The 57,671-nt window shown below is 69.8% G+C and carries 59 protein-coding genes (2 of these 59 running past the window's edge); 44 read left to right on the top strand and 15 right to left on the bottom strand.

Annotated elements, in window-relative coordinates; all coding sequences use genetic code 11:
* The 22 genes from ACIQCH_RS03355 to ACIQCH_RS03250 all read left to right on the top strand — a co-directional run.
* Positions 1-634, top strand: the 3' portion of a protein-coding gene (locus tag ACIQCH_RS03355) for an LD-carboxypeptidase (RefSeq protein WP_402577407.1). Its footprint begins 323 nt before the window's first position; 634 of the gene's 957 nt are visible here — the last part of the coding sequence; its start codon lies off the left edge, out of view; its stop codon occupies positions 632-634.
* Positions 631-1,644, top strand: a complete 1,014-nt coding sequence (locus ACIQCH_RS03350) for an amino acid--tRNA ligase-related protein (protein ID WP_402577405.1) — start codon at positions 631-633, stop codon at positions 1,642-1,644. The genes ACIQCH_RS03355 and ACIQCH_RS03350 overlap by 4 nt, the downstream gene beginning before the upstream one ends.
* Before the next feature lie 27 nt (positions 1,645-1,671).
* Positions 1,672-2,088, top strand: coding sequence for a hypothetical protein (locus tag ACIQCH_RS03345; protein WP_402577403.1), 417 nt, complete (start codon positions 1,672-1,674; stop codon positions 2,086-2,088).
* 98 nt (positions 2,089-2,186) lie between these two features.
* Positions 2,187-2,894, top strand: a complete 708-nt coding sequence (locus ACIQCH_RS03340; RefSeq protein ID WP_402577401.1) for an SDR family NAD(P)-dependent oxidoreductase — start codon at positions 2,187-2,189, stop codon at positions 2,892-2,894.
* Positions 2,894-3,928, top strand: a complete 1,035-nt coding sequence (locus ACIQCH_RS03335) for a helix-turn-helix transcriptional regulator (RefSeq protein WP_402577660.1) — start codon at positions 2,894-2,896, stop codon at positions 3,926-3,928. The genes ACIQCH_RS03340 and ACIQCH_RS03335 overlap by 1 nt, the downstream gene beginning before the upstream one ends.
* Positions 3,925-4,899, top strand: a complete 975-nt coding sequence (locus tag ACIQCH_RS03330) for a hypothetical protein (RefSeq protein WP_402577399.1) — start codon at positions 3,925-3,927, stop codon at positions 4,897-4,899. The genes ACIQCH_RS03335 and ACIQCH_RS03330 overlap by 4 nt, the downstream gene beginning before the upstream one ends.
* A gap of 569 nt (positions 4,900-5,468) precedes the next feature.
* A complete protein-coding gene (locus tag ACIQCH_RS03325) occupies positions 5,469-7,433 on the top strand; it encodes an ABC transporter ATP-binding protein (protein ID WP_402577658.1) in 1,965 nt (654 codons plus the stop codon).
* Positions 7,430-8,320, top strand: a complete 891-nt coding sequence (locus ACIQCH_RS03320) for a phosphotransferase enzyme family protein (protein ID WP_402577398.1) — start codon at positions 7,430-7,432, stop codon at positions 8,318-8,320. The genes ACIQCH_RS03325 and ACIQCH_RS03320 overlap by 4 nt, the downstream gene beginning before the upstream one ends.
* Positions 8,321-8,486: 166 nt before the next feature.
* On the top strand, positions 8,487-11,468 hold the full coding sequence (locus ACIQCH_RS03315; RefSeq protein ID WP_402577396.1) for an MFS transporter: 2,982 nt from the start codon (positions 8,487-8,489) through the stop codon (positions 11,466-11,468).
* Positions 11,469-11,518: 50 nt separating this feature from the next.
* Positions 11,519-12,817, top strand: a complete 1,299-nt coding sequence (locus tag ACIQCH_RS03310) for a protein-L-isoaspartate O-methyltransferase (protein WP_402577394.1) — start codon at positions 11,519-11,521, stop codon at positions 12,815-12,817.
* Positions 12,814-13,221: a GFA family protein gene (locus tag ACIQCH_RS03305; RefSeq protein ID WP_402577392.1), complete on the top strand. Its 408-nt coding sequence runs from the start codon at positions 12,814-12,816 to the stop codon at positions 13,219-13,221. The genes ACIQCH_RS03310 and ACIQCH_RS03305 overlap by 4 nt, the downstream gene beginning before the upstream one ends.
* Positions 13,222-13,252: 31 nt before the next feature.
* Positions 13,253-14,062 (top strand): class I SAM-dependent methyltransferase, encoded by an 810-nt coding sequence (locus tag ACIQCH_RS03300; protein ID WP_402577390.1) that lies wholly within the window; start codon positions 13,253-13,255, stop codon positions 14,060-14,062.
* Positions 14,059-15,441 (top strand): NUDIX domain-containing protein, encoded by a 1,383-nt coding sequence (locus tag ACIQCH_RS03295; RefSeq protein ID WP_402577388.1) that lies wholly within the window; start codon positions 14,059-14,061, stop codon positions 15,439-15,441. Before ACIQCH_RS03300 ends, ACIQCH_RS03295 begins: the two co-directional genes overlap by 4 nt.
* A 28-nt stretch (positions 15,442-15,469) precedes the next feature.
* The gene (locus ACIQCH_RS03290) at positions 15,470-15,949 is read left to right on the top strand and encodes a GNAT family N-acetyltransferase (protein ID WP_402577386.1); all 480 of its coding nucleotides are present in this window, start codon (positions 15,470-15,472) and stop codon (positions 15,947-15,949) included.
* Entirely contained in the window at positions 15,946-16,449 is a 504-nt protein-coding gene (locus tag ACIQCH_RS03285) for an NUDIX domain-containing protein (RefSeq protein WP_402577384.1), read from the top strand. Before ACIQCH_RS03290 ends, ACIQCH_RS03285 begins: the two co-directional genes overlap by 4 nt.
* Complete coding sequence (locus ACIQCH_RS03280) at positions 16,450-17,115, top strand: M15 family metallopeptidase (protein ID WP_402577382.1); 666 nt, start codon at positions 16,450-16,452, stop codon at positions 17,113-17,115.
* Between the two features lie 29 nt (positions 17,116-17,144).
* A complete protein-coding gene (gene fxlM / locus ACIQCH_RS03275) occupies positions 17,145-19,520 on the top strand; it encodes a methyltransferase, FxLD system (RefSeq protein ID WP_402577380.1) in 2,376 nt (791 codons plus the stop codon).
* Positions 19,517-20,095, top strand: a complete 579-nt coding sequence (locus tag ACIQCH_RS03270) for an AAA family ATPase (protein WP_402577378.1) — start codon at positions 19,517-19,519, stop codon at positions 20,093-20,095. Before fxlM ends, ACIQCH_RS03270 begins: the two co-directional genes overlap by 4 nt.
* Positions 20,095-21,054 (top strand): hydroxymethylbilane synthase, encoded by a 960-nt coding sequence (gene hemC / locus ACIQCH_RS03265; protein WP_402577376.1) that lies wholly within the window; start codon positions 20,095-20,097, stop codon positions 21,052-21,054. Before ACIQCH_RS03270 ends, hemC begins: the two co-directional genes overlap by 1 nt.
* Positions 21,055-21,080: 26 nt before the next feature.
* On the top strand, positions 21,081-21,929 hold the full coding sequence (locus ACIQCH_RS03260) for a hypothetical protein (protein WP_402577374.1): 849 nt from the start codon (positions 21,081-21,083) through the stop codon (positions 21,927-21,929).
* Positions 21,930-22,033: 104 nt separating this feature from the next.
* Positions 22,034-22,795, top strand: a complete 762-nt coding sequence (locus ACIQCH_RS03255) for a PIG-L deacetylase family protein (RefSeq protein ID WP_402577372.1) — start codon at positions 22,034-22,036, stop codon at positions 22,793-22,795.
* A gap of 421 nt (positions 22,796-23,216) precedes the next feature.
* Positions 23,217-24,062: an IS5 family transposase gene (locus tag ACIQCH_RS03250; protein ID WP_402577370.1), complete on the top strand. Its 846-nt coding sequence runs from the start codon at positions 23,217-23,219 to the stop codon at positions 24,060-24,062.
* A 53-nt stretch (positions 24,063-24,115) separates the two neighbouring features.
* Here the strand turns inward: ACIQCH_RS03250 and ACIQCH_RS03245 are convergent, their stop codons facing one another.
* Positions 24,116-25,438 carry an XRE family transcriptional regulator gene (locus ACIQCH_RS03245; protein ID WP_402577368.1) on the bottom strand — a complete coding sequence of 441 codons (1,323 nt, stop codon included), beginning with the start codon at positions 25,436-25,438 and terminating at the stop codon, positions 24,116-24,118.
* A gap of 401 nt (positions 25,439-25,839) precedes the next feature.
* Here ACIQCH_RS03245 and ACIQCH_RS03240 point away from each other — a divergent pair, with 401 nt between their 5' ends.
* The 10 genes from ACIQCH_RS03240 to ACIQCH_RS03195 all read left to right on the top strand — a co-directional run bounded on the left by ACIQCH_RS03240 (position 25,840) and on the right by ACIQCH_RS03195 (position 35,452).
* Complete coding sequence (locus ACIQCH_RS03240; protein WP_402577366.1) at positions 25,840-26,886, top strand: radical SAM/SPASM domain-containing protein; 1,047 nt, start codon at positions 25,840-25,842, stop codon at positions 26,884-26,886.
* 8 nt (positions 26,887-26,894) lie between these two features.
* On the top strand, positions 26,895-27,854 hold the full coding sequence (locus ACIQCH_RS03235; RefSeq protein WP_402577364.1) for a hypothetical protein: 960 nt from the start codon (positions 26,895-26,897) through the stop codon (positions 27,852-27,854).
* A 37-nt stretch (positions 27,855-27,891) separates the two neighbouring features.
* Positions 27,892-28,653 carry a creatininase family protein gene (locus ACIQCH_RS03230; protein ID WP_402577362.1) on the top strand — a complete coding sequence of 254 codons (762 nt, stop codon included), beginning with the start codon at positions 27,892-27,894 and terminating at the stop codon, positions 28,651-28,653.
* Positions 28,654-28,696: 43 nt separating this feature from the next.
* Complete coding sequence (locus tag ACIQCH_RS03225) at positions 28,697-29,899, top strand: arylsulfotransferase family protein (RefSeq protein ID WP_402577360.1); 1,203 nt, start codon at positions 28,697-28,699, stop codon at positions 29,897-29,899.
* Positions 29,896-30,858, top strand: a complete 963-nt coding sequence (locus tag ACIQCH_RS03220) for a glycosyltransferase family 2 protein (protein ID WP_402577359.1) — start codon at positions 29,896-29,898, stop codon at positions 30,856-30,858. The genes ACIQCH_RS03225 and ACIQCH_RS03220 overlap by 4 nt, the downstream gene beginning before the upstream one ends.
* On the top strand, positions 30,845-31,555 hold the full coding sequence (locus tag ACIQCH_RS03215; RefSeq protein WP_402577357.1) for a class I SAM-dependent methyltransferase: 711 nt from the start codon (positions 30,845-30,847) through the stop codon (positions 31,553-31,555). The genes ACIQCH_RS03220 and ACIQCH_RS03215 overlap by 14 nt, the downstream gene beginning before the upstream one ends.
* A 42-nt stretch (positions 31,556-31,597) precedes the next feature.
* Positions 31,598-32,149 (top strand): AAA family ATPase, encoded by a 552-nt coding sequence (locus tag ACIQCH_RS03210; protein ID WP_402577355.1) that lies wholly within the window; start codon positions 31,598-31,600, stop codon positions 32,147-32,149.
* A 501-nt stretch (positions 32,150-32,650) separates the two neighbouring features.
* Positions 32,651-33,169, top strand: coding sequence for a hypothetical protein (locus ACIQCH_RS03205; protein WP_402577353.1), 519 nt, complete (start codon positions 32,651-32,653; stop codon positions 33,167-33,169).
* Positions 33,170-33,317: 148 nt separating this feature from the next.
* A complete protein-coding gene (locus ACIQCH_RS03200) occupies positions 33,318-34,553 on the top strand; it encodes an MAB_1171c family putative transporter (RefSeq protein WP_402577351.1) in 1,236 nt (411 codons plus the stop codon).
* Between the two features lie 269 nt (positions 34,554-34,822).
* Complete coding sequence (locus ACIQCH_RS03195) at positions 34,823-35,452, top strand: HAD-IA family hydrolase (RefSeq protein ID WP_402577349.1); 630 nt, start codon at positions 34,823-34,825, stop codon at positions 35,450-35,452.
* Between the two features lie 280 nt (positions 35,453-35,732).
* On the opposite strand, the gene ACIQCH_RS03190 is transcribed toward ACIQCH_RS03195, so the two are convergent.
* The gene (locus ACIQCH_RS03190; protein WP_402577347.1) at positions 35,733-36,599 is read right to left on the bottom strand and encodes a helix-turn-helix domain-containing protein; all 867 of its coding nucleotides are present in this window, start codon (positions 36,597-36,599) and stop codon (positions 35,733-35,735) included.
* Positions 36,600-37,226: 627 nt separating this feature from the next.
* Between ACIQCH_RS03190 and ACIQCH_RS03185 the strand changes: the two genes are divergently transcribed.
* From ACIQCH_RS03185 to ACIQCH_RS03145, 9 genes are all read left to right on the top strand, one after another.
* The gene (locus tag ACIQCH_RS03185) at positions 37,227-38,309 is read left to right on the top strand and encodes a hypothetical protein (protein ID WP_402577345.1); all 1,083 of its coding nucleotides are present in this window, start codon (positions 37,227-37,229) and stop codon (positions 38,307-38,309) included.
* The gene (locus ACIQCH_RS03180; RefSeq protein ID WP_402577343.1) at positions 38,306-39,067 is read left to right on the top strand and encodes an ATP-binding protein; all 762 of its coding nucleotides are present in this window, start codon (positions 38,306-38,308) and stop codon (positions 39,065-39,067) included. Before ACIQCH_RS03185 ends, ACIQCH_RS03180 begins: the two co-directional genes overlap by 4 nt.
* Before the next feature lie 146 nt (positions 39,068-39,213).
* A complete protein-coding gene (locus ACIQCH_RS03175; RefSeq protein WP_402577342.1) occupies positions 39,214-39,909 on the top strand; it encodes a WhiB family transcriptional regulator in 696 nt (231 codons plus the stop codon).
* Positions 39,906-41,237, top strand: coding sequence for a DUF2637 domain-containing protein (locus tag ACIQCH_RS03170; RefSeq protein ID WP_402577340.1), 1,332 nt, complete (start codon positions 39,906-39,908; stop codon positions 41,235-41,237). The genes ACIQCH_RS03175 and ACIQCH_RS03170 overlap by 4 nt, the downstream gene beginning before the upstream one ends.
* The gene (locus ACIQCH_RS03165) at positions 41,234-41,425 is read left to right on the top strand and encodes a hypothetical protein (protein WP_402577338.1); all 192 of its coding nucleotides are present in this window, start codon (positions 41,234-41,236) and stop codon (positions 41,423-41,425) included. Before ACIQCH_RS03170 ends, ACIQCH_RS03165 begins: the two co-directional genes overlap by 4 nt.
* Positions 41,426-41,881: 456 nt before the next feature.
* Complete coding sequence (locus ACIQCH_RS03160; RefSeq protein ID WP_402577336.1) at positions 41,882-42,232, top strand: plasmid mobilization protein; 351 nt, start codon at positions 41,882-41,884, stop codon at positions 42,230-42,232.
* Complete coding sequence (locus ACIQCH_RS03155) at positions 42,229-43,959, top strand: relaxase/mobilization nuclease domain-containing protein (protein ID WP_402577334.1); 1,731 nt, start codon at positions 42,229-42,231, stop codon at positions 43,957-43,959. The genes ACIQCH_RS03160 and ACIQCH_RS03155 overlap by 4 nt, the downstream gene beginning before the upstream one ends.
* A 179-nt stretch (positions 43,960-44,138) precedes the next feature.
* Positions 44,139-44,471 carry a hypothetical protein gene (locus ACIQCH_RS03150; RefSeq protein ID WP_402577332.1) on the top strand — a complete coding sequence of 111 codons (333 nt, stop codon included), beginning with the start codon at positions 44,139-44,141 and terminating at the stop codon, positions 44,469-44,471.
* Positions 44,472-44,555: 84 nt separating this feature from the next.
* Entirely contained in the window at positions 44,556-45,251 is a 696-nt protein-coding gene (locus tag ACIQCH_RS03145) for a hypothetical protein (RefSeq protein ID WP_402577330.1), read from the top strand.
* Between the two features lie 201 nt (positions 45,252-45,452).
* Here ACIQCH_RS03145 and ACIQCH_RS03140 read toward each other — a convergent pair whose 3' ends face one another.
* Genes ACIQCH_RS03140 through ACIQCH_RS03130 form a run of 3 tightly spaced genes read right to left on the bottom strand, consistent with a single transcriptional unit; the run spans position 45,453 to position 46,928 of the window.
* Positions 45,453-46,199: a DUF317 domain-containing protein gene (locus tag ACIQCH_RS03140; RefSeq protein ID WP_402577329.1), complete on the bottom strand. Its 747-nt coding sequence runs from the start codon at positions 46,197-46,199 to the stop codon at positions 45,453-45,455.
* Positions 46,200-46,218: 19 nt separating this feature from the next.
* On the bottom strand, positions 46,219-46,512 hold the full coding sequence (locus tag ACIQCH_RS03135) for a hypothetical protein (RefSeq protein ID WP_402577328.1): 294 nt from the start codon (positions 46,510-46,512) through the stop codon (positions 46,219-46,221).
* Between the two features lie 53 nt (positions 46,513-46,565).
* A complete protein-coding gene (locus ACIQCH_RS03130; protein ID WP_402577326.1) occupies positions 46,566-46,928 on the bottom strand; it encodes a DUF317 domain-containing protein in 363 nt (120 codons plus the stop codon).
* A gap of 376 nt (positions 46,929-47,304) precedes the next feature.
* Between ACIQCH_RS03130 and ACIQCH_RS03125 the strand changes: the two genes are divergently transcribed.
* The 3 genes from ACIQCH_RS03125 (at position 47,305) to ACIQCH_RS03115 (ending at position 50,329) form a co-directional block, all read left to right on the top strand.
* Positions 47,305-48,117 (top strand): class I SAM-dependent methyltransferase, encoded by an 813-nt coding sequence (locus ACIQCH_RS03125; RefSeq protein ID WP_402577324.1) that lies wholly within the window; start codon positions 47,305-47,307, stop codon positions 48,115-48,117.
* A gap of 20 nt (positions 48,118-48,137) precedes the next feature.
* Complete coding sequence (locus ACIQCH_RS03120; protein WP_402577322.1) at positions 48,138-48,968, top strand: SDR family oxidoreductase; 831 nt, start codon at positions 48,138-48,140, stop codon at positions 48,966-48,968.
* Between the two features lie 452 nt (positions 48,969-49,420).
* On the top strand, positions 49,421-50,329 hold the full coding sequence (locus tag ACIQCH_RS03115) for a hypothetical protein (RefSeq protein ID WP_402577320.1): 909 nt from the start codon (positions 49,421-49,423) through the stop codon (positions 50,327-50,329).
* Between the two features lie 95 nt (positions 50,330-50,424).
* Here the strand turns inward: ACIQCH_RS03115 and ACIQCH_RS03110 are convergent, their stop codons facing one another.
* From ACIQCH_RS03110 to ACIQCH_RS03065, 10 genes are all read right to left on the bottom strand, one after another.
* Positions 50,425-51,411, bottom strand: coding sequence for a SpaA isopeptide-forming pilin-related protein (locus ACIQCH_RS03110; RefSeq protein WP_402577318.1), 987 nt, complete (start codon positions 51,409-51,411; stop codon positions 50,425-50,427).
* A 50-nt stretch (positions 51,412-51,461) separates the two neighbouring features.
* Complete coding sequence (locus ACIQCH_RS03105; RefSeq protein WP_402577316.1) at positions 51,462-52,238, bottom strand: hypothetical protein; 777 nt, start codon at positions 52,236-52,238, stop codon at positions 51,462-51,464.
* 131 nt (positions 52,239-52,369) lie between these two features.
* On the bottom strand, positions 52,370-53,209 hold the full coding sequence (locus ACIQCH_RS03100; RefSeq protein ID WP_402577314.1) for a DUF317 domain-containing protein: 840 nt from the start codon (positions 53,207-53,209) through the stop codon (positions 52,370-52,372).
* 120 nt (positions 53,210-53,329) lie between these two features.
* On the bottom strand, positions 53,330-53,731 hold the full coding sequence (locus ACIQCH_RS03095; protein ID WP_402577312.1) for a hypothetical protein: 402 nt from the start codon (positions 53,729-53,731) through the stop codon (positions 53,330-53,332).
* Positions 53,732-53,760: 29 nt separating this feature from the next.
* A complete protein-coding gene (locus tag ACIQCH_RS03090) occupies positions 53,761-55,020 on the bottom strand; it encodes an MFS transporter (protein WP_402577310.1) in 1,260 nt (419 codons plus the stop codon).
* 155 nt (positions 55,021-55,175) lie between these two features.
* A complete protein-coding gene (locus ACIQCH_RS03085; RefSeq protein WP_402577308.1) occupies positions 55,176-55,688 on the bottom strand; it encodes a hypothetical protein in 513 nt (170 codons plus the stop codon).
* Entirely contained in the window at positions 55,685-56,548 is an 864-nt protein-coding gene (locus ACIQCH_RS03080) for a winged helix-turn-helix transcriptional regulator (RefSeq protein WP_402577306.1), read from the bottom strand. The genes ACIQCH_RS03085 and ACIQCH_RS03080 overlap by 4 nt, the downstream gene beginning before the upstream one ends.
* 21 nt (positions 56,549-56,569) lie before the next feature.
* Positions 56,570-56,992 carry a hypothetical protein gene (locus tag ACIQCH_RS03075; protein ID WP_402577304.1) on the bottom strand — a complete coding sequence of 141 codons (423 nt, stop codon included), beginning with the start codon at positions 56,990-56,992 and terminating at the stop codon, positions 56,570-56,572.
* A complete protein-coding gene (locus ACIQCH_RS03070) occupies positions 56,993-57,445 on the bottom strand; it encodes a hypothetical protein (RefSeq protein WP_402577302.1) in 453 nt (150 codons plus the stop codon).
* Positions 57,439-57,671 carry the 3' portion of a hypothetical protein gene (locus tag ACIQCH_RS03065; protein ID WP_402577300.1) on the bottom strand. The gene runs 226 nt beyond the window's last position, so only the last 233 of its 459 coding nucleotides appear in the window; the start codon falls outside the window, past its right edge; it ends in the stop codon at positions 57,439-57,441. The genes ACIQCH_RS03070 and ACIQCH_RS03065 overlap by 7 nt, the downstream gene beginning before the upstream one ends.

Below are 57,671 nucleotides of genomic sequence, written 5' to 3'. Positions count from 1 at the left end.
CCCGAAGGCGATCGTCGGGGTCAGCGACCCGAGCCTGCTGCTGAACGCGATCACGGCCGAGACCGGGCTGGTCACCTTCCACGGGCCCTCCGTCATGTGGGACTTGGCCTCCGAGGACGCCCCGGCCACCACCGCCGCGCACTTCACCGCGGTGCTCGCGGGCCGCCCTTCGGCTGGCCGGATCCCCGCGCCCCTGACCTGGAGCCGCACCGGGGCCACCGAGGGGCACCTGGTCGCCGGCTGCCTGTCCTCGCTGCGCTGCCTGCTCGGCACCCCGTGGGAGCCCCTGTGGGACGGCGCGGTCCTCGCCATCGAGGACGCGTTCAAGAGCGTCGAGGTCCTCGACCAGGCTCTCACCCACTTCCGGGACTGCGGCGTCTTGGACCGGATCACCGGCCTCATCGTCGGGGAGGCGGTGTCCTGCGACCCGAGCGGCGGCGTAACGCTGACCGAGATGATCGAGGACCTGTGCGACGGCTACGACTGGCCGATCGCCCACGGCCTGCCCTACGGGCACACCCCGCTGAAGTACACCCTCCCGATCGGCGCGACCGTCCGCCTGGACTCCAGCGGCCGTCAGGCCCTGACCGTCGTGTCGCCGTGGACGGCCCGTCAGGAAGGGGAGACGGCATGACGGCCGTGACTGACCGCAGCGCTGAACGCCGCTTCTACGGCACCTTCCTCAAGGACAACCCCGCCGAGCGCGATGTCGTCCTCCTCAAGGCCGACCTACTGCGGGCCTTACGCGGCTGGCTCCACGACAGCGGGTACCGGGAGTTCCCCACCCCGGTGCTGTGCCGGGTCCGGGAGAGCGCCCCGATCCCGCAGTTCTCCACCAAGCACCCCCTGACCGGTCAGGGCTACCACCTCAAGCACTCCGCCGAGGAACACCTGCGGCGGGTGGTGACCAGCGTCGAGCGGGTCTACGACCTTGGGCCGGCAATCCGGGCCGAGCGTGAAGACGGCTCCCACGCGATCGAGTTCACCATGCTGCAGACGGCCGCCCGCGACCTCACCCCGGACCAGGGCATGACCGCAGTAACCGAACTCGTGCAGCACACAGTCCGCACCGTCTTCGCTGACCTGGCCACAGCTGGCACGGACTTCACCACCATCGGGGTCCGGCCAGTGCCGGACGCCATCGCCGAGGCCCTCGGCGTGACCACAGCGCCTGAAGGGGCCGCGCTAGTGGCCGCCGCACGCGCCTGGATGGACCGGCGAGGCCTGCCCGCGGACGGCGGGCCGTGGCAGGTGATGGAGGACTTCGTCAAGCACGCGGTCGAAGCCGCCGTCACCACCCCGACCATGCTGCACTCCTTCCCGTACGAGCTGCGGCACAACAGCCGCGTCGACGAGCGGACCGGGCTGGCCCAGCGGTTCTCGCTCATCGCCGGTGGCGTCGAGCTCTGCGACGGCGGGCTCAAGCTGCGGACGGCTGCGGAGTACCGGCCGATGGTCGAGGCGAACATGCTCCTGCGTGAGGAGCTGCACGGCGTCGCCGCCGACAGCGGGCCCATCGAGTTCTACGCCGACGTCGACCGCGACCCCGCGGACGTGGTCACCTTCGGCCTCGGTGTCGAACGGCTGCTGGCCGCCTGCACCGGCCGCGACGTGGCCGGTGTTCTGGCCTTCCCCCACCACTGACCCGCCTTCCGAGAGGACCGAACCAGCGTGTCTGCCGCCGCGACCATGCGGGCCGTCGTCATCACCGAGAGCCTGACCGACCGGACCCTGCCCTCCGGGTTCCAGAACCTGCCCGTCCACCGCTATCCGCACGACCTCGACGGCCAGACCCCCATCGAAATCTGCGAAGTCACCGTTCCTGCCGCGCGGGCCCCGGAACTGGCGCTGCAGCTGGCGCGCTCCCTCGAGCCACGCCTGTACTACGCCCACCTCATCGACAAGCAGCACATGCTCATCGCCTTCCCCCACACCGTCGTCACGGTCGTCCGCGACGACGAGGCCGCCATCCAGCACGCCTGCAATGTCGGTGCCCTGTTCAGCATCCCGGCGAGCCAGATGCGGTTCGCGGAGATGTGGGACACCGACCACCCCGACGCCCCCGGCACCCAGGCGGAGTCGGAATGAAGGGCCCCGGCGAGGTCGACCTCCCTCTCCACCTCCCTGTCGAGCGAGTGGGAGTGCTCGCGGACGAGCTTGAGATCGCAAGGAAGCCCCGGCGACCGATGGCCGTGGTGACCGGCGCCAGCGGTGCCCTGGGAGCCGAGATCACTCGCCAACTGATGGCGAAAGACTGGTTCGTCCTGGCCACCTACCGAACCCGCCAACCGGAGACCGCCCAGCAGGGCAGCCTGTGGGAGCGGTTCGATGCCTCGGAGAAGGCGACGTGGGACCGGCTGCGGCTGGTGGCCGAGGACCTGCCGCACCGGCTGGACGCGGTGTTCGCGTGCGTCGGGGCGCCGTCCAGCAAGAAGACGGTGGCCGAGACTCCGGTGGCTGAGTTCGAGGAGGTCTACCGGGCCAACGTCACCTCGTTGGCCGCGACATGGCAGGCATTAGCTCCGCTTGCGCGCCGAACGCGGGCCTCGGTGCTGGCGGTGGGATCGGACGCCGGCCGGGCCGCCCGCGCCGGCAACGGGCCCTACAGCGCGGCCAAGGCCGCCGTCGAAGCCCTGGTGATCACGCTAGCCAGGGAAGAGGCCCAGCACGGCGTCCGGGTGAACCTGCTCGCCCCGTCCTTGATCGACTCCCCGCTCGCGGACCACGTAATGGCCCTCAAGGGCGTCACTGACAAGTTGTCCTACTTCGGGAGCCTGCCCTGGGGCCGCGCCTTGGGCCTGGAGGAGGTGGCCACGGCCTGCATCGACATGGCCACCGCTCCTCACTGGTCGTACGCCACCGGCCAGGTCTATCCGCTGGTGTCGGCGGTGTGATGGTCAACGCCACCCACACCCGCCACCTGCGGATCATCCAGATGCTCCGCAGTCACGAACACGTGCCCGCGCGCACGCTGGCTGAGCGCTTCGGCGTCGAAGTCCGGACCATTCAGCGGGACATCGCCCAGCTCGCCGCCCACGGCATCGAGATCGACTCCCTTCCCGGTGCCAAGGGCGGCTACCGTCTGGCCGGCGAAGACCCGGTCCACCCCCTGACCCTTGACTCCGACCAGGCCCTGCGCCTGTACGTGCTGGGCCTGCTGGAGAACGACGACAGCGAATCCGACGAGCGGTTGCAGGCCGCGGGGATCTCCCAGAGCGTGCGCGAGGTGATGCGCAGGATCAACCAGCGCTTCCACTTCGACACCGCCGACTGGTATTGGACCGGGCAGGGATCCGGCCACCTCGGCGTTCTACGCACCGCCGTGCTCACCGACACGGCCCTTGAAATCGTGCACCGCACCAAGGACGGCCGGCAGGAGACGGCCGTCCTCAAGCCGCTCGGCATGGTCTGGAAAGGGGGCGAGTGGCATATGGTCGCCGCCCCGCCCAACGCCGCCCCTGCCAGATACCGGCTCAATTTGATCGACCGGATCCGCCCCACCGACCTCTCTTTCCCATATCCGGAGGATTTCTCCGTCCGTACCTGGTGGAACGAGGCGATGGAGGAATTCGGCAAGGGCGACACCCGCGTTGAACTCGCTGTCTCCGCCGCAGCACGGGACGAACTCCTGCGACTGAGCCTGAAGAAGAGCTCCGAGGTCACCCACCACGACGACGGCAGCCTCACGCTCGTGCTGTACGTCGACCGGTGGGAGTGGCTGATTCCCCTGGTCACCTCGTACGGGCCCGACGTCACCGTCATCGGCCCGGACGAGCTGCGGCAAGCCACCGCTGCCCACCTCACAGCCGCGCTCTCCGCCTACGACATGCCGCGGCCGTCGGCCGCCCCCATCCCGGCCCCGGCAGCGGAGGACGACGCCCGTCTCCGCTCCACCCACGGACGATCCCCCAGGGAGCCCTCGCAGTGACCATCCGCCACCTCGACCACGCCGACACCCTCCACCTGCCCGTCACCGGCGGCCCCTTCTCCTTCCGCCACACCGTGTGGAAGCCCTCCCACTACGACACCGGCCTGGAGGCCCACACCGCCGACCAAAGCTGGCGCACCTTCCGCGTCGGCGACCTCGTCGCCGGCGTCCGCCTCACGTACGAGGACCGCACCGTCATCGCCGACATTTACACCGACGGCGACTACAAGCCCACCCACCGCGAGCAGCTCCGGACCCGCCTGACCACCTCGTACGGGCTGACCGAAGACGTCACCGCCTTCACCACCCTGGCGGAGCAAGTCCCGGCCATGCGCGAGCCGCTCGCCGGACTCGCGGGCATGCGGCAGTCCTGCCCGGAGGACCACTTCGAGATCTCCGTGGTCGCCCTGCTCCTGCAGAACACCACGGTCAGCCGCACGACGGCGATGACCCGCAACCTCCTCACCCACCACGGGCTCCTCGTCCGCTTCGACGGCATCACGCTCAGGGCCTGGTTCACGCCCGCGGAGATCGCCGACGTGACGGCCGAGACCTTCAAGGAGCAGGACAGGCTCGGGTACCGGGCCAAGTCCCTGCCGCACTTCGCCGCCTTCTTCCGCGACCACACGCCAGAAGACCTCCGCGGCGAAAACCTGGTGGAGCGGTTCCAGGAGATCAAGGGCGTCGGCCCCTACACGGCCGCGGTCATGGTCTCCCATGCCTCCCGCGACCCCTCGGTCTTCGGCATCGATGTCTGGAACCGGAAGATCTTCGCGCGGAGCATCCTCGGTGTCCCGGACGCCGACGCCGAAGTGATCACCCGCCGCATGGACGAGCTCTTCCCCGGCCACGCCGGCACCGCGGCCCTCTACCTCGTCGAGCACGAATACCTCGCCATGCCCGTCGCCCCGCTCCTCGACCCCGCGGGCATTGGCGCCTGGAACCAGGCCCTGGAGGCCACCACCGCCTGACCTCTCCTCTCGCTCCACCAGGGCAGCGGCACACCCCGCCACTGCCCTCCTCGTCATGCCCGCAGGCGCCCAGTCCCGGCGCCCGCGCTGAGGCCGGCAATCCCCCGGCGGAGTGACAGGAACCTGTTCGAGCGAGTTTCAACGCCGCCACCGCAGGCCTGCCAAGCCCACCAAGCCAGACCAGAACATGCGTTCACCATTCGCCCCCGATTCGGCCGTGACGCACCCGATCGGGAGCCGTTCTTAGAGCACCAGTACCAGCCGTGCGCCCATCCGGAGGACCCCGTGAATCCCGTGCCAAACCAACTCGACACCGCCGCTGTAATCGAACATCCCCGACCTGCCCCGTGTTCGCGCCCGGCCTGCGGCCGCCGCGTTGACGCCTCGCCCTCGCGTAGCCGCGACTCACGACCGGATACCGGGAGGGCCGCGTGAGCAAGGACTCGACGACCGGATCCGGCGCCGCGGGGGTGTCGGAGTCCGAGCGGCTCCTCTTCGGCGGCGAGCTCGCCTACGACATCGGCTGGGACCGGCACGAGGGCGCCTGGCTCAAGCTCGGGCTCTGGACGATGGCGCGCGAACTGCCGCGGCTGGTGGGTACCGGGCTGCGGCTCGCGCGCCTGGCCGATGCCCGAGCCCTGCGTGTGGTTCTTGCTTCCGAGGCCGGCCGTGGCATCGCCCAGGCGGTCGGCTTGGTCGCGGTGAACAGCGTGCTCGGGCACATCCTCGCGGGCGGCAGCACGAACGAGCGCCTCTCCCAGGCGGTCCCCGCGCTCACGGTCGTGGCGATCACCGCGTTCCTCGGTTCCCTGCTGCGCTCGGCCTCAACGGCGGCCACCGGGGCGCTGGAGCCGAAGGTGCAGCGGGTGGCGACCGAACAGTACCTGGGGCTGGTGCACCGTACGGAGCTCGCGGCGATCGAGGACGACGAGTTCCACCGGCTCCTCGACGCAGCCCGGTACGGCGCCGACTCCGCCCGGCGCATGATCCGCTACTGCACCAACACCCTCAACGCGGGAGTGTCCCTGGTCGCTGCTGCCGGCGTGCTGACCGTCCTGCACCCGGTGCTGCTGCCTCTGCTGGTCCTGATGACCCTGCCGAGCGCGTGGAGTTCGCTGATGATCTCCCGCCAGAAGTACATCTCCTTCCACGCGTTCGTACAGCACGCCCGGGCCGGGCACCTGCTCGGCCAGCTGCTGACCCAGAAGGAGGCGGCGGCGGAAGTCCGCGTCCACGAGGTCGGGCCCTTCCTGCTCGGGCACTTCCGAACCATGGCCGAAACCAGCGAACGCGAGCAGACCCGGCTCGCCCGCCGCGCCGCAAGGATCGGGCTCGTCGCCGACGGCGCCGGCGGCATCGCCACCCTCCTCACGTACGGGGCCCTCGGTGCCCTCCTGTGGGGCGGGGCCATGGACCTCGCGGTCGCGGGCACGGCCGTCCTGGCCATCCGTACCGGCGCCGCCAGCCTGGACACCCTCGTGCTGCAGATCACCGAGTTGCACCAGGAGTCGCTGTTCGTCGCCGACTTCGAGCGACTGTGCCGGGAGGCGAAGACCCGGGCCATCCCCGTGGGCGGGGACCCGCTGCCCGAGCGGCTGCGGGAGGTCCGCTTCGAGAAGGTCACCTTCACCTACCCCCGCAGCGGCAGTACTGGCGAAGAGCTGGAGCCGACCCTGCGCGAGGTGAGCCTGTCATTCCCGGCTGGGAAGATCATCGCGCTGGTGGGTGAGAACGGCTCTGGCAAGTCCACGCTGGTCCGGCTGCTGGCCGGGCTGTACCTGCCGGACGAGGGCGGCGGCACGGTCTGGTGGGACGACGTCGATGCCCGCACCGCCGACCGCGACCAGGTCTTCGGCCGCGTCGCGCTGATGTCGCAGGACTTCTACCACTGGCCCTTCACCTTCCGGGTGAACATCGGCATCGGCCAGCCCGGCCAGGACCCCGACGACCGGGCGGTCGAGGAGGCCGCCGGCTTCTCCGGAGCCGACCAGGTTCTCGATGACCTGCCGCGCGGGCTCGGCACGCTGTTGGCCCGCGGCTACCGCGGCGGCCACCAGATCTCCGGCGGGCAGTGGCAACGCATCGGCATCGCCCGCGCCAAGTACCGCAAGGCCGAGATCCTCATCGTGGACGAACCCACCAGTGCCCTCGACGCCGTCGCGGAACAGCGGGTCTTCGACCAGATCAGGGCCCTGGCCACGACCACCGGCCAGACGATCGTCCTCATCACCCACCGTCTCCATTCCGTGCGCCACGCGGACCTCATCCACGTCCTCAAGGACGGCCGGGTGGCCGAGTCGGGCACCTTCGAGGAACTTATGGACACGAAAACCGGGACCGGGGACTTCCGCGACGCCTACCTGGTGCAGGCAGCCGCCTTCGACGCCACGATCCCGGCCCAGCCCGCCGGCGCTGACGACTCTGTCCGCCGGGGACCTCGCATGACGGCCGCAACCCAGACCACAGCCAAAGGCCGCAGCCACCAAGCGGTGGCCACGCCCACCCAGCACCGGCCTTCGGGGGGTGGGGCGTGAGCGAGCCGAAGACCCTCTCCGCCGAGTTGAAGAGGTGGGCGGAGCAGTGCATCGGACCGGCCGTGACCGTACGGAACGCCTCTCACGAGCGGCCGTCCTCCCGTGTGTGGGAGCTGGAGCGCTGCGACGGTGTCCGCTTCTACCTGAAGGTGTCGCCGAGCCAGACGGCCTTCACCCGCGAGAGCCTGGCCTACGCGTCCGCGGTTCCGGCCCTGGGGGCTGGCCGGGCACCCCAGCTGGTCGACAGCCATGCTGGAGAACTCGCGCTCCTGCTCACCGCCGTACCCGGCACCCCCGTCAAGGAACTGAACTTGACCGCGATTGAACATCGCGCCGTGCACCAGCAGGCCGGAGCACTCATCGCGCAACTCCAGCATGCCGGAGACCTCCGGGGTGAGAACCGTGCGGCAGCAGAGGCGGCGCTCGCCTCCGCGGCCAATGGTGCGGAGAAGCATCTGGCCCGGGCAGGGGACCGGATCAACCCCGCCGAAAGGCAGCTGGTCCGCGACTACGCGGAGCAGCTCCGCCGTGTCGGCCGGGTGCCGGTCGGGTTGATCCACGGGGACAATCAGCCGCGAAACTGGCTGTGGTCGCGAGTAGAGCACCGGCTTGCGCTGGTTGACTTCGAGCGTTCCCGCCTGGCGGCAACCGTTCAGGACCTCGTCAACCTCGCCGCAGGCCAATGGCTCGATCACCCCGACCGGATGCAGGCCTTCTTCCTCGGCTTCGGCCGTCAGCTGACCGAAGGCGAGCACTACGCACTGCGCTGCCTGACCGCGCTGGACGCTGCCAGCTGCCTCGCGTGGGGTCCCGACAACGATGATCCGTTCGTCACTGCCCGCGGCCGGCGGACCCTGGACCTGCTGATGCGGGAGGACCGCCCGTGAACAGGCTCTACCAGAACCTTGCCGTGCCCCGGGCGGCCGTGGGCACCGTCTGCTCGGTCTGTCCGCTGTTCGAACCCGTCGGCAGCGCAGCCAGGGTTACCTCCGGGCGGGCCCGGCACGCAGCCGTAGAGGTGCTCACCGAGGGCCTGGCCGTGGGAGGCTCTCCGTGAGGGCCTCGCCCAAATCCGCCACCGCGCGGGCAACGTTGTGGCGGCACCGCGACTTCCGGCGCTACCTGACCGGCCAGACCGCGAGTGTGGCTGGCAGTTCCATTACGTCGATGGCGCTCCCGGTGCTGGCCGTACTCGAGCTGGGCGCCACCACGGGGCAGGTGGCCTGGTTGGCGTTCCTCGGACAGCTGCCGCCCGCGCTGCTGGCACTGCATGCCGGTGCCCTCGCCGACCGGCACTCCAAGCGTCGCCAGATGATCACAGGTGACCTGGTCAGCGCTGCTGCCCTGGCGACCGTGCCGCTGGCAGCGGCCCTCGGTGTGCTGACGTTGACGCAGCTCATGGTTGTTGCGGCCGTCCAGGGTGCCGCCGGCGTGCTGCACGATGCGGCGGCGATCAGCCTGCTCCCGAAGCTGGTCGAGAAGTCCTTGATCCAGCGGAGCAACAGCCGGATCGGAAGCCTGTTCGCGATCGCCGCGACCGGCGGCAGCAACGCCGGCGCCGCACTGACCGCGCTGCTCGGCCCGGCCCGCGCCCTGCTCGGCGACGTCGCCTCCTACCTGTTGAGCGCCTGGTGTACGGCCCGGATCCAGACCGACGAGACCAGCCCGACACGAGCGGAGAAGCGCCGACTGCGTACGGAGATCGCCGAGGGCCTGCGGTACGTGCACGCCGACCGACGGCTGAGCGTGCTGACCTGGGTCAACGCCACCACCTCGTTGGCCTTGGCAGTCCTCAACACGTTGTGGGCTCTGTATCTGCTGCGGGTTCTGCAGCTGAGTGCGACCGTCTTCGGCCTGGTGCTGGGAATCGGCGCGCTGGGGGCGGCAGCAGGCGCCTTCGCCGCCCCGGCCCTCACACGACAACGCGGACCCGGGCCGATGATGCTCGGGGCGCTCGCCCTCACCCCGCTCACCCAGCTCCCGCTGCTGCTGGCCTCCCCCGGAATCGGCTGGGAGATCACCATCGGCGCGTCACTGTTCCTACAGTTGACCTGCGCCGCAGCCGCCGGCACCACCCAGCGATCCATCCGGCAGATCATCACCGAGTACCGGATGCAGGCCCGGATGCAAGCCGTCAGCACCTGCCTGACCTCCGGCGCCCGGCCACTGGGGGCGCTGATGGCCGGAGGCCTCGGCACCTGGGCCGGAGTACGGCCTGCGCTGGCCGTCGGTGCCTGCCTGCTGGTCGTACCGCTCGTGATCTTGGCGCTCTCGCCCTTGCGTGCCCTGCGGCACATGCCCATCCCGCCGCCCGAGCCGGATGACCCGAAGGACTCCACCGCTGTCGCGGTGCCCGAACCTCGCACCGCCACGCAGTCCGCAGGTTCCGTACTCCCTGCCGCCGCAGCACCGCGGACGGCGATGGGCAACCACTCTCAGGAGTGCGGGGATCCGGATGCTGGCCCACAGCCGGGCGCCGGTGCTGGGAGTTCACCGAGGCCGAGGCCCGTGACTGCCCGTTCAGACATTCCGTACTCGTCCGCGTCACCGAACTGCGAGGTCACCTTGCCGCCCACCCGAGCCCACATCCAGGACGTCGTCACCGCCTACCTGGAACGGCACCCAGCTGAAGCGCCGCTGCTGGCAACTCTGTTGCGGCTGCTGGACCAAGACGCCGAGCCCACGAGCCGCTCGACCATGCCGGGGCACATCACGTGCAGCGCGGTCGTCGTCGACCACGACCGCCGTGTCCTGCTCGTCCACCACAACGTCTTCGGGCTGATGCTGGCACCCGGCGGGCACGTCGAGGCAGGTGACCGCTCGCTGCTGGAGACGGCGCTGCGCGAGGTCCACGAGGAGGCCGGCATCCCGCCCGGCGCCCTGTGCGCCACCGCCGCCTACGGTCCCCTGCCCATCGACATCGACGTCTTCGACATCGACGCCAACCCGGTCAAGGGCGAAAGCGCGCACCAGCACTGGGACTTCCGCTTCGTCTTCCAGCTGGTAGACAGGGACATCGAGGTCACCGTGCAAACGGAGGAGGTCTCGGCCGCCGAGTGGCGCGCCTTCGACGAGGTCACGGCCCCGCAGCTGCGGGCCAAGCTCTGTGCCTCCGGACTCGACGGACACATCGAGCCGGTCAACGCCTCGGCGCTGATCCACGACGGGCACGGCCGCTACCTGCTGCACCTGCGCGATGACCTCCCCGGCATCTGGGAGCCCGGGGCCTGGGCGCTGCTCGGCGGAGGCCGCGAGCCGGGCGACACCTCACTCGAAGACACCGTCCGCCGTGAACTGCGGGAGGAAGCCGGGCTCGAGCCGGGCGTCATGGAGCCGTTCGCCGTCGAACTCGCCACCGGCACCGACGGCCTGACCGTGCCGGTGCAGGTGTTCACCACCCGGTGGAACGGCGACCCCGCCGGCCTGCCGCTCACCGAGGGCGTGATGCTCGCCTGGTTCCACCCCGACACCATGCCCCGCCTGCGGCTGAACCCCTCCACCCTGGACCTCGTACGGCGGCACGCCGAGCACTCCGGCCGCACCAAGGCGGCGGCCCAGCGCGAGGCCCTCGGGCCGGACCGCCCGAAGGCGGGCAGCACCAGCGTCCCGCATATCGTCGGCGTCCACCTCTACCTGGAACGCGGCGGCCGGGTCCTGCTCGGCCTGCGGCACCCCGACTCCGCGTACGCCGGCGGCACCCACCACTTCCTGGCCGGTCACTGCGAGCAGGAGTCTGCCGTGGCCTGCCTGGTGCGGGAAGCGAAGGAGGAGGCCGGCCTGCTCATCGATCCGCAGGACGTCGAGTTGGCGCACGTGGTGCACATGGTGGATGAGCCCGGCGCGCAGCCCCGGATCGGGTTCGTCTTTCGTGCGCAGCACTGGACGGGGACGCCCGAGGTCTTGGAGCCGGACCGGTGCGTCTCCTGGGGCTGGTGGCCGGCCGACGCCCTCCCCGAGCCGATCGTCGCCTACACCTGGGCCGCGATCGAAGGCATTCGCGCCGGCCGTCCCTACACCGAACTCGGCTGGACATGACCGCCCTACGCCTCGCCCTCCGTCCTCCACCCCGACCCCAGGAGTCGTACGTGCTCGATCCCCTCGTGCCGCCCGCCCGGACCGACGCCTCCCCCGACGAGGAAACGAAGGCGGCGCGGGCGGAGATGGTCGCCGGGCTGGAAGCCGCCGGCCACCTCCGTCCGGGCCCGGTCCGGGACGCCTTCCTCGCTGTGCGGCGGGAGGTTCTGATGCCGCAGGCGTACGTGCGGCGCAGCAAGCCGGACGACACCCCGCCGCGCTGGGACCTGCTCGACTGGGGCGTGCCTGCGGACAGGGAGGAGCTGCTCGGGCTGCTGTACGGCGGGGAGAGCGTGCTGATCCAGCATGACGGCGAGCCGATCCTGGGCCGGGTGCCGGGCCCGCGGTCGGGCGGGGCGATGACTGCGATGTCCAGCACGGTCGGCATGACCGTCGCCCGCCTCCAGCACCTCGACCTGCGCCCGGGCCAGCGGGTCCTGGACATCGGGACCGGGGCAGGGGTGACCGCGGCCGTGGCGTGCCGGATCGCGGGGGATGGCGGGGTGGTTACCGTGGACCGGGACGAGCACGTCACCGCCGCGGCCCGCAAGCGGCTCGCTGAGCTTGGTCACCGGCCGACGGTCGTGACGGGGGAAGGCCAGGACGGATGGTCCCCAGGGGCCGGTTACGACCGGATCTTCGTGTCCTACGCCGTGACCCGGGTGCCGGAGGCCTGGCCGCAACAGCTGGCCGTCGGCGGGCTCGCGCTGGCGACCCTGTCGACGTACTCGCCGTCCTGGCCGGGCCTGGCCATCCTCACGAAGACCACAGCCGGGCGAGCTCAGGCCCGGTTGGAGGCAGTGGCGCTCGGGCACCGGGCCGGTCACGGCTGGAAGCAGATCTTCCTCAACTCCCGCTTCCGGGAACGGATCGATGCCACGGATGGCGGCAGCACGGTGACCACGCCCACGGGTCCGCCGTCGGACGAGGCGCGCGGGATGTGGCTGGCCTTGGACCACCTGCATCCCGGCCTCGTACGGAACTGGGCCGCCGACCACCTGGTCATCGGGGCGCCCGACTGCGGCTCCTGGGTCACCGCCCGCCCGGACGACGCCGCCACCTGGGCTGTCACGGTCTGCGGGCCCCGCGACATCTGGTCCGAAATCCAGAACACCGCCACTCGCTGGCAGGCCGCCGGAGGCCCGTCCTCGTACCGGCTGCACCTCGAACCGGGCGGAACCCAGTGGGTCAGCGCCGGAACCGGACCGACCGAGCTGTCCTGGCCGCTGCCCGCCGCCTCGAACCCGGCGACGGCCGTCCCGCCGCAGGCCACCGAACCCGGACTGTCACCGAAGGAGACGAGCCGATGACCTCGCCCACCCCTGCCGCCACCGCGCCTCGGTCCGGCTCCTGCCAGTGCGGCGCGATCCAGTTCACGGTGACCGGGGAACCCGACTACCCCCACACCTGCAGTTGCCGCGACTGCCAGAGGCTGTCGGGAGCACCGATGATGACGTGGGTGTCCTTCCCCCTCGACGGCCTGGCATGGAGCAGCGGAGAGCCGTCGTGGCATTACACGTGGCCGGACTCCAGGCGCGGCTTCTGCCCGTCCTGCGGCAGCCAGGTCTGCGCCCTCGACGACGACGCCTCCAGCATCGCGGTCACCCTCTCCGCGCTCGGCAACCCGCCCGACCTGGTCCCGGTCAACCAGAGCTTCCGCGAGCACGCCGTGCCCTGGCTGCCCCAGGTCCCCGACACCCGCGCCCGCACCTGACCCCTCGCCCGCACCACGAGATCGGAGACCCGTGTCCCTGTTCGACTCGGTGGAACACCACTACGCCCGCTACCGCCCCCGACTGCCCGACCAGGTCGTCCAGCTCCTGGCCCAGGAACTGGCCGGGGCGCAAGCGCCCAGACTGCTGGACCTCGGCGCCGGCACCGGACAGGTCGCCCTGTCCATGCTCCCTGCCCTGCCTCCCGCGGCCCACCTGGACCTCGTGGACCAGGACGAGGGCATGCTCCGCACCGCACTCGACGCGCTCCGACCGCACCTGGGCGAGCGCACCGCCACGGTGCACACCGTCCCGGCCGAGAAGTTCACCCCGGCCCAACCCGGCTACCAGACGGATCTGGTCACCTGCTGCCGGGCGTTCCACTGGATGAACCGCCCCGCGGTGCTGGCCATGGCCGACCGGGTGGCAACCCCGCACGCCGTCGTCGCGATCATGGGCGACGGCAGCCTGTGGACACACAAGGCTGAGTGGACCGTCGCCCTCAAGGCCCTGATTCAGACCCATCTGGGAGAAGACCGCCGTGCCGGCACCACCGGCACCTATCGCGAGCCCGGCCGCCGCTACGAAGACGACCTCGCCGACTCCCCGTTCAGCGACATCACCGAGCACCTCATCCCCTTCACCCGTGCCTGGACACCCCGCAACGTCCTGGGCTACCTGCGGTCCACCAGCTTCGCCCGGCCCGACCTCTTCACCGACCACACCGGATTCGAGGAACAGGCAGAGGACCTCCTCCTCCGGCACGCGAAGCAGGACGGAGTCCTGCGCGAGGACGGCGTGTTCATCGTGCTGCTCGCCCGCCGCCCGGGGGTATCTCGGTGAGCGGCGGGGCCCGGCACACCGTGCCGGTCGACGTCCACCTGATCGCGCGCCGCGACCGTGAGAGTGGCCCGGAGGTGCTGTTGTCCCGCCGCGCAGGACCGGTGTACGCGTCGGGCCTGTGGCACCTCCCCTCCGGACACCTCGACCCCGACGAGGACATGGTCGACGCCGTGATCCGCGAGGCCCGCGAGGAGACGGGCGTACTCATCGAGGCACAGGACGTGACCGCAGCGGTCACCGTCCACCACCGCCCGCCGACGGGATCCCGCTCCCGGCTCGGTGTCTTCTTCGAGGTGCGACGGTGGTCGGGGCGGCCTCGGATCATGGAGCCGGACCGGTGTGACGGCATGGACTGGTACCCGCTGGACGCCCTGCCTGACCCGATGGTGGCGTACTGCCGGGCCGGGCTGGATGCCTACCGCGCGGGCCTGCCCGCCGCCGTGCACTTCCAGCAGCCGGGCGACGCCATCGAGTACGGCCCTGACGGTGCCGACCGCACCCGGCTCCTGGCCGGACCGCCCGTCGGCGAGGTGGAACTGCCTTACCAGCTGCGGGTGTTCTCCGAGCGGGCCATCGGCCGGATCGCGCACGCATCGGAGGTGTCCTGGGTCCGGACCGGCAGCCGGGTATGGAAGCTCACCGGGCCCGGCGGCGGCACCTGGTACCTGAAACGGCACCGCGGGGCGAAGTTCCACGGCCGGGAGGTGGCCGCGTACCGGTCGTGGGTGCCGGCGCTGGGGCCGCGAGCCCCCCGTCTGGTCGCGGCCGACGCCAAGGCGCAGGCCGTCGTCGTCACCGCGCTGTCCGGGCGCCCGCTGCACGGCATGGTCCTCGACGCGGCCGACGAGGCGCGCATCCAACACGGCCTGGGGCGTCTCACCAGCGCCCTGCACCGCAGCGCACCCGAGCGGCCCGCCGCCTCTGTGACAGCCGCCGACAAGCTCGAGCGCCACCTGGAGGGCGCTCGGCCATACCTGGTGAACGGGGATGAAGACCTGGTCCTCGCCCTGGCCGGCACGTACGCCGGGCTGCCGCTTCCGTCGCTCATGCCTACGCACGGGGACCTGCAGTACCGCAATGTCCTGCTCGGCACCGACGGCGAACCGCTGCTGTTCGACTTCGAGCGCTCCGAGTACAACACCGCGACCAGGGACATGGTGCGGCTGAGCGATACCTGGACCGACCGACCGGATCTCCGTGCCGCGTTCCTCGACGGCTACGGCAGGCCTCTGACCCCCACCGAGGAGCTCCGCCTGGACTGCGAAGCCGCCTTCGACGCCGTCTCAGGCATCGCCTACGGCACCAGCCACGGCGACCCCGAAGTCACCGAACGCGGCCTCCGCACCCTGCGCCGCCTCCACATCATCCACCACCCCTGACCCCGGCCCCTCAACAGGAAGGAACCCCGTGCCCGAACCTCGCCTGGCCACCCCGGCCGACGCCGCAGAGATCGTCCGCCTGCGCTCGGACAACATCCTCAGCGAACCCCTCGACGACGCCTGGCTCGCCACGTGTGCCGACCAGCTCGCCTTACGCCTCCAGGGCGGAGGCGACGCCCGCGCGTACGTCGTCGACTCCCCCACCGGCGGGCTCGCCACGTGTGCCCTGGGCCTGGTCCACGCCGTCCTGCCCGCCCCGAAGTACCCCAAGGGCCTGGCCGTACGGATCCACGCGGTCGCCACCGACCCGGACCACCGGCGCAATGGCTATGCCAAGGTGGCGCTCGCCGCGCTCCTCGACCACCTGGAACGTGACGGTGTCACCCTCTACGAGCTGTACGCCAGCGAAGGGTCCGCCCCGCTGTACGAGCAGCTCGGCTTCGCCGCCGACCCGGCGCTGATGCGCATGACCCGCTTCCCCTCCCAGGCCGAAGGGAGCGGATCGTGAGCAGGAAGTGGCTCCCTCCGGAGGAGTTCGCCGCGACCCTTCCGCACGCCACGGTCTTCGGGGCCGTGTTCTTCACCGACGAGGACGACCGGCCCGTCCAACTGCGCACCACGTACTCCAGTACGCACCCGTGGCAGTGGCCGGGCGGCATCGCGGAGCCGGGCGAGCGCCCGTGGGAGACCGCCGTGCGTGAGTGCCGGGAGGAGACCGGAATCCAGCTGGCAGGACCGCCGAAGCTCCTGGCGACGGTGTTCGGGCTGCCGGGCAAGGACTGGCCGCTGGCCACAGTCGGGTTCGTCTTCGACGGCGGAAGGCTCCCTCTGGGGCAGCTCGCCGGGATCGTGCTGGACCCGGACGAGCACGACGAGGTGCGTGCCCTGACGGTGCCCGAGTGGCAGGGACTGATGCCGGGACGCGACAACGCCCGGCTCCAGGCCGTGATGGCCGCCCGCCACGCCGGAGTCCCGGCGTACTTCGACACCTGGGACTGGGAGGCCTGAATGAGCATCGTCCTGATGTCCGACCCGCGGGTCGCCGCGATCCCGGTCACGGAGAACGGCGAGCCCCTCGCCGATCTCCGCGCTGGCGGCCAACTCCTCCTCGATGACCGCCGAGCCGATCCCGCCCACGCCTTCGCACACCTCCGCTCCGGGGTCCTCAACCGTCTGCTACACGCCCAGTCCCTGCTGCCAGACGGCCTGCGCTTCCTCGTCGTCGAAGGCTTCCGGCCCCCGGCCCTCCAGCAGCGGTACTTCGAGGAGTACGCGGCCGAACTCCGCGCGGCCCACGCCGACTGGCCTGCGGAGGAGCTGCGGGCGCAGGCCAGCCGGTACGTGTCACCGCCGGAGATCGCCCCGCACAGCGCCGGCGCGGCCGTCGACCTGACCCTCGTCACCGCGGACGGCACCGAACTGGACATGGGCACCCGCGTCAACGCCAGCCCGGAGGAAAGCGCCGGCGCCTGCTACACCCTCGCCGACGGGCTCTCCCACCAGGCCCGGCTCCACCGCGCCACCCTCGGCCGCGCACTCACAGCCGCCGGACTCGTCAACTACGGCACGGAGTGGTGGCACTGGTCCTTCGGCGACCGCTACTGGGCCCTGATGACCAGCCGACCGGCAGCCCTCTACGGACCCGCCTCCCAGCACCCCACCGACCGTTCCTGAGCCACCCGCCCCAGAGGGAGCACGCACACATGAACACCACTCACACAGCACAGGACTGGCACGCCCACTACGACGCCGGCCGCGACTTCAGCCCCCTGACCGACACCGAGAAGAGCATCCTCACCGAGCACCTGGCGCTGTCCGAAGGCACCCAGGGGGCCAGGGCCCTGGAAGTGGCCTGCGGGACCGGGGAGCTGGCCCGGTTCCTCGCCGCGGCCGGGTACCAGGTCGACGCCGTGGACTGGGCCCAGTCCGCCGTCGAGCGGGTCGCTGCAGCCTCGGAGGAGGGGGTCGTCTGCCACCAGCTCGACATCACGGGCGGGGACCTCTCCTCCCTCGCCCCGGCCGGGACCGGCCGCTACCGGCTGATCACCATGCGCCGGGCTCTGGCCCACCTGCCCGACCGCACCCGCACGGTCGCCGAACTCGCCGCCCTCCTCGACGAGGACGGCACACTGTGCGTGATTACCCCGCACGCCGACCGGCATCCGCAGGAGCTGCGCGGGATCTGTCTGGACGACGCCGAGATCGACCTCCTGGCCGACGGCTGGCAGCACACAGGCCGCTTCGACGCCGACGGCTCCGCCGTCGTGCTGCTGCACGGGCCCAGGACCGACCCCGTCACCTACAACGAGAAGCGGACCCCGAAGCCAGCCGCCATGGCCGGCGTCGCGGTCGTCGTCACCAACGAGCACGGGCAGGTTCTCCTCGGCTGGAATCCCTCCCGTGCCGTGTGGGAACTCCCCGCTGGCAAGGTGGAGCCGGGCGAGGCCTTCGAGGTCACCGCGGTCCGCGAACTCGGCGAGGAGGCAGGCCTGCACGCCCGGCTGGAGTCGGTGCTCCTGCTGGGCACGCTGTGCGACTCCACGCACGGCTTCACCCGGATCACCGAGATCGCCCGCATCACCGACTACACCGGCGAGCCGACCGTCCGAGAGCCCGAGCTGATCACCCGGTGGGAGTGGCACACCCCTTCCGCCGTCCGGCACCTGCCCCAGCCGCTGTTCACGGCGTCCGCCCAGGCACTGAACACGGTGTGGCCCGGGCTCCTGCCCGACGTCCCGCCGGCGCACCGCACGCCCCGGCCCGCCGGGGACGTGGCGCTGAAGTTCGCCGAACCGGCTGCCGCGGTCCGCATGCGTGAGCAGCTGGTCCGGGACCTCACGGAAGCCGGGTGGACCGACACCCCGGAACTGCAGAGGGCGTTCACGGTCGTGCCCCGGCACGCCTTCCTGCCCGAGCAGTCTCTCGCCAGCGCGTACGCCAATGAGGCCGTGGCCACCGTGTTCGACGAGGACACCGGGCGGTCGATGAGTTCCGTGTCCCAGCCGGAGATGCAGGCGGTCATGCTGCGCCGGGCGGGCCTCCGGCCGGGCGACAACGTCCTGGAGATCGGGGGCGGCGGATACAACGCGTCCCTGATTGCCGAACTCGTCGGCCCGGCCGGTTCTGTGGTGTGCGTGGAGATCGACCCCTACGTACACGCCCGTACGGAACGGTTCCTGGCCGAGACCGGGTACGCGGACCGGGTCCGGGCCATCCTGGGCGACGGCACCCATGGCGCCCCCGGACACCTCATCCCGGAGAACGGCTTCGACGCCATCCTCATCACCGTCGCCTCGAACGACGTGCCGTGGCGGTGGACCGAACAGCTCGCGGAAGGCGGGCACCTGGTGGTACCGCTGCGGATCGGCGGGTTCACCCGGGCCGTCGGGCTCCGCAAGCAAGGCCCGGTGCTGGTGTCCACGGCGATCAGCCCATGCGGGTTCGTCCCCATGCAGGGAGCCGGCCGGTGGGACGAGACTCCGGTCCCGATCGGGGACACCGGCTACGGCATCCGCTGGGAGGACACCCCGCCCGCCCCGCTCGACGGCCTGGACCGCGCCCTGGCCGAGGGCGGGCTGGAGCTGTGGACCGGCGTGACGGTTCACGGCGACGAGTCGTTCGAAGACCTCCAGCTGTGGCTGGCCACGTCCCTGAGCGGGTTCTGCCGGATGGAGGGGGATCCGGACCGGCCGGGCCCCGTGCGGCTGCCGAAGCGGTCGGGGGCCGCGGCCATCGTCCTGGGGCGCTCGCTGGCCTGCTTGATGACGGAGCGGCGTGAGCACGACGAGCCCAACGGCACATCCACTTGGGAGTTCGGGGTCCAGGGCTTCGGGCCCGACGGCAAGGCCGCCGCAGACACCCTGGCTGCTGCTGTCCGCGCCTGGGACCAAGAGCTGCGGGGCCAGGCCACGCCCCGGCTGACGGTGATGCCCGCAGGCACCCCCGACTCGGCCCTCCCCGCCGGGCACGTCGTCGAGAAGACCGACTGCCGCATCGTGGTCACCTGGCCCGGCCGTGACGAGGTGGATGGCTCCAGCGTTGGACAGCCCACGGCGCCAGAGAGGTCGGACGAGCAGTGATCATCTGGACCAACGGGGCCTTCGGCAGCGGGAAGAGCACCCTGGCGGCCAGCCTGCACCAGGCACTGCCCGGCTCTGTGGTCGCCGACCCGGAGGACGTCGGCGACCTGCTGCGCAGCACCCTCAGCGGGCACCCGGGCAGGCTCCGCGACTATCAGGACTACCCGGCCTGGCGGCGCCTGACCACGGCCTACATCGACGAGATCGCCACCCACACGGGCGGCCACGTCATCGTGCCCATGACCGTGCTCAATCCCGCATACGCCGCCGAGATGTTCGCACCCCTGCGCTCGTCGCCCGGCCTCGTCCATCTCGTCCTCCACGCCGGTCCGAACGAGCTGGGTGCCCGGATCGACTCGAGCGAGGAGTTCCCCGGTGACAAGGCCGGCAGCGAGGCCGTCCGCGCATACCGGCGGCGCCGGGCACCCGACTACGCCGCTGCCGCTGCCGCGTGGATGCACGCCGACGGCCACGTCATCGACACCAGCACCCTGTCGGCGGACGCGGTCCTCCAGACCGCCCTCACCCATCTCTCGCCCGCCCACTTCACCACCGCCGATGGAGCCCGACCCTGATGACCAGCACCACCACCCTCACCAACCTCCGCCTGGGAACCCGGCCCAGCCCCATGGCCATGGAACAGACCGGCCGCTTCGCCGACGCCTTCCGCGCCCGGTACCCGGAGGGAGTCCTCAACATCATCGAGATCGTCTCCGAGGGCGACCGGCACCACGGCCCGCTCTCGGCGATCGGCGGCAAGGGGGCCTTCACCCGCAACGCCGACCGACACCTCCTCGACGGACGCGTCCAGGCCACCATCGCGTGCGCCAAGGACGTCCCCGGCCCGCACGACCGCTCCCCCGGCATCATGGTCGGAGCGGTCCTGCCCCGGGAGGACACCCGCGACACCCTGGTTCTCCCTGCAGGCAGCCCCGCGGGCACGCTCGCTCAGCTGCCGCCCGGCACCCGAGTGGGGACCAGCGCACCCCGCCGGACCGCCCTGCTCAAAACCCTCCACCCGGGACTCGTTCCGGTACCGATCCGTGGCAACGCCGACAGCCGGCTCCGCGCCCTCGACGAGGGAATGCTCGGCGCGGACGTCATGATCGCCGCCCTGGCCGGCCTGCGCCGCCTCGGCCTGGAGCACCGGGCCTCCGAGATCCTCGACCCCACCCTCTGGCTACCCGCAGCGGGCGCGGGCACCGTGATCATCGAGCACCGGGCCGACGACCCCGCCACTGGGGCACTGCTCGCCCCGCTCACCCATGCCCCCACCCGCATCCTGCTCGACGCCGAACGGGCCGCACTCGCCACCCTGCACGGCGGCTGCCTCACCGCCGCCTCCGCCCACGCCAGCCTCGACACCACAGCTGACACGGTCACCGTGCACGCCGTCGTCCTGGACCCGGCCGGCGGCACCCCGCTGCGCGCCGCCACCACCGGTCCCGCGGCCGAGGCCACGGCTGTCGGGCAGGCCGCCGGGCAGCGGCTCCTCACCGCCGGAGCCGCACTCCTCCTCGGAACACCCTCATGACCGGATCGGCCGCACCCGAAGGACCCGTGTTCGCCCCGCCACAGGCCCAGGTCGACCAGCAACGCATGCGCCGGGCGCACGTCTCCGCCGCCCAGGCATTCTCCGTGACCCCGGCAGGACCCGAAGCGTGGGGCTGGCAGGGCCGCACCCTGGGCCGCCGCGCCGACCGGTGGTGGCTGCGCCTGGTCAGCACACCAGTCGGCAAACGCGGCGGCCACCTGTGGGACGGCACCGCCACCGCGGACGCAGCCCTGCCACGGTCCGTTCCCCGGCCGCGCCTCCACGGCGTCACCGAGTGGACGAACGACGACACCGCGTACCGGGCCGAACTGTCCGAGTACGTGCCCCTGCCCGCCCTCCAGGCAGGCGGACCCGTCCTGCGGACCGAGACGGAGCTGCCGGACACGTGGTGGAGCGACCTGCTGTCCGCGCTGACGACCACCGCCGCCGTACCGACCGTCAGGCAGGCCGTGCGGCAGCAGTGGATCGACCGCAACTTCACCCGCTTCCTCGGCATCCCCTGCCCCGGAGCCGTCGCATGGACCACCGGCCACGGAGACCTGCACTGGGGCAACCTCACGGCAGCGCCCCTGGTGATCCTCGACTGGGAGGGCTGGGGCCTGGTCCCCAGTGGGTTCGACGCAGGCCTGCTCCACGCGTACTCACTGCGCACACCCGCCACGGCCGCAAGGATCCGGAGCACGTTCAGCCACCTGCTCGACACACCGGACGGGAGAGTCGGTGAACTCGTCGCCCTCGCCCAACTCCTCCAGGTCGCCGCCCGCGGTGGACACCCCGACCTCACACCCCACCTCGTCCGGCACGCCGGGCACCTCACCGGCAGGACTGTCCCGCACCCTCCCGACCCGGCCTAGAAGGTGAACAAAGGAGGGTGAGCGTCCCGACACCCGCGCTCAGCCCTCCGGTCCTTCCGGGCCGCCGTGACGCGGCCTGCCCCGTACTCCACGAAAGGCGTCCCGTGCCCGCTCCCAGCATCCTCGCGGTCTACGCCCACCCCGACGACGAATCCCTCGTGGCCGGGGGAATCCTCGCCAAACACGCGGCAGCCGGCGCCCGGACCGCCGTCGTCACGGCCACCTGGGCCGCGGACAGCCATCGCGCCGCCGAACTCGCCGACGCCCTGACGCACCTCGGTGCGGGGGCGCCCCACATGCTCGGGTACGCCGACCTCCATGTCCCCGACTCCGCGCCCGGGCGTCCCCCGTTCCGCGACGCCCCACTGGACGAGACCGTGGAACGCCTGGTGGCCCACGTGCGCGACTTCCGGCCGGACCTCATCGTCACCCACGACGCACACGGCTCCTCTGGACACCCTGACCACATCCACACCCACCGCGTTACCCTGCTCGCCGCACACGCGGCCGGCCTCCCGACCGCTCACCCCGAGGCCGGGCCCCCGTGGCAGCCCTCCGCCCTGTACTTCTCCGCGCACCCGGATGCCGCCAGCTCCGGCCTGGCCGGTCTATTCTCGGGGGTCGGCAAGCGCCTGTACACAGTCCCGGACGAGACGGTCACAACGGCGGTGGACGTCCGCCCCTGGATGGACCGGAAGTGGGCAGCCATCCGCGCACACCGCTCGGAGACAGCACGAAGCCGCTCGCTCCCGGCCTTGCTGAGCGGGCTCTCGGCATCGGAGCGGGATGCAGTTCTCGGTACCGAATACTTCATCCGCCGCGACCTCCTCTCCGCACACAGAGGTCACCGCGAACTATCCACCTAAAATGGATAAATGGGGGATCAGCCGAACAGGTCAGCCCGAGATGACACAGCTGGCCACGACGGAGGTCGTGGTGGCGTAGACGTGAGCGTCATCCTTCCCCTCGAAGTGAAGGATGGGGCTGGCGCCCTTGCCCTCCGTCACCCAGGCCAGTCCTTGCGTCCCCATCGGCTCTCGGGGCCCGATCTGAGAGGACGTTCTTGTCATTTACGGGACGGTTTGAGGTGGTTCTGCCCTGCCAGGATTAGCCGCATACAGGTAGAACAGGTCATTTGCGGCCGCAGCTTTTGCAGGCGTGACCTTGCGTTTTACCCCGGACTCAACCGATAGCTCCTGTCCGGTTCGAAGAACCTACTGGAAGCGGCTTTTGCCTCGCTCGATCGAGCGATATGCCCGGGTCGGGACCTCATGCATGAGTATCCCCATGACCTCTTCGCAGCCGCGCCTGCCGTACCTGAGTGACCTCTCCGATGCCCGCTGGGCGTTGATGGAACCGACCTTGACGGCTTGGCGGGCCGAGCGCCAGAAGACCTCGCTCAATCTTGGCGGCAAGGTCACTGACCTGCGGGAAGTCATGAACGCGATCCTCTTCCTCAACCGGACCGGCGTCCCGTGGCGCTACCTTCCGCACGACTTCCCGCCGCACACGACCGTGTTCGGCTACTTCAGCGCCTGGAGTGCCGACGGCACCATCGAGAAACTCGGCGTCCACCTGCGCCGGATGGTCCGTGAACAGGCAGGACGCACCGCGGAGCCCACCGCCTGCGTGATCGATGCGCAGAGCGTCAAGACCGCGATCAGTGTCCCCACCGACACTCAGGGCACGGATGCCGGCAAGAAGATCGTGGGCCGCAAGCGCAGCATCGTTGTCGACACGCTCGGTCTGTTACTGCTGGTCATCGTGACCGCCGCCAGCGTGTCGGACAACGAGGCCGGCAAACAGCTCCTCACCCAGCTCGCCGCGGACTACCCCACGATCACCAAGGCGTGGGTCGACACTGGCTATAAGACCAAGGCCATCGAGCATGGTGCCGCCCTCGGCATCGACGTCGACGTGGTCCCACGGAACGAGCAGGTCAAAGGCTTCTCCGTGGTCCCAAGGCGCTGGGTTGTCGAGCGTAGTTTCGGGTGGATCATGATGCACCGCCGCCTTGCCCGCGACTACGAGACCAAACCCGCACACTCCGAGAGCATGATCCGCATCGCGATGATCTCGAACCTCTCGAAACGAGCAACCAACGAAACGCCCATAACCTGGCACAGCCCATGAACTATCCGGTTTTCAACCGGAACGTCCTCTGATATCTGACGCGCTTTTGGTCTCTACGCGGCGGCTAGCACCAGCAGTTCCGGTACGCCTTCGGCGGCGTGATAGGGCTGGAAGGCGGGGAGGAGTTCACGGACGAGGTGCTCGCAGCGGGGTGCCCCAATGCGGCGGGAGAGGTTCAATGCCTCGGTCGCTGCCTGGGCCGCGCGCTCGGGTTCCTTGAGCTGAAGGTGGCTGGCAGCTTGGTAGGTGAGGAACACGCCGCGGGTCTTGTCCCGGGAGGTTGGCAGGAGTGCCTGTCCCTCGGCGATGAGTTGGTGGGCTTGCCGGGTCTCGCCGAGGTCGAGGAGGGCTTGGCCGGAGTCGACGGCAAGGTCGGCTTGGGACATCCAGGCGCACCAGGCGGGCAGGGGGCGGCCGGTGGTCGCTCCGAGGTGGTGTTCGGCCGCCTCCAACGCACGCAGAGCCGGTCGCTTGTCCCCTTGGGCGGCGAGGGTTCGGGCGAGGCGGAGGTGGAGGAGGGACCGGGCGGCTGGGTGTTCGGTGCGGGTGAGGGCGTGTTGGAGAAGGCTGGCGGCGGTGGTGTGGTCTTTGCGCCAGGCGGCCTGGTAGGCGAGGTCGCCGAGCATGGCGGCGCCGAGGTCGGGGTTGCCTGTGGCATGGGCGCTGTGGAGGCCGGCGATCCAGAGCTTGCCGGCGGCGGTGTGGTGTCCGTGGTCGAAGCGGTGCCAGGCGACGGTCTGGGCCAGCGAGGCGGCCAGTGTGTGGAGGCGCAGGCCGGTGGCGCGGTCGTAGCGGCCGTTGGCGATCAGGTTGGTAACGGTTTCCAGATGGGCGTCGAGCAGGGCGGTGACGTGCTGTCGCTGTTCGGTGACGAGGCCGTTGAGCTGGCGGCTGGTGTCTTCGAGCAGGGTGACGGTGTCGTCGCCGACGAGTTTGCCGCCTTCCAGCTGCGCGGCGAACGCGGATCCTCCGCCGGCGGCCCAGGCGGCGGCCAGGGCTGTGACTGCGGTGCCGGAAATCGTGAGGAAGGTGCGGCGTTCCAGGTGTTCCATGGCGGTACTGAGGGCCTCTCGCAGGGCGGTGACGGTGCTGGATGGTCCGAGGGGGACGACTCCTCCGTCGCTGCCGGGCAGCCAGTTCGGCCAGTCGTCGGGGTCGACGAGCTGGGCGGGCAGTTCTAAGGCTTCGGCGATGTAGACCTGCGTCTCGGCCTCGGGGGTGACCCCGCAGACCTCCCACTTGCGCACCCGGTGCTTGTCGGTGCCCGAGCGCAGGCCGCGGCTTCGTGCCGCTTCGCCGATGAGCCTCGCCAGGTCGACCCGGGTCAGGCTCTTCAACTCGCGGTGGTAGGCCAGCGGATGGGTGTGCTCGGTCACGTATTCAGTCAAGCACTCCCCGTGTCCGGACGGTGCCTGTTCGGCGGTGCGGGACCCCCGCGGGACCCCCGGGACCCTGTCGCCGGGAGCGTACGCCTGCCCGACACTCGACCTTCCAAGCGGTCAGCTGGTGTTGGAACGGCCGGCTTGTCCACTCCCCCTGTGCCTCGTCGAAGAGAAGGGGCTCCATGCCATACCCCCACCTTGCCGTCCAGCGTGCCCGGCCGATGCCGGGCAGCGGCTGTGCCGTCGGTGTCGACCGGCTGGTTCGACTGCAGACTTCCCCCTACCTGTCCACCGTCCTTCCCGGTGCCGCGCCGGGCCTGGTGTATCTGTCGGATACCGCCGGGCCCGAAACCCCGGCAGGTGGCCCACCCCCGGCTTCGGCGGCGTTCGGGATCGTGGGCCTGGACCGGAGGATCGTCTGGCACGACGATGCCGAAGTCCTCCAGCTCCTGCGCCACGCCGCCGGCACCCCGCGGACGCAGGGCGAACTCGCTGCCAGGTTCGGCGCGGTCCGCGTCGCCTCGGCGGTCCGCCGAGGGTGGCTGCAAGATCCGGCAGTGCTGTGCCGGGAGTACCGGCTGGTGTCCGGGGAGATCGAGGTGACGGCCCACTGCAACTGGGGCTGCGCCTCGTGCCCGGTGGCCACCGACCCCAAGCCGCGTCGCACCATGCCGATGGACCTCTTCAACGAGGTCGTCGACAAGCTCCACACGGCCGGCGCCTCGTACGTGACGTTCCAGTTCTTCAACGAGCCGACTCTGGACCGGTACTTCACCGACCGGCTTCAAGTCCTCGCAGGGTACGGGATGCCGCTGGCCCTCTACTCGAACGCTTCCGCGCTGACGGCAGCCAAGATCTCCGATCTGAAGCGGACGGGCGTCCTCAAGCACCTCATCGTGAACATCCCGTCCGTGGACGAGGCCGAGTTCGCCGCGCTCACCGGCTCGCGCAGCTACCGGCACACCATGACCAACACCGAGGCGGCTCTCCGCGCCGACCTGCCGGTCCAGGTCGTGGTCAACGGGGTCGGCGAGCGCCTGGAGCGCAATCTCGCCGGAGTGCAGGAACGCTTCGTCCCGCTGGGCGCAGAGGTGTACGCGAGCCTGACGTGCGACCGCGCCGGCGAGCTGAGCGGGGAGTACGCGCAGAGCGTGAACGTGGAGGGGCGGCTGAGCGGCTGCGGCTGGCCCGTGCAGCACGTCAACATCTCTGTGGCCGGTGAGTTGTTCTTGTGCTGCAACGACTACTACCAGCGCGAGGTGTTCGGGCACATCGGCGACGGCACGATCGACGAGCTGATGTCCAGCGAGCAGGCGGTGGCCCTGCGCCGCAAGGTCTTCGGTGTCGACGATGCGCCCGACGACTTCCTCTGCCGGCGCTGCCACAACCAGCAGCCCGACTTCCCCGGCCGGGACTTCCGGCCGATCGCAACGTTCGGCTAGGAGCCACGATGACCACCCCCGTCCCCCAGCCGGTGCGGATCTGGTACGTGGCCGGGCAGCGGCTGTGCAACCTGCGCTGCCCCGCGTGCGTGTCCGTCGGCGACTGGGCCAAGAGCAACCGCTACGACTGGAAGAACCCCGAGGACCAGCGCACGTACGAGCAGGTCGTGACCTGGATCGGCACCCGCCCGCACCCGGTGAAGGTCCGGCTCGGCACCCTCGGGGAGCCCTTCGCCAGCCAGTTCTTCCTGCAGAAGGCCGCGTGGCTAACCCTGCAGCCCGGCGTCCAGCACGTCGAGCTGCTCTCCAACGCGATCCTCATCCCCCGGCGGCTGCCCAAGCTGGAGGCGCAGGCCAACCTGGGGAAGCTGTCCCTGTGGCTGACCTGGCACGATGGGCAGGCCGACCTGGACCGTGTGGTCGAGGCCGCTGCCTTCGCCCAGGAGACCTACGGCTGCTTCGTCGTCGTCAACGCCCTGCTCTTCGAGGACAACGCCGCCGCGGTTGCCCGTGCCCGCGACGCTGCCCACACGGCCGGCCTGCGCTTCAACGTCGACCTCGGGTACGACCCCACCGCCCCTGCCGGGGCTGGAGAGGTGGCCGTGCCGGTGATGAAGACCGAAGGCGCCCTAGACACCCTGGCCGAACTCGGTGGGAACCGGGCGCTGGCCGAGACCGCCCTGATCGGGCTGTCCTCCTGCCAGGGCATGCTCTGCCGGGCCGGTCACGACGCGTTCTTCATCGACATCCACGGCCAGGTCTTCCGCTGCTCCAACTACTCCGCCCAGGAGATGAAGCCCCTCGGTAGCGCCCTGACCCCAGGGTTCGAGCTGCCGCTGCGCCCCGAGACGTGGGCGCCGTGCGCCGCAGCCGGCGGCTGCGGCAACAAGGAGGACTTCCTCAACCTCCAAATCGCCTCTCCCTTGCGCCCCGAGACGGTGCCCAGCCTCGGCTGGACCGACGCCTGAACCCCAGCCCGCGCCCCTTCCGTAAAGGGAGACCCCTGTGTTCATCAGCGACATGACCTCGCCCGACCTTAACCCGGGCACCGACGACTTCGCCGTGGTGCCCGTCGGAGCCCTCGAACCGCACGGTCCGCACCTGCCGCTCGGCTCCGACACAATGATCAGCGAACATTTCGCCCGCTACCTCGCCGACGACCTCGGCGCCCACATCGCCCCGGCCGTCGGCTACGGCGTCGCCACCCCAGCACAGCGGCTCGGTGGCACGTTCCCCGGCGTCATCAGCATCACCGGCACCACGTTCACCGCTCTCGTCACCGAAGTCCTGACCTCCCTGGCCGGCCAGGGGTACCGGCGGCTGGTCCTGCTCAACTCGGCCATCGACAACATCGCCTTCCTCTGCGAGGCCGCCCGCGAAGTGGCCGGGCGCGTCTCCGGCAGCAGGGTGCTGATCGTGAACTGGTGGGACGTCGTCGGCGAGGACTTCCGCGACGCGCTCGCCGCGGAGACCGGCACCGACCGGCGCGACGACCACCACGCCGGGATGGTCGAGTCCAGCCTGGTGATGCACATCAGCCCGCACGCCGCCCGGCCCGACCGGCTGCCCGCCGACGGCGGGCGGGAGCAGCCGCGCCGGATCAGCTACCACCTGTACCCGCCGCCGGCCGACACGGCCACCAGCACCGGCATCGTCTACTCCGCCGCCCACGCCACCGCCGACCTCGGCAAATACGTGGCCGATCAGGTCGCCCGCGAACTGACCGCTGCCGTCCGCCGCGAGTTCAGCGCCCCCTTGCCCAGCTGACCGAATCCCCCTCCTGCACCGCATCCACCAGAGGAGCACCCGCATGCCGCTCTCCGGCGACCGCCTGTTCCTGCTCTCCCCGTCCGCGTCCTATCCCCGACCGTTCGCATGCGTCATCGACGACCAGGCCCGTCTCGTCCACGCCTGGTCCAGCCCGATCGGCCAGCCGGACATCGAGACCAGCCCGCCCTCCTACCTCCGCGGCTGGAACCACGTCGAGCTCGGGCCCGACGGCTCCCTGTACGCGATGGTGCCGCTGCACGCCCTGCTCAAGCTCGCCCCCGACTCCACGCTCACCTGGCGGGCCGACGTGCCTGTCCACCACGACCTCGACATCGGCCCCACGGGCGAGATCTACGTCCTGACCGAGGAGCCCCGCCCGGTCTCCTGCACCGGTGGCCGGCACCTCCTGCTGGACAACTCCGTCACCGTCCTCGGACCGGACGGACAACTGCGCAACGCCCACTCCCTGTACGAGATCCTGACCACCGACCCGGCCCTCGCTGCCTTGATCACCGAGGCCATCGACCGGCACCGCGCCGCCGGCCGCAATGCCGACCCGGCCGCACTCGCGCCCCGGCTGGAGGGCCCGAACGGCTGGCTGCGCGGCCGTGACGTCTCCCGCTTCCTGCGGGCCCGGCCCGGCTCCCCCAGCGATGTCCTCCACACCAACACCTTGGAGATCCTCACCACCGACCACCCCGCCGGCCTGTGGTCGGCCGGGAATGTTCTGGTGTCACTGCGGAACCTGGACCTGATCGCCGTCGTCGACCTGGACGCCCGCAGGGTGCGGTGGTGGTGGGGGCCCGGCGAGCTGTCCGGCCAACACCAGCCCTCCGTCCAGCCGGACGCCACCGTCCTCGTCTTCGACAACGGCCGCGCCCACGGCCGCTCCCGCGTCCTGCAGGTCGAGCCGCTCACCAGGACCGTCCTGTGGCAGCACGACCTGGGTTTGTTCTGCGAGATGGCGGGCGGCTGCGAGCGCCTGCCGGACGGCACCATCCTCATCAGCGACGCCCAGGCCGGCCGCGGCCTGATCATCGACCACCAGGGCCAGGAACAGTGGAGCGTGCAGGTGACCACCCAGGCCACAGTCGAGGGACGCTCCCGCGCCGAGTTCTACCGCCTTGCCTCCCTCAGCCCCTCCGCCGCGACCGGCATGGGCGACAGCGACCGCCCCGCCCGCAGCCTCGCCGCAGCCAAGGTCGCTTTTCGCCTCGGCAAGCCCGTCCGGAGCACCCTGTGATCAGCGTGATCATCCCGACCCGCGACCGACCTGGCCCACTCCACCGTGCCCTGCGAAGCCTCGCCCGCCAGAGCTACCGCGACTTCGAGGTCATCGTCGTACGCGACGGAGGAACTCCCGTCGACCAGGTCTCGGCCGGCTGGCAGAACGAGCTGCCCATCGCGCTCCTTGACACTGGCCGACCGCGCGGCGTCTCCTACGCCCGAAACCTCGCCCTCGCCCACGCCAGCGGCGAGAACATTGCGTTCCTCGACGACGATGACATCTTCCTGCCCCACCACCTCGCCGATGCCGCCTCCGTCCTCGACAGCGGCCGAGCCGACGCCGTCTACGGCCAGGCCCTCGTCAGCCCCACCTGGATCGAGGCCCTGCCACGCAACCCCCACGGCCTGCCCCGCAAGGACTACCCCTTCGATGGCGGCTTCCTCGCCGTGGCCAACACCATCCACACCGGCTCCCTCGTCATCCGCAACCCCGCCTCCACCCCGGTCCACTTCGACGAGACCATGACCCACTGCGAGGACTGGGACTTCCTCCTCGCCCTCCACCGCACCGCCGGATACCGGTTCGACCACCTCAACACCCTGACCTGCATCTACCACCAGCTGCCCCGCCCCAGCGCGGTCACCAGCGCGTACCAGACCAGCCCTACCCCCTTCACACGCGCCCGGGCCACCGTCTACCAGCGGTGGCCCGCCCCTGACCGACTGACGGAGGCATACCGGAACTGGTTCCGAGAGTTCGATCAGCGGCTCGACGCACACGTCGCGGGCGGCCTGCCCATCGCCCCCCACCTGTTCGAGCACGCCGTACGAGGCCTCCACACCACGTTCAGCGCCGCAGTCGGACCGGACTCGACTCTCCTCGACCAGTTGCTCCCGCCCCTGGGGCCGGAGCCGAGCAAGCTCTCCCACGCCCGCCGTCCGATGCTGACCGGAGGCACACGTGCCGCGAGCTGAAGCCCCCTACGACGGGTTTGCCGACTCCTTCGCCCGCGAAGCCTCCGACAGCCCGTACAACGCCCACTACGACCGGCCCACCATCCTCGAACTGCTCGGCGACGTGAAGGGGCAGCGCATCCTCGACGCCGGCTGCGGCCCAGGCCTCTACATCACCGAGCTCACCAACCGCGGCGCGCACGTGGTGGGCATCGACCAGAGCGCCGACATGGTCCGGCACGCCCGCACCCGCCTGGGCCCGCACATCGAACTCCGGCAGCACGACCTCAACGAACCGCTCACCTGGGCCGCCGACTCCTGCTTCGACGCCGTCCTGCTCGCCCTCGTCCTCCACTACGTCGACGACCGTGTCCGTACCCTGTCCGAACTCGCCCGCGTGCTGCGCCCGGACGGCCGAGTCATCATCTCCACCAGCCACCCCACCGCCGACTGGCTCGCCGACGGCGGCAGCTACTTCGACAGCCGGCGAGCAGAGGAGATCTGGTCCAACGGCATGACGCACCGCTACTGGCGACAGCCCCTCCAGGCGTGGGTCACCGAGTTCACCGAAGCCGGCTTCGCCATCGACCGACTCGTCGAGCACCGACCCGCCGCCTCAATGCGCCACCAGCACCCCGCCGCGTACGAGAAGCTGAGCCTGCAGCCCGGCTTCATCGCCTTCCAGCTCATCCAGCCCCCGGCGCGGTCCCTCGCCTGAGCAGGCGACGACGTACCGGCTCACCCCTCGGGAGTTCAGCACATGGCAGCACGGCCGACCCTCGTGGTGGTCAGCGGTCCACCCGGCACCGGCAAGACCACCCTCGCGCACAGCCTCGCCGATGAACTCGGCTGCCCCGCGATCATCCGTGACGAGATCAAGCAGGGCATGGTCATGAGCACCGGGACCGACCAGCCCAGCGGCGACGACCTCAACATCCCGGCCATGCACGCCTTCTTCGACGCCCTCAGCGTGCTCCTCCAGGCCGGCGTCACCGTCGTAGCCGAAGCCGCCTACCAGGACCGGCTCTGGGGCCCGGGCCTCGAACCCCTCGCGAAGATCGCCAACCTCAGGATCGTCCGGTGCACCACCCCTACCCCAGCCATCGTCAAGCGGATGACCGAACGCGCTAGCTCTGACCGGCACCGGGCAGCGCACGGCGACAAGCAGCTCCTCATCGACATCGCAGCGGGCACCTACGCGCCGGAACAGTTCGAAGACATCACCCTCGACGCGCCCACCCTGCTCGTGGACACGTCCGACGGCTACCAACCAGGCACTCCAGAGATCACCGCGTTCGTCCGATCCCGATGACTTCCGGCCCAGCCGAACACGGGCCAGCCATGCGCCAGCAGCGCGCCAACCTGGCGACGGGGGAGGACGAGCTGATGTTGCTCTTCGTCACCGCGAAGAGCCTCCGTCCCCTACTCCGATCCGGGCGCCCCGCCTCGGGGGCGCCCGCGAGACGACGCAGCAAGTGGTGAACCAACTCCGGGGCCAGAGACCCTGATCTTCAATAGCTGTCGAATTGGATCAAGCCCAATCCCAATTCGCGATCTTGGCACGCTCACACGGTGTACCTATTTTCGCTTTGGTGACCTTCATAACAGGCCCATCCTGCGCTGCTCACGTATTCCCCTAGTAAGATCAGCCATCGGCGGCATGCGCTGCCCGGCCGCCGCGCACCGCAAGTGCGAGCTCCCGGCCGTTAGCGCCCGTCCGAATGTTGAGATCGGGGGCCGCCGGCGGACACCCCAGTGGCATTTTAAGGAAGCGACTATGCGTTGGCGTCGGGACCCTTCACGGAACGCTCTCGTGAAGGAATGCGAACAGCTACTCGCCGATCTACCCATCCCCGCCCCCTTCAGCATCGAAGCGCTGGTTCGAAATATGGAACATGCGCTGGATCGCCAGATACGACTAGTGCCACTGGACGATCCCGATGGGGGCCTGGGCACAGCATGCGGCCTTCGGGTGAAGGCGCCGACGTTCACGATTATTCTCTACCGCCGCCGTTCAAGTCGCAACCAAACGGAGCACATTATCCTCCATGAGCTAGCACACGAGTGGCTGGACCATGGAACCACCCTGACCACGGCCGAAATTGAGCGATACGTCCCAGAACGCATCCGTCAGGAAGTACTCCGGCGCTTCCCGAAAGCCTTGGTCCAGGGGCGCGTGAATTTTGACAGCCCCGAGGAAAAGCAGGCCGAGCTTTCAGCGTCCTTGATAAAGAGGCTGGCGCGCCGCCAACCGACTACGGGAGACGACATGGTCAGCCTCCTCGAATCCTCACTTGCTCACCCCGTTGCTCCACCACGGCGCCGACTCTAGCGGCCAGTGAGTGGAAATCACGCACCACGGTTTCCCAAACTTCGCGATTCCCCGCCACCACTCAGTCCACTCACCGTCAATCGCGGCTGCATTGGCCGACCTGCAGGTCGGCAAGATTCCAGCCGGCGCGTAGATATGCACTGGTTACGTGTTCGACTACTTCAAATACCTGACTGCGGCAGTGATGACCATCATCGCCGTTTGGCGATTCCCGGCAGTTAGGTACGCCGATGCCCACCGCCGAGCCCTCTGGGGCGGCTACGCTGGATTCGCGGTGGCCCTTTGGCTCTACACGCCAGTTGCCATGCGCACAGTGGATCTCATCCCTGTAGTCGACCTAAGCGCCCTGCTCCGGCATTTTGCCAGCACGGCAGCCATCCTGGCTGCCTTGACCTACGTGGCAACCAGCTACGGGAGGAGCTCGGAGAGCATCGTGCCTCGGCACGTCGCGGTTTCACGCTGGATCGCCCGCGCATCCTACAAGGCAGGAGCAATAGGCGTGACTCTGCTCACGATCCTATTCTTCACCGTGGTGGATCGCGCTGCACCGAGCCAAAGCTTCCTTATCGATCATGCGGGTCAATGGGGAGCCGCGGTCTACATGACCGTTTTCTACTTCTTCCCATTCATTACGACAGCGGTCTGCGGCTACCAATGGACAAGAGCCGCCCGACAGGCCGAGAGCACAAGCATGCGTGTCGGGCTGGGCTTGATGGGGTTTTCGATGTGGATGGGACTGGTCCACACCGTGGCCCGTGTCGGCATCCTCTGGGGAGCGGTTATTGTCCCCATGCGCTCCTCCACCGTGGAGCTTCTTGTAGACGCCACAGCAATATGGATGAACCTGCTATTCCTGATTGTTGCGGTAGGCGCGAGCATCCCCACTACCCGAGCAGCCGCTGCCCGCTGGAAGACATGGCGCACCCTGTACAAGATTCATCCGCTCTGGTTTGACCTGGTAGAAGCTTTCCCCGGGACGAGTCTGTACCCGCCTGGGTCTCGGCTCGCAGAACTTGTCCATATGCGCGTCCCCAGCGATGTCCGGCTGGACCGCTGGACCCAGGATATTGCTGACGCCTGCGAAAAGTTGCGATATTACGCTCCAAAAGAATTGCTCTTCGCGGCCGAGGACAGGACAGCCTCACACGCCGACCCCGAGCCGGCCACGGAGGCGTACTGGATTAAGGCCGCCCTGCAGGCCGCTGATGCAGCGCCAGCGAACCGGTGCGCCGCTGCCCCACTGAAGGCCAAGCCATTCGTTGACACTGACAGCGAAGCAGCCTGGCTAACGCGAGTGAGTACGGTCTACTCGCATATAACCACCGACCAGGCTAGAACACTTCTCGATCACTCCACAGAGGCAGAAGTCGAGCCGAACCGATAGCTCCGGATGATCTCGTTTCTGGAGTTCCCAGCCCGGCGCACTACTCTGCGTGGCCTAGCGATCGCAACTGTCGGACTGGCGGTGACATTAGCCACTGACAGCTGTATGAGCATGGCTGGTACCGTGGGTTCTGCGGACTGGTAGGTTTGACTCCGCCGATATCCCTGGCCAGCGACGCAGTTGACGCCGTCGCCACGCGTAGCCGGGGCCGCGACGCTATCCGATCTGGAAGGCGTCCGAAGTCTCAGCAATGCAATGGAGTTTCCCGCATGTCCAACCGCACCGGCCTCATCCTCGATTTCGGAGGCGTGCTTACCACTCCCCTGCTGCCTGTGGTGCTCGCTTTCGAGCAGCGCGAAGGGCTTCCCCAAGGTGCCTGCATCTCCGCGCTGTACCAGGACGAGGAGGGCGTCCGCATCACCAGCGATCTCGAGCGTGGAGCGGTAAGCCAGACCGAGTGGAACGAGATCGCGGGCAAGAAGCTGGGCGTCTCCCCCGACAACTTGATGGGCCGGATCTTCGGTGGCCTGCGTCCTGAGCCGCTGCTCATCAACGCAGCCGCCACGGCGAGGCAAGCTGGGATCAAGGTGGGCATCCTGTCCAACAGTGTGGGCCTCGCCCCGTGGGACCTGTACCACGGCTACGAGCTGGAGGAGCGGTACGACGCCGTGGTGATCTCCGAGCACCACCAGATGCGCAAGCCCGACTCCGAGCTCTTCGAGATCGCGCTCAAGGCCATGGACATGGCTGCTGACCAGTGCGTCTTCGTCGACGACACCGAGGGATATGTCCGTGCCGCAGAGAAGCTCGGCTTCGCGGGCGTACACAACGTGGATCCCAAGCAGACACTGGCCGATCTCTCGACCCTGCTCGGTGTGGACCTCACCGCAACGCCGTAACGAGTCCCCGCGAGCGAAGGCCTTCGACGCCTTTTCGCGAACAGCAACGGGACCACGATTCTGCTCCGACGTGTCAGATTGGCCTCGTGGTCCCGTTTCTTGTTGATCCGTACGCGGCTGCGGATTGTGCCCTGACCTGCGCGCAGCTGGCGGTCTATGCTCCTGCGCGAATTCGACAGGGCGAGGATGCAAGGAGGCTGGCCCGCGAGAGCCGCCGCCGCTCGTGGGCGCCGCAGGTGACTGACCCCGCACGAAGCGGGAGGCCGGCTGGCCGGCGGCCCTACTCCCCGCCCCGCACGTCCGGCAGTTGGTGCTTCAGCTGCCCAACAACCTCGTTGATCGTGGCCATCATTTCGGCAGACAGACCCGTGCTGTTACCACGGGCAGCCAATCCGAGAATCTGCCCTCGGTGGATCGAGCTGAGGAAGCGGAGCGACTCCAGGAATTCACGGGCCTCAGTGCTGACCTCGGCATCGTCCTGGAACAGGGCAGCGTCGACCTGGAGGGCGTAGGCAAGCCCAGCCCGCACTACGTCGGAGACCTCGCTTGTGGCCCCCGTGCGCAGTGCGATGATGTCGTCGGCCGTGACGGTCGCCGTCCCGCCCGCGTGCTCGTTTACGGCCCGAGCGATTTCCTCGTCAGAGGGAGCCTCTTGGTCGACGTACCCGTGCTCCAGGAGGAGGTTGATCTTTTCGGCGATCGTCCGGGGCACGGACGTCTGCCCGTCATGGCCAAGCCCGAACGAGCGGTCCTGCGCGGCCAGCAACTCCTCTTCGGATACCCCGTACGCCTTCGCGAGCGGCTTCACGTAGCCATCGCTGAGCCTGCGGCGGCCGGATTCAGCGAAGCTCAGTGGATTGAGGCTGGCGTCGATGATCGCCGCGGCCTGGGCCCTGGTGAGGCCGGCGTCGCAGCGTAGAAGCTGCAGGTCGGGAGGGCCGTCATGAGGGAAGAGGGCATCGAGGGGCCGGCCCAGTGCCGCGGCAATCGCGGGGAGCTTCTCACCCTTCGGGAACTCCTCGCCGTTCTCCCACTTTGCGACGGCTGGGCCGCCAACGCCGACCATCGCGCCCAGGTCCTTCTGGCTGAGATTCAGGCCCCGTCGGACATCGCGTACGCGACGGCCATCGAACTGACGTGGGGGCACATGAACTCCTGCAAGGTGGCGATCTAGGCAATCAGTGGGTGTGTAGAGCACTGTAATCGACGGGGCTTGATACATCCAAGCAACTAACGTACTTTTCTGTATCGCACCTGGTCGTCAGGGCTGCGCCGCTCCATGGCGCCAGCCCTCATGCCGATGGGTGCCCTTCGGCGATCGGTCCCGACCGCCGGTCGTACCACTTGGGCCTTGGGGCTGCCAGGCGAATCGGCGCTGGTCAGGGACCGCCTCGCGACCTGTGAGGGGTTCTAGAGCAATGTCTAGGTCTTTCGGCAGGTTCTGCTTATGTTCGTCGTCGCCAGCGGGTCACCAGGCCCGCCGGAGGACGCAAAGGGGGGACTGGATGCACTGGGAACAGGCCTTACGGGCAGGGTGAGCCCGAAAACAGCGACGGCGCCTGAGAGCGGGAACTCTCGGACGCCGGGCGCTGCTGGCAGCACGACCGCCCCTGCAAGGGCGGCACAGCTACCCATCACCACCGCACCGGACCTTCTCACGGGCACACCGGAGCGATGTTCACAACATAGGAGAGTGTCGCATGGCGACCGCCCTGCGCGAAAGACCGCACATTACTGCCACGCCTGCACTCAGCCAGCACGGGGGTGCTGCCTGATGGCTCGCATCCGGACGATCAAGCCCGAAGCCTTCTGGTCGGAAGACCTGGCAGCGGTCGACGTCACTGCCATGCTCACCTTCTTCGGGCTGCTGACCCAGGCGGACGACAGCGGGCGCTTCCTCGCCCACCCGGCGATCATCGCCGGACAGCTGTGGGCCCTGCGTGCCGAGCACTCCCCGGCAGCAGTCGCCAACGACCTGGAGCAGCTGGAGACGGCCGGGCTTATCTGCCGCTACACGGGGTGCGACGGCAAGCGGTACCTGCACTTCGTGACGTGGGAGAAGCACCAGAAGATCGACAGGCCATCGGCTTCGCGGGTGCCCCGGTGCCCTGCCCACCAGGCGCACCAGAAGTGCCACGAGTGCGGTACAGCCGCCTGCCCCACCTCCTCCACTCCGGCGAAGACGTCGGTGCCGGCAGCGTCGGCGGGCCTGACCGCCACCGGCTCGCAGCGTTCGACGAACATTCGTCGAGTCCTCGATCAGCCGGTATCGCCCGATTCCAAAGCTCAGACCGGACCGGAAGCCGTAGGCGCGGGCCACGATGCCGCCGAAGCAACCGCGCCCAAGGCCGTCGAGCAGCCGGTCTCCACGCCTTCTGGAAAAGCTGCAGGTCAGGCCGTCTTCGGTGAGGGCTCGCGACAGATACGCGAGGGCTCGTCGTCTGGATCTAGGATCTTGGATCCTGGATCTTCCCCTAAGGGGGGCGACGCCCCCGCGCCGGAGTCGGCTCCCGATGCCAGTTCGACGAAGGACCTGGTGGGCGAGTACGTCGGCGCGCACGTCCAGCGCCCACCGCAGGCCGTGATCGGACTGGTCGGGCGGCACGTCAAGGGGCTGCTGGAGGAGGGCTTCGACCCCGACGTGATCCGGACGGCGCTGGAGCGGCTGCGGTTCAAGAACCTGCATCCGAGCGTGCTGCCGAGCCTGGTCAACGAGGCTCTGAACGCCTCACCGCCGCATGACGCCGCTGGGGTGTCGTCCGCCTCCGGCGCGGGGGCCTGGGCCCGCGCCTCGGGCTACACGCCCTACATGAACCCGACCGCGTCGGAGCCCACCACGTTCGGAGGCAGCCTGTGACCCGCGCCCGCCTGACCGACCCGCTGCCCGCGGTCTCCGACCGGCTGCGTGAGCGCCTGGCCGCCCGCCTGGCCGAGCGCGGCATCGATGTGGCCACCGCGCCGGTGCTGCCGGACACGCCGGAGCCGATCCCGGCGCTGGAGGCCGCTCAGAAGCGGATCCCGTACGCCTACCGGGACGCCATCCCCCAGCATCCGCAGGTCGCCGCCTGGGTGCGCACCATCGCGGACGCCGCGGTCGCCCCGGCCGCCGAGGACCTCAACTCCCAGTGGGGAAGGCCGGGGCGCCGGCGGATCGCGCACGGCCCCTCGCTGCTGCTGTGGGGCGGAACCGGGATCGGCAAAACCCACGAGGCATATGGGGCGGTCCGGGCGCTGACCGCCGCTGGGTGCGGGGTCGAGTGGCACGCGACGACCGCCGCGGACCTGTACGCGGAGATGCGCTACCGGTCCGGAGTGGACCCCGAGCACATGCTGCGGCGGATCATGCGGGTGCCGCTGCTGCTCCTGGACGACCTCGGCGCCGCGAAGACCTCGGAGTGGACGGAGGAGATCACCTTCCGCCTGGTGAACTGGCGCTGCCAGAACCGCCTGCCGACGATCTTCACCACCAACCTGCCGCCCGTCCGCGACGAGCACATGGACAAGCACCTCCCGGTGCTGCGCGACAAGATCGGCGACCGGGTCCTGTCCCGCCTGTCCGGCATGTGCACCCCGGTCGAATTCACGGGCCCGGACCGGCGCTTCCAGCGCGCCTGACCCGTCCCTCCCCCGTTTCCACTCCAGCGCGGCCCCGCAGCCGTGCCCCCCTGCTCTGCCTCGCCGCGAGCCGCACCCACACCGCCAGACAGCCGGTGTGCCGCGCTGCCTGCCGCCGGCCCATGAGGCGTACCCGGAGACCACCCATGCGCTACATCACCGCCAGCACCCCGCCCCCGGAGCTCCGAGGGATCGGCGACCACAGCTGGCACTCCCGCTCCGCCTGCAACACCGTCGATTCCACGACCGCGGACAAGTTCTTCCCCGACCCCGCCGACACCGATGCGGTCGAGGACGCCAAGGAGATCTGCGGCTGGTGCCCCGTCCGCCGGGAGTGCTTCAACTACGCCCTCGACAACAGGATGAAGGAGGGCATCTGGGGCGGGCTCACCGAAGACGAACGGCTCACCTGGCACGAACAGATCGAGAACCGGCTGGACTACAGCCGGGTGAAGGCCGCGCTCGACGGGCGGGACGTCCAGCTGAGCAGGCTGGAGCGAAAGACGCTGGCCCGTTACGCGTCGGCCAGGGGCTGGAGCCCGGAGCGGCTCGCCCACACACTCCAGGTCGGCACCGAGTGGGCCCGTGACCTCCTCCGGGTGGAAGCGCGCGCTATCGAGAACCGCGACAACCACAACCTGTGCTCCGATCCCAACCCCGTAGAGACCGCCCGCCAGGCTCGGGCAGCAGGCCAGCAGCCGCCGAAGGCCGGCTACGTCCACGACGGCGACGGCCCCGAACGCCACCGCCCAAAGACCCCCAAGGGCAAGAAGAAGCCGGCGCCGGTACCCCGTCATGTCCAGACGCAGGCTCTGCTCGACGAACTGCGAGAGGCAGCGTGACCTTGCACCACCCCGTCCCCGAGACCTCGAAGAGCACCGCATCCGCCGAGCGGTACACCCTCATCGCAGCCGGAGCCGTGATCGCCGCGCTCACCGCCGCCGCCTTCTGGCTCTCTTATGCACACCTCGCGGAAGTCGCCGGAAAGCACGGCTTGGCCAAATCCCCGGAACGGCAATGGGCCTGGCCGGGCACGCTGGACGCCTTCATCGTCGTCGGCGAACTGCTGATGCTCCGCGCCGGGCTCCGCAAGGTCACCGACTGGTGGGCCGTAGCGCTGACCGGCATCGGCTCCGTCGGCTCCATCGTCCTCAACGTCGCCGGCGTCAGCGGGACCGGCTCGGGCCCTGTCCCCCTTCTGGACTACGTAGTGGCCGCGGTCCCACCCACAGCAGCCCTCCTGGCCTTCGGGGTCCTGATGCGCCAGATCCACCAGCACGTCGCCGAACCGAGCAGCTCTGGACATCGGATTCCTCCCACTGCCGTCACGGGAGCCGACGGTGCCTACTCCGGGGACCGTCCACCGAGCGACACCAGGACCGACGGCAAGGCCTCCGTCCCTGTCACCGGAAGCCTACCTACGGGGGACCGGCAGAACGGTGACGCGGCGGGCGCGATCCCCGAATACAGCCACGGTCCCCGGCTGGTCCCCGAACCGCAGGTGCCCACCGAGAGCTGGGCCGAGACGGGACCGGGGACCGCGAAGGGGACCGTCCGCGACCGGGGGACCGACAAGGGGACCGTCCCCAACCCGGGGACCGACAAGGGGACCGTCCCCAACCCGGGGACCGACAAGGGGACCGTCCCCAACCCGGGGACCGCTCACGGTGCCCGATCAGCCGGACTGAGCCGGGCCCGAAGCGGGGACCGTCCCCGTCACGACCGCACCCCTCTCCCGCCGGCTATCGGGGACCGTCAACCAACGGGGACGGGGACCGAGGCGGAGGGACCGCGTCCCCACCCGGTCCCGGATGAGGACCAGGACGGCCACGGGGACGGGGACCGAGGAGCCGACGAGACCGACGAGCCTCCGGCCGGACGGCAGCAGCAACCGGCCCCGACGAAGCGTCCAGCGGCCCGTCCCCGGGACCGGTCCCGCACCGGTCGGGGACCGGGTACTCGAGCCGGGCGCAGCGACGACGAGCTCGTCGACCTGCTGCGTCCCCATGTCCGCACCGCGCTGGACCGGGACGGCAACGAATCGGTCACCCGCGTGCAGCTGCGGGAGATCATGCGCGCCCAGAAGGTCAGCATCCGCAATGACCGGCTGACCGGGGTCCTGGCCCGCCTGCGCGCCGACACCATGACGAAGAGGAGCCCGACCCGATGAAGACCTGCCCCCGGTTCAGCCGCATCCGCGCCTCGTACGAGCGGGACATGGGCTACCTCGCCAACCATTCCGCCCGCCACCAGGGGACGGCCCCGGGAAAGGCGAGCGCCAGGATCGCGGCCGGCACCAAGCAGCGGATGGCCAAGGCTCTGACCCGGCATTACGAGCACTGCCTCGAATGCGCTTGAACTGCGCATTAAGGGCGCCTGATTGCCCACCTAGGCAGCCCTGGGCGGCTCGGATCCCTCCGAGCCGCCCGCCCTTTCGGGAGCGCGCTCGCTCCCCTTCACCGACGAACGCCCCGACCAGACCAACGCCCCGAGGATCCAGACCCGATGACGAACCCGACCAACAGCTCGACCACCGAGTGGTGCGACCCGACCGACAACTCGACCTCGGAGCGAGCAAGTTATCCCATGAGTAGCACTCCCGTCGGGAGTGCTACTCATGGTGTTCCCGCCCCTGGGGAGGCGGGACCTGTCCGGCACCAGGGGGCACCGGACAGGGGGGATGCGGCCGAGGGCGGACCGCATTCCCAGGAGGAGAAGCACTCGTGTCACAACCCGCTGTGTGCGCACCGAGCGTCCGAGCAGCCGCCCGTCCGTAACCGTCTGCGCAAGTCCGCTGCCGACAAGCGCGTGCACATGATCGCCAGCCGATTCAACGACTCCGAGAAGCAGAGCCTCCTCGACGCCGCCAGCGCCAGTGCGATGACGCTGTCCGGTTTTCTCGCGCACGCCGCGCTCGCCGCTGCCCGCGATCTCTCGCGTACGGCTGCCGCGGTCGCCGGCGAGCGAGAGATGCTGAACGAGCTGTTCGCCCTGCGCCGGCACCTCGGCCAGATCGGCAACAACGTCAACCAGGTGGCGAAGGCCTTGAACTCCGGTGCGGACGCCCCCCACGCGAAGGCCGTGCTCGCCGCCGTACACCGAGCGGCACAACGCGTGGACGACTTCACCCGCCGCCACGTCGACTCGGGCGGCACCTCCCGGTGATACCCCGAGTCCACAAGCGCGGCACCCGAACCATCGGCCTGCTGTACTACCTGTACGGCCCGGGCACCCACGAAGAACACATCGACCCGCACCTCGTCGCGGCCTGGGACAGCCTCGCGCCCGATCCGGGCCGCGACCCCGACGCCACCCACCAGGCCCTCCAGCAGCTCCTGGACCTCCCGGTTGACTCCGTCACACCCAGCCGACGCCCGGCCAAGCATGTGTGGCACCTGTCCGTACGGGCGGCCCCCGAAGACCCCGTCCTCTCCGACCAGCAGTGGGCAGACATCGCCCGCCGCATGGTCTCCGCCACGGGCATCGCCCCGGACGACGGCCGACCCGGCTGCCGTTGGGCCGCTGTCCGTCACGCAGACGACCACATCCACATCATCGCGACCCTCGTCCGCGAGGACGGCCGCAAGCCCCGCCTGCACGCCGACGCCGCCCGCTCCCAGGCCGAAGCACGCCGAATCGAGATCGACTACGGCCTGCGCCGTCTCGACACTGGTGATGGCACCGCTGCCCAGCGCCCGACCAGTGCCGAGCGCCACAAGGCCAACCGCCAGCAGCGGGAGCGAACCCCCCGCGAGGAGCTTCGTGAGACGGTACGCCGGGCGGTTGCCGGCGCCCAGGGCGAGCAGGAGTTCCTCGAGCGCCTGGCCGCCGCTGGCCTGCTCGTACGACCGAAGGTTGCTCCCTCCGGGGACCTGCTCGGGTACTCCGTGGCGCTGCCGGACGACCGCAACAGCAAGGGCGAACCGGTCTTCTACTCAGGCACCAAGCTCGCCCCCGACCTGTCCCTGCCCCGCATCCGCGAGCGTTGGGAGGCGACGGAGCCGTCCATCCAAGACAGCACGGGCGTCACGGCCGACACTCCACTGCGCGCGGTCCCTGGACCCGCTACTGCCCGGCGGACAGCGACCAACGCCGCCTGGCAGGCCGTCCTGGTGCTCGACAGCGGCGACGACGGGTTGATCGCCGCGCACATCGCGGCGGCCGGCGAGGTCCTCGACGCCCTCGCGAAGACCTCCGCCGCCCATACCCGCAAGCAGCTGAGTGAGGCGGCCTTCGCCTTCGAACGAGCCTCCCGATCCCACGTCCGCGCCGCGCGCGGGCAGGACCAGGTCCTGCGGCAGGCGGCCCGCGACCTGGTCCAGGGCGGCCCGGCACTCGGCCGTGGGGAGGACGGAGCGACCACGGCAATGCTGATCGATATGGCGTTCTTCCTCGTCACCGCCGCCGCGGCCTGGCACAGCAAGAAGGAACACGCGCAGCAGGCTACCGCTGCCCTCCAGGCGGCCGAACACCTGCGCGCGGCCTACCGGGCCGCAGCCGGACACCCCATGGCCGTGCTCCACCAGCGGGGCCGCTTGTTGCCCTCGGCTGTCCACCGCCGGCACGCCGCTGTCGTTCGTCGGGCGTTGCCGGAGCTGGCCGAGCAGGTGCTGGCCGAGGCCGGGTGGTCCGCCCTCGCCTCGACCCTCGCTGATGCCGAGGCCGCAGGGCACGATCCGGCAGGACTGCTCGTGCAGGCCGCTGGCCGAAGGGAGTTGGACACGGCGGACTCCGTCAGCGACGTCTTGGTGTGGCGGCTTCGCCGCATAGCTGGACTTCCTGCCGACGCCTCCGCGATGCCCCTCCACAGCACCGCGGCAACCAGGAAGTCGCGTTCGCACATGGATGGCCCTGCTGACACCCGCCGGGACGGGCGTGGCCGAGCCCGGTGATGTTGAGAGATTTGATAGTTGAACGAGGCCACGGGCCTGGTGCACGATCTGTCCTGCCCGGTAGGACCTGGACGAGGGGGGGGGACCTCATGTTCGGACGCAGACGTGAACGTCGAGAACGGCTCGATGCCCAGCGGCAGTGGGAGGAATGGAGCGCGGCTCACGTCGAGCCTGCCTCGGTGGCCGACCAGCAGGAGCCGGAGTCCGTACCGGTCGTTTACGACTTCCTGCCTGCAGACCTGCGCCTGCCCACGCGCGAGGAGCTGGCCGGAATCCTGATGCCGCACGCCGGCCCCCTCGTCCTCGACGGGGAGGTCCGCGCCTGCGCAGAGTGCGGCGCGTACCGGAAGTGGATCGTCGCCAGTACCAAGAACGGGATCTGGCTGCGCTGCCCGGCGGGCCATGAGGAGGTCGAGCCCCGCCTCGACAACGCCTGGTTCAACCGCACCAGCGGACCGCTCGGCGACCAGCACGCCACCTACGAGGAATGCCTGCGCGCCCTCGGCTACTGACCCAACCCCTGCCGCCCATGATGCCGGAGGAGAGCCCCACGGGGGTCCGGCCGTCAGACCCGACCGACCACACAGGGGTTCCACATGCGTATACGCACCATCGGCACCAGCCTCACCGTGCTGGCCACCCTCGCACTGGCAGGCTGCTCCGACACTGGCACGTCGCAGGACGTCAGCCCGCAGGCCGGCGCGCCGTCGGGAGCGAGCAAGCCGGGCGCCGCGAAGACCGGCGCTCCGCTGTCGTCCGATGTCCTCTCCGCGCGGCTGCTCACCACGGCCGACTTGGGCCAGGACTACGCTCCGAAGGCCGAGAGCACCGCACGTCACGACGACGTGACGGTGATCGGCTGCCCTGCGCTGGAGCAGCTCGGCGGTGACGCAGCCGCCGGCGGGAGCCTGGACTTCCCGAACGAGGCCAAGGCCGCCTTCGTCTACGCCGGCAGCGCGGACTCCGAGATCACCGAGGAGCTGTACAGCGACAGCGTGCCGAAGCTGTCCAGTGGCACGAAGCAGATCTTCGAGGCGATGACCGGGTGTCCGGTTTACCAGATCGTGGTCGGCAGCGATCCGGTCAAGATCACCACCCAGAAGCTGGCCGCACCTGCCCTCGGCGACGAGGCCTGGAGCCAACTCCTCACCTTCACCGTCGGAGGGCGGGACAGCGTGGTCAAGCAGACCGCCGTCCGCAGCGGAGTCGTCCTGCTGGTCGTCTCCGGATCTCCTGCCCTGGTCGACTCCCACACACAGAAGGCCCTCGACAAGGCCCTCGCCAGCCGCTGAGCCAGCCGACCCGGCCCGGGTGCTCCACGGAGCATCCGGGCCGCTCTCCTTCCGCAGGAAGGACTGACCGCGCGAGCCGAACGGCGAGCGCGGAGAACACCGCAGGCCCGGTCCCCCTTGGTGGAGGGGGACCGGGCCGGCGGTGCTGGTGCGGAAGGCTGAGCGGCAGCGCGTGCCGGGGCTGGGCAGCGGCCCGTTCTGTCAGCCGGGGAGGCTGAAGGTCAGGCGGCCGGCGGAAAGGTCGGGCAGGATGCGGCGCCGTACCGGGGCGGGTGAGGCGATCGAGGCGGCGAAGCTCCCGACCAGGTCGTGCGGGGTGCTGGCGCTGAAGGTCGCGCACCACAGGTAGGGCGAGCCGAGTACCGGCTCGGCCCACGCCTGCCAGCCCATCAGGTCTGGACGCGGGTCGCCGTCCTGGATGCCGTCGGGCAGCGGCCCCCAGCTGAAGCCCGCCGAAAGTCCGGCGTCCCAGGCAGTGGTCTTCGGATGGTCGAAGTCGCGGGGCCAGCCCATCGCGGACAGCTGGGCGAGGACGGCCTCCGGGCCCGCGTAGCCAACGGCGGGTTCGGGACGGGCCTCGACAGCGAGGAGGAAATCCGCGATGGCCTCGTGCGGTGTACCGGGGGTGAAGTACGCGTTCCACTCGGCCAAGGCGCTGTCACGGTGCGTACGAGCGGAGATCTGCCAGGCCACGGGCAGCCCGCCCAGCAGGAAGGCGTGGTCGGTACGGATCCACTCGGCGCCGCACAGACCGGTCGGGCTCACGAAGAGCAGGGTACTGCGGGCGGTCGTCCAGCTCATCCAGCCGGACTCGGCCAAGGTGTCGGAGATGCGGTCTGCGAGCAGGCCGTCGTCACCAGCGAGGTGGCGGGGGGTGACCCAGAAGGACAGGCCGTGGTCGGGGGCGGACGGGTAGCGGGAAGAACGGGAGTTCAGGGGCGCCTCCACGGCGGGATGGGACGAGGGTTTACTGGTTGCCCGTAGCGCTGCGGCGTCGGCGGGGCGGGGCTTCGACGGAGTCCTGCCAGTTCACGGCTACGGCGACGGACGGCGGCACAGGGCCCAGCTGATCGCCGCTTTCGACGATGTAGACCACGGTTCGCCCGTGTGCGTCCACAGCCGGGACGATGCCGCCCACCGTGTGCTCCAAGGCGAAGAGCGGATTGATGGCAAGGCGAAGGGGGGCATCGCGGTCGAAGGCCGAGAGGCGGTCGATCATCGCGCCAACGGTGAGTTCCGGGTGCAAGGTGTTCTCCTTCATCGTCATGTGGTCGGGCAGGCGTGCTCGGGCGAGGACTGCGCTTCGGGGCGGAGTCAGGTCGAGTGCACGGGCTGGGAGGTACCGATGACCTCGGCCACGGCTGCGGCGACGATCTGGGCCGGGGTCTCGACATCGAAGCTGATGCGATACCCCGGTACGTCGGCTGTACCGGTGACGGCGATCACCCAGCCTTCGTGGTCGGTGCCGGGGCGTCCGGTCGGGAACCATCCGAGGTAGAACGCGCCGTCACGGGAGTTGATGTGCAGGTCGGCCCGGTCGTCCACCACGAGCTTGAAGTCCTCGTCGGTGAACTGGTCGATCACCATCGCCGGCTGCCCGGGGCCCAGCCGCCAGGTGCGCAGTCGTAGGGCCGCGATCGTCGTGGAGAATCCGGGCTTCGCAGTGTCCACGGTCAAGGGCGAAGAACCTCTCTGACCTGGGGTTTCTTGGGAAGGTGTCTACGTTGACATCCGTTGCGGCGTTGCACCAGTCCTTTGCGGATCTTTCCTGTCTGCCCCGGGCGAACTGCCGACGTCCCGGCAGCCCAGATCGCGCATCCAGCAAACGCTGCCACCTCCAGCCTCTCGCGCACACTCGAGTGGGCAGGGCATGCGGGCACGCAGCTGGAGCTCTGCAGCCTCGCACCCAGAACCGCGTGACCTGCGCTAGGACCCGGACGTCGTGCTGGCGGCCGGGAGCGGACCGTCGCGGGGCTCCGAAATTCAAGGTGATCACTTCCTCGGCTCCCCTAACCTGCCGACACCGACAGCCCCTCCCGACGAGGACTTCCCGATGACGAGCAAACCCTCTGTACGCCCGGAGATCATCGACTTCTACGCCCGGTCCGACGAAGCTGCACGGCTGAGCACCACCGCCACAGGCGTCCTGGAGTTCACGCGCACCCGCGAGTTACTCCGCCGCCACCTCCCTCCAGCTCCAGCCCGTGTGCTTGATGTTGGCGGCGGTCCTGGAACCCACGCCCGGTGGCTCGCCGACGACGGCTACACAGTGCACGTCGTGGACCCAGTCCCTAAGCACGTCACCCAGGCAACGGCCGTCGCGGGCGTTACAGCGGAGCTCGGCGACGCCCGAAGCCTCAGCGCTGCGGCCGGCACGTACGACGTCGTGCTGCTCCTCGGCCCGCTCTACCACCTCCACGACAAGACCGACCGGATCTCCGCTCTGAGGGAGGCAGCCCGTGTGGCCCGGCCCGGTGGGCTAATCGCCGCGGCGGCGATCTCCCGCTACTCACCTCTCCTGGACTACATCGCGACCACCGGTATCACCGAGTCCGCGATCCAGGACGGAGTCCGCGACACCCTGGCCCAGGGCCGTTACGCCGGACAGCGCGGCTTCACCGTCGCCTACTTCCAGACATCCACCGAGCTGCGCGCAGAGATCACCGCCGTAGGTCTCACCGACCCCACCCTCTTCGGAATCGAAGGACCGGGCTGGGTGGCAGTCAAGGCCATCGAGAAGTACACCGGTGCCAACCTCATGGGCACGGACATGTACGAAGCTGCCCTAGCCGCGGCACGCCTCGCGGAACCGCACCCCGCCCTCACCGACGCCTCTGCCCACATTCTCGCCTTCACCCAGGCCTGACCGGTCTAAGGTGTCGCCTCATGACGCTGCTGATCGTGGGTGGGTCCGGATTCCTGGGCGCCGAGCTGGTCCGGCAGGCGGTATCTGTTGGGCACCCGACAGCCGCGACCTTCGCCACCAGACCCGGGAGCGCTCCGGACGTTTCCTGGTACAACCTGGACCTCCGGGACCCCAGGGGTGTCGAAGCGGTCGTGGCCGAACTCGGCCCGCGCGCCATCATCAACGCTTCGAGCGGCAAGGCGGACTGGGCGGTCACGGCCGAGGGGCCCGTCCGCCTCGCGATCGCTGCGGCGAAGGCCGGGAGCAGGATGATCCAGGTCTCCAGCGACGCGGTCTTCTCCGGCATGGGGCCCCGTGTCCACTACGACGAACGAGCCCGTCCCGACCCCATCACCCCGTACGGGGCGGCGAAGGCCGCGGCGGAATCGGTGCTCCTCGTCCATCCGAACACCGTCGTGGCCCGCACTTCCCTGATCATCGGCGACGGGCAGTCCGAACACGAACGAACCGTCCACGAACTCGCCGCTGGCACCCGTGCCGGACGCCTCTTCACAGACGACTTCCGGTGCCCGGTGCACGTGACCGATCTGGCCGCAGCCCTCCTGGAACTCGCTGCGGGCGACACGACTGGAGTCCACCACCTCGGCGGCAACCAGGCCTTCAGCCGCCACGAGCTGGGCGTGCTCATCGCCCAACGCGACGGACTCGACCCATCCAGACTGCGCACCGGACTACGGGCAGACAGCACGCTTCCTGGACCTCTCGACGTCCGCCTCGACAGCCGCTCGACACAGCGCAAGCTCCGCACGACGCTGCGCGGCGCGCACCAGTTCCTCGCCCCAACGGCCTGAACGTCGCAGCCCACCGAACGCGCAACACGTGCCCTGGATATGCGGCGAGGGCGGCTTTTGGCCTGGCTGGGTTGTTGGACCAGGTGCGACCCCGAAAGCCGTGGTATCGCAGCTGTGGGGTGCGGCCCGGGCTGCCGACCCCACAGCTCGCTCAGCCGCGATGCAGAAGGCTGGCTGCTTCCTTGACGATTAGTGCCACCACGCCGGCGACGAACGCGCCAAGCGCCCGGTCCACCAGGTTGTGTTCCTGTCGGCGCCCGGCCCTGTCCGGACGGGGGTGTGCACGGTGCCGCTTGCGTCGAGCCACGAGAACCTCCACGGGGTCGTGCCCTCGCATCTCGGCAACCACCTGGATCGCTGCGCGAGGGCTCCTGTCTGACGCCGATCACTCTGTCGGGGGAACGCCAAAGCGAGCCCGAAAGCTGACCCCGTTTCGGTGTAACTTCCAGAACGTGGAAGAAACCCAGGTCAAGGAATGGGCGCCGGGCACGGCGGACGATCTCGTGCGCGATGCGGATGCCCTTGGTGTTGAGCAGGTCTCCACGAGGATGATCACCGACTGGGTGGAAGTCGGCCTTCTGGCCACACCCGAGTTCCACAAGTCCACCCAGCACGGCAGGGACCCCAGCGTCTACCCCGCGGTCCAGCGTCGACTGTTCAGCGAACTGCTGCAGGCGCGCAAGCGATCCCCACTCAAGAGGGTTCCCCACCACACCATGATTCCCGTGGTGCTGTTCGTATGGCTCACCAGTGACACCGTCATCCCGGTTGCCCAGGCTCGACGAGCTCTTCGTACGTATGCGCAAACCACTGGTAAGACGAACAGGGTCCGGCGACAGGAAAATGCTCGCCGCATCGTGGACCAGTTCGCCCATCCGTCTGCCACCTATCAACAGCGCCGCACCACGCAGCTGCTTATCGAGGAAGGCGAAAGGACTCGAAATCCGGACTGGGGGAAGCTGCATTCGGCACTCACCACCCTGTGCTCACCATGGCGTAGTGCTGGTCTGCCTCTACTGGAGCGCGGCATCGGCCGACCGGACATGCCATTGACGGTGACCGATGCAATCGTGATCAAGGTAGCTGCTCAGCAGCTCACGGCCCAGCTTCGCGCCGAGCAGGTCCGCGAAGAAGACCTTCTGGAAGCGCGAAGGGTGCATCGGATCGACTGGGCGCAATACGAGGCAGCCCGGAGCCAACAGCAACCCGAGGGCACGACCCCCGGGTTCTTCGCGGCTCCCGAGGGCATGGAGGCACGAGCCCGCGAGCAGGTACACGCATTCACGGGAACCCTGGCAGGCACACTGGGCCTCATCGCAAAGGTGGCCGCCAAGGCGCGAAACGGCCGACACCCATTTTGAGGAATACCCCTCCGCTCGGGCAACGCGAGGGCCCCAGGTACTGAACGTTCCTGGGGCCCCAAGGGTGTGTCATTCAACTCCGCGTGGCTGGTCGGTCAGCTGGATGCCGGACTCTCCTCCTCGGCCATGTTTCGGTGTCGGCGGACGGCGAACAGTGCGCCGCCGCCTGCGGCGAGCAGGACTCCGGCTCCGGCCAGCAGCCATCCCGTCGAGTCCGCGCCGGTCTGGGCGAGGGAGCCCGTCGGCGAGGGGGAAGAGGTGCTCGACGTGGTCTGCGTGGAGGCCGGGGCTGCGGAGGTCGAGGTCGAGGTGGACGGCTCCGGCGTGCTGGTGGGCTTCTCCGACGGCGTGATGGGTGGGGTCGTGGGGTTCGTCGGGGTCGGCGCAGGGGTGGTGGGCGGCTGGGTCGGCTGGGCCTTCTTGGTGTTGGTGAAGGCGGCGGTGGTCGGGGCTCCGGGCTTCGCGGTCATCTTCACCGGGGTGGAGTCCAGCTGGTAGCCGTCGGGGGCCGTCGTCTCGGTCGCCGTGTAGGCGGTGCCGTCGCGCGAGGTGACGGGCAGCTTGGCTGTGGCAGTGCCGTCCTTGCCCGTGGTGAGCGTGACGGGCTTGGTGTCGCCGCTGGCCGGGGTGATGTTGATGACGGCGCCGGCGAGCGGCTTGCCGGTCTTCTTGTCGGTCTTCGTGACCGTGAGGTCGGCGGGCTTGTACGGGTCGAGGATTGTGAGCTTGACCGTCTGGCCGGGGGTGATGATGACGTCCTGGTCCGGGGCCAGGTCGTGGATCGGGCTGCCGGTGGCCGTCTCCTTGAGCCGCCAGACGCCGGGGGCGACGCCGTCGAAGCGAAGGGTGCCGTCGGCGGAGGTCTTGCCGGTCAGGGCCTTGGTCCCGTTGACGGTGTCGAGCAGGGAGAACTCAGCGCCTGCGAGGAGGGCTCCGGTGGGGTCCTTCTTGATGATCTCGACGATTCCGGGCTGGGGTTCGGGGGCTTCGGCCCAGGCGGCCGGCGCCGCTCCCAGGGCCGCGGTGGCGAGAGCGGTCGTGGCTGCCGCCGCTGCGGTCCAGCGGATGGTGCGGGTACGCATACGGAAGGGGGTCTCCTTGGTCGGTGGAGGCGTGTTGACGCCGGGGGAATTCATCGGGAGCGAGCGGACGCAGGTAGGGTCCGCACCGGTGCGGGCAGGGGCAGGCTGGTGCGCGGTGGGGTTGGAGGCTTCGGCTCCAGGCGGAGCGTGGCGTAGCGGCGGGAGGCTTCCTTGACGACGGTGTGCTGGTCGTCGGTGCTCAGGTTGTCGATGCGGGCGAGGGCCTCGGCCGTTCTGGGCCCGTACGGGATTCCGACGGTCTGCGTGATGTGGGCGGCGGCTTCGGCCTCCGCGAGGACCCCGTACTCGACGGACAGCCCGAGCGTGTCCCTGACGCTGTAGCGAGCAGACCGCAGGTTCTCGGAGAGGGTGATGCCGTCGGCGGTGCCGAACCCCGCGTAGTCCAGGACGAGCCGGGTCGCCTGGCCGAGCAGATCCAGAAACTCGCGGTCGCCGCCCCAGAAGCCTTCCGGGTCGCGCAGTCCGGTTTCCCGCTCGGGTAGCTGGATGCCTTCCTGTCGAGAGAGAGGGTTCGCGCTCGATGGGGCGGGGGTCCACAGGGTGGCGTAGGCGCTGACTGCTTGTCTGAGGCCGGTGAGGTCGGCGCCCCGCCATGGGACATGGCTATTGGAATGCCAGTCGCGGATGCGGGCGTACCCGTCGCGGCCGGGGGCGCTGCCGCGTGCGGTGTCCCGCTCGGTGAACGTCCCGTGGTCTGCGAAGGCGAGGCCGGCAGTGTCCAGAGTTCCATTGTCGGCGTGGAGGACGGTCAGCTGAAGGCCGTCGTACTCGCCCTGGCGGATCGTGCGCCGGAAGTCGATACGCAACCGTAGGGGCGAGTCGGGTGCGGCAGTGCCGTAGTAGGTGTCCCCGATGACAGTGCCGCCAGGGAGAGGGGGCTGGAGCTCGGCGAAAAACCGTTCGGCGTGGAGAGGCAGGTGGACTCCTGGTCAGATGGTCAGCGCCGGGCAGGTGCTCTGGCCGCGCTGGGAAGTGCCGGCGGGAGGCTGCTGGTGCTCCAGCGCGGGATGGCCTTGGTCGTCACGGCAGGGGGGCGGCGTGCGGCAGAGGCCCGCTGAACGTCGAGGGGCGATGGCGCCGGCGGCTGTGGAGGTCGGACGGGGGTGAGCTTGGCCAGCGCCGCGAGCTCCGGGTGGAGGTGCTCCTGGTAGCGGGCGACCGGCGTGGGGTCGGTGAACGCCGCCGCGGTGGCAGCGATGAGGTGCGTGGGGGTTCGGGCGGTGAAGATTACTTCGGCTCGGGTGCCCCAGCCCGGCGGTCCGGCCCAGAGCGTGAGGAACACATCGTCCGGGTCCTCGCATCGACGGTCGATGAGGATGCCGGCCTGCCCGTCGGGGGCGGTGATCTCTACGATGCTGCGTTCGGCCGAGCCGTGGGTCCACCCGGCGTCAAGCAGCGGGTGCACCGAATCGACCCATCGGTAGGAAGGGGCGGCCAGGAACCGGTCGCCGCTGTCGGCCCAGTCGCTGGCCAGTGCGGTGGTGAGCCCAGCGACGAGTTCAGCCGGGGTGTTCTGGTTGAAGATCGCGGTCCACCGGGGCGCGGACGACGCATCCTCCCCGGCAGTGACCTTCCACAGGTCGTAGTCGTCGCCGAACCAGCCGATCCGGATGCGGTGATCGGGCGAAGTGACGAGGAGCTGACAGGGGCCGTCGTCGAGGTGGTGATGCGGCCAGTCCGTGACTGGGGCGAAGCCCGGGTCACCGACACCGCTGGATCCGGCGAGGTAGCGAGGGGTAACGAAGACGTCTCCGTCGGGGAGTTCAGGTTCGGGCATTGGTGTCCAGGAAGGTCGGGGAGAAGGGGGCGAGCAGGGAGCGCCCGTAAGTCGAAGCGAGGAAAACGGTGATCGTGTTGTGGTCCCGAACGGTTCGAGTCCGAAGCAGGGTCAGCTGCGTCAACGGCGTGTACGTCGGCCGACGGCAGGTCCGGGCGGGGTGGAACTGGCGACTTGGCCGGTCTGGGCGAGGTGGGACTCGGTTGAGGCACCGAACAGCTGGTCGTTCTCGGCAAGGAGGAGGGCTTCGCCCACCTCGGCACTGGCGGCATCAAGGGCACAGCGGGCGTCGAAGCGGGGTCCGTCGTCGGTGTTGGGCAGGGCGGCGCTGTCCACCCACCAAGCAAGCCGGCTGAGCAGGTGCTGGATGTCGGAGAGGAGGCCGGCATGGGCCAGTAGGTGACGGGCGAGGGCTTCTGCCTCGTCGTCCGGACTGGTCTTCAAGCAGTCGGCCAACACACGCAGCAGGGACGATGCTGCCGCTGTCTGGTCAGCTGACAGAGCGCTGGGCTGGTCGGGCATGTCGCTCCAGGAGGGGTGAGGAGGGTGGGTCAGCCGGTCGGCCGTGTGGGGCGGCGCATGACGGTTTCGCCTCGCAGTCGTCGGAAGGCAATGCCGAGGCCGACAGCCTGGAGGGCAGCGCAGCCCGTCAGGACGTGGCCGAGCACGGTTGCCGGGGTCACCGCGACGAGAATTCCGGCGAGCGGAAAGGGCGCGAGCATGATCAGGATCGTGATGCTGAGGGTGGCTCCGAAGACCTGCTCGGGGATGAGGTGGGAGCGCAGGGTGCGCAGCACTACCGTCATTCCGCCTTCGCCGGCCATGAGTACGGCGGTCAGTACGAGGAACTGGGTGTAGGTGCCGGCCTGGCTGACGGCGAGGCCCGCGATCGCCGCGACGGCCGCGCTGACGGCTCCGGCGGGCCAGAGGCCGACGCGGTCGATGGCGAACCGGACGCAGGCAACCGCGAGGAGCGAGGCGCCTGCAGCGGCCGACCAGATCACGCCGACGGCGACGCTGGAGTGGCCGAATTGCTGCATGACGATGATCGGTGCCGCGGCCTGCAGCATGCCGATCGCGATGTTGGAGACGGTAAGTCCCGTGATCAGCCAGGCGAGGGCGGGGATGGAGGCGAGTGTGCTCCATCCGGTCCGCAGCCCGGCGAACGCGGAGGCGGCGGCGGGGACCAGCCGTGTCTCACGGTGCCAGGGGGCAAGGGCCGCGCCGAGGAGGGAACAGGCGGCGATGGCGATCAGGGTGCCCGTGACTCCGGTCCAGTGCAAGAGGAATCCGGCGAGGGCGGGTCCCGCGAGCGTCGCGGTCTGATCGATGCCCAGGAGTACCGATTGCACGCGGTGGGCCCGATCTCCCGCGTCCTTGCTGGCCGTGGCCCCGGCGGTCTCGGCGGCGATGTACGAGAACTCGGTGACCACGCCGGTGATGGCGGCGAGCGCCATCACCGTGATGGTGGCCCCGGGTCCTCCGGCTTGGCCGGGCAGGATGACGGCTGCGGCCAGGACCACGAGAGCGCGCAGCACCGAGGCGATACGGAAGACGCGCTTGGTGCCGTAGCGGTCGACCATGGCGCCGGCCAGGGAGAACGCTGCGAGGCGGGGGACCCACTCCAGCGCGAACGCGAGGCCCGTGAGGGTAGCGGAGCGGGTAGTGGCCAGGACGATCAGCGGGATGCCGTACGTGGTCATCGCGAAGGCCGCAGCATCCGCCGTGCGGGGGAGGTAAATACGGCGGAGCAGGGACAGCTGCGGGAGAAGGGCATGCCGGGGGCCGGCGATCAGGAGATCGGTGGTCATCGTCGCTTTCACACAAGAACTCGCCCGCCTCGGCGAGCAGAAGAGAACAGAAGGTCAGAGGCGCGGGCTGCGGACGCTCGACGAGCTGACTACCGGACGCGTCCAACTGGGGGCCTTCGGCTGAGTCGCCGGGGGCTCGGGCTTGGGTGCGATGCTCACGCGGCCAGCTCCCAGCCCGCCGAGGCCCTGCCAGGCGTGGGTCGGCCCGAGTCTGCGGCGTGGTCCCGCAGCCAGGACGTGAACGCCGCCCGCAGCGCATCCAGGTCTTCATCCCAGACGGCGTCGCCGTCTTCGAAGGGCCCGGCAGCGCCGAGCAGGGTAAGCGTGGACTGGACCCGGACGACAAAGTCGGCCACGGGGGCCGGGTACCTCTGGGTTCGGGCCCACCGGGCGGCCATGTCGTAGATCTCGGCTAGTTCCGTGCCGCCGCGGGTGAGGAGCAGGCTCGGAACCCCCGCCTTCGTACCGATCCGTAGCAGGCCGAGGGTGCGGCCGGCCTTCGTGGCGTGGCGCAGCTGTTGGCGGGACAGCGAGGTGAGTGTGCGACTCAGGAGGTGCCGTTGCAGCGGTCCGTTGTCGTCGATCTCGGTGACGATCCGGATGAGGCCTGGGTGGGACAGGGCGACCGTGGCCTGGGCGAGAGCGTCCGAATCGGAGGAAGGCGTCATCGCGAGCGGCCTCCGGCCGGGGTCACGCCGACGGGGCGGGCCGGGGCGGTGTGGGAGAAGAGGTCCCCCGACCGCCACGACGCGCGGGAGGGAGCGGTGGTGACAGCGGAGACCCGCGGCCGTGCGGTGGCCCAGGCGCCGGGGCCGGACGGGAGCTGAGCAGGTTTCGGCGCCCGCACCGGGTGGGCTGCCGCTTCAGCCGGCTGGCAGCCTGCGGCCCATGCGGAGAGTGCCTGGTAGACAGGGGCCAGGGCCCGGCCGGCGGCGGTGAGCTCGGCGTTCCCGTCGCGGTCCTTGGTGACCAGTCCGTCGTCGGCGAGGCGTGCCAGCGGCTGGTAGACGTTGGTCAGGTGCCGATCGGGCATGGCTGTGGCGGCCACGGCCTTGGCGCTGGACGCTCCACGGCTGCGCAGCGCCCAGAGGATCGGCGTGGCCTGGCGCGGGGCGATCAGCATGAGGGTGTCCTCGATGTCCTGCGCTCGGGGTACCGGCTTGGGCACGCGGTGCCCGGTCGCCGGGTCCAGCACCGTTTCCTTCTCCAGGTGGGAGCTGCCCCACGCGGCGATCACGTTAAGGACGGGAAGCAGCTCGCGCCCGCGGCTGGACAGGCCGTAGAGCACGGTCTGCGCTTCGAACTCGCGGCGTTCGACCAGCCCTGCGTCGACAAGCTTGACGATCTTCGGGTGGAGCTGGCCGTCGGGGAGCCACGGCAGGGTGCGCTTGATCTCCCGGTAGCGCAGTGGCTTCTCGGCAAGGGTCATCAGCACCCACACGTTCCACCGGGGGGCGAGCATCTGCAGGGTTTCGGTGACACGGGACAGGTCGGACGCTATGAAGTCGGGCAGGCCGGTAGTAGTCAAAGTGGTGCTCCTGGGACAGGGTTAGCGGGTGCGCGCGGATGCTGCTGCGACTGCAGGAGCCGGGGACGGGGCTGCCGTCGTGGCGGTTGTGGCGTGCGCGGTGTCCCGAGCCGGAACGCGGTGCAGGCTCTGCAGTACGGCGGTGATGTGTTTGGCCTGGCTGTCGCGGACGGCGACGGCCTCGCCGATGCGCCGGGCGCAGTCGTGGATGTGGCCGGCATCGAAACGGCCGATCTCACGTTCTGGGTGCACGAGTTGGCGCAGGCGCTGCAGCTGGAAGGTGAGGTCGCGTTCCGCGAACTCGACGGTCTGGTGTGCGGCGAGCAGCGCGGACAGCATGTTCGGGTGGTCGGTGGAGTCGGCGTGCGCTTCGAGTTCGGCGCGTGGGCGGCCGTAGAGGGATTCGATGTGCTCGGCGATGAGCTGCGACGTGCTGTGGGGCAATCAGTGGCCTCTCGCACCTCGGACTGCGGGACCCGCGGGCGTAGGGGCCGTCATGGATGCAGCCTGGGTGTTGATCTTGGGGTGATTGGAGTGCGGTTGCCGTTCTCGACCAGTGGCCGACGGCGACATGACGCGCAGGAGTTGGCGTAGGGCCGTGACGTACTGGGTCCGGGCGGCCAGGGCGGCTTCCATCCACTGGGAGTCGAAGCGCAGCTCGGAGGCGGACAGTGCGTTCATGTCCGCCTCCGGGGCGGTGTAGCGGTGGACGCGGTCGCGGACTCGGGCGACCTGTTCCTCGGCCAGGGCCAGGAACGAACGCAGCTCCAGCGCCCGGTGCTCCGCCGGCGTACTGGTCCCGGCGGCAGCCGAGGCGTAAAGCTGGGCAATGGAAGCGCCGAAGACTTCCTCGAGGTCCGCGTCCTGGCTACTCGGCTTCGTCGAGGTGCTCACCATCGGCCTCCCCTGACCGGGATGGCCGTCGGGACCGCGGTCGGGCGGGCCACAGGGGTGGTCTGGATGGCGGGCCCGGTGCGCGCAGCGCCTCGCCACGCACCCGGTGCGCTCCGGTTGCCGGGTGCGTTGTCGTCGAGCAGGTGTCGTACGACCATGGCCCGGCCATCCCGTACGGCGACCAGCGTGTTCACCCGGTCGGCGAGTGCCATCACGGGGTCGTCCAGTT

This window comes from Streptomyces sp. NPDC093225 (assembly GCF_044753805.1).
Lineage (GTDB): Bacteria > Actinomycetota > Actinomycetes > Streptomycetales > Streptomycetaceae > Streptomyces.
The sequence above is the reverse complement of the archived record's forward strand: the minus strand, read 5'-3'. Positions and strand labels throughout refer to the sequence as shown.

Excerpts from the sequence above, each read along its gene's own strand:
- ACIQCH_RS03195 (WP_402577349.1), top strand. The coding sequence starts at position 34,823 with ATGTCCAACCGCACCGGCCTCATCCTCGATTTCGGAGGCGTGCTTACC.
- ACIQCH_RS03325 (WP_402577658.1), top strand. The coding sequence starts at position 5,469 with ATGGCGCGCGAACTGCCGCGGCTGGTGGGTACCGGGCTGCGGCTCGCG.
- ACIQCH_RS03250 (WP_402577370.1), top strand. The coding sequence starts at position 23,217 with ATGACCTCTTCGCAGCCGCGCCTGCCGTACCTGAGTGACCTCTCCGAT.
- ACIQCH_RS03160 (WP_402577336.1), top strand. The coding sequence starts at position 41,882 with ATGATCGCCAGCCGATTCAACGACTCCGAGAAGCAGAGCCTCCTCGAC.
- ACIQCH_RS03175 (WP_402577342.1), top strand. The coding sequence starts at position 39,214 with ATGCGCTACATCACCGCCAGCACCCCGCCCCCGGAGCTCCGAGGGATC.
- ACIQCH_RS03095 (WP_402577312.1), bottom strand. The coding sequence starts at position 53,731 with ATGCCCGACCAGCCCAGCGCTCTGTCAGCTGACCAGACAGCGGCAGCA.
- ACIQCH_RS03340 (WP_402577401.1), top strand. The coding sequence starts at position 2,187 with ATGGCCGTGGTGACCGGCGCCAGCGGTGCCCTGGGAGCCGAGATCACT.
- ACIQCH_RS03120 (WP_402577322.1), top strand. The coding sequence starts at position 48,138 with ATGACGCTGCTGATCGTGGGTGGGTCCGGATTCCTGGGCGCCGAGCTG.
- ACIQCH_RS03350 (WP_402577405.1), top strand. The coding sequence starts at position 631 with ATGACGGCCGTGACTGACCGCAGCGCTGAACGCCGCTTCTACGGCACC.
- ACIQCH_RS03225 (WP_402577360.1), top strand. The coding sequence starts at position 28,697 with ATGCCGCTCTCCGGCGACCGCCTGTTCCTGCTCTCCCCGTCCGCGTCC.
- fxlM (WP_402577380.1), top strand. The coding sequence starts at position 17,145 with ATGAACACCACTCACACAGCACAGGACTGGCACGCCCACTACGACGCC.
- ACIQCH_RS03235 (WP_402577364.1), top strand. The coding sequence starts at position 26,895 with ATGACCACCCCCGTCCCCCAGCCGGTGCGGATCTGGTACGTGGCCGGG.
- ACIQCH_RS03125 (WP_402577324.1), top strand. The coding sequence starts at position 47,305 with ATGACGAGCAAACCCTCTGTACGCCCGGAGATCATCGACTTCTACGCC.
- ACIQCH_RS03210 (WP_402577355.1), top strand. The coding sequence starts at position 31,598 with ATGGCAGCACGGCCGACCCTCGTGGTGGTCAGCGGTCCACCCGGCACC.
- ACIQCH_RS03100 (WP_402577314.1), bottom strand. The coding sequence starts at position 53,209 with ATGCCCGAACCTGAACTCCCCGACGGAGACGTCTTCGTTACCCCTCGC.
- ACIQCH_RS03085 (WP_402577308.1), bottom strand. The coding sequence starts at position 55,688 with ATGACGCCTTCCTCCGATTCGGACGCTCTCGCCCAGGCCACGGTCGCC.
- ACIQCH_RS03135 (WP_402577328.1), bottom strand. The coding sequence starts at position 46,512 with ATGAAGGAGAACACCTTGCACCCGGAACTCACCGTTGGCGCGATGATC.
- ACIQCH_RS03280 (WP_402577382.1), top strand. The coding sequence starts at position 16,450 with ATGAGCATCGTCCTGATGTCCGACCCGCGGGTCGCCGCGATCCCGGTC.
- ACIQCH_RS03165 (WP_402577338.1), top strand. The coding sequence starts at position 41,234 with ATGAAGACCTGCCCCCGGTTCAGCCGCATCCGCGCCTCGTACGAGCGG.
- ACIQCH_RS03070 (WP_402577302.1), bottom strand. The coding sequence starts at position 57,445 with ATGGTGAGCACCTCGACGAAGCCGAGTAGCCAGGACGCGGACCTCGAG.
- ACIQCH_RS03335 (WP_402577660.1), top strand. The coding sequence starts at position 2,894 with ATGGTCAACGCCACCCACACCCGCCACCTGCGGATCATCCAGATGCTC.
- ACIQCH_RS03145 (WP_402577330.1), top strand. The coding sequence starts at position 44,556 with ATGCGTATACGCACCATCGGCACCAGCCTCACCGTGCTGGCCACCCTC.
- hemC (WP_402577376.1), top strand. The coding sequence starts at position 20,095 with ATGACCAGCACCACCACCCTCACCAACCTCCGCCTGGGAACCCGGCCC.
- ACIQCH_RS03110 (WP_402577318.1), bottom strand. The coding sequence starts at position 51,411 with ATGCGTACCCGCACCATCCGCTGGACCGCAGCGGCGGCAGCCACGACC.
- ACIQCH_RS03305 (WP_402577392.1), top strand. The coding sequence starts at position 12,814 with ATGACCTCGCCCACCCCTGCCGCCACCGCGCCTCGGTCCGGCTCCTGC.
- ACIQCH_RS03185 (WP_402577345.1), top strand. The coding sequence starts at position 37,227 with ATGGCTCGCATCCGGACGATCAAGCCCGAAGCCTTCTGGTCGGAAGAC.
- ACIQCH_RS03090 (WP_402577310.1), bottom strand. The coding sequence starts at position 55,020 with ATGACCACCGATCTCCTGATCGCCGGCCCCCGGCATGCCCTTCTCCCG.